The 54,106-nt window shown below is 68.1% G+C and carries 57 protein-coding genes (1 of these 57 cut by a window edge); 24 read left to right on the top strand and 33 right to left on the bottom strand.

Annotated features, from left to right (window positions below; genetic code table 11):
* A partial coding sequence (locus tag IMZ29_RS15675; RefSeq protein ID WP_216185817.1) for a peptidylprolyl isomerase occupies positions 1 to 1,393 on the top strand: 1,393 nt, incomplete at its 5' end.
* Between the two features lie 128 nt (positions 1,394 to 1,521).
* Positions 1,522 to 2,517 carry a 4-hydroxythreonine-4-phosphate dehydrogenase PdxA gene (pdxA, locus tag IMZ29_RS15680; RefSeq protein ID WP_216185819.1) on the top strand — a complete coding sequence of 332 codons (996 nt, stop codon included), beginning with the start codon at positions 1,522 to 1,524 and terminating at the stop codon, positions 2,515 to 2,517.
* Positions 2,518 to 2,615: 98 nt separating this feature from the next.
* Here pdxA and IMZ29_RS15685 read toward each other — a convergent pair whose 3' ends face one another.
* Both IMZ29_RS15685 and pyrE read right to left on the bottom strand, forming a co-directional pair.
* Positions 2,616 to 3,782 (bottom strand): MFS transporter, encoded by a 1,167-nt coding sequence (locus IMZ29_RS15685; protein ID WP_371820305.1) that lies wholly within the window; start codon positions 3,780 to 3,782, stop codon positions 2,616 to 2,618.
* A gap of 50 nt (positions 3,783 to 3,832) precedes the next feature.
* Complete coding sequence (gene pyrE / locus IMZ29_RS15690) at positions 3,833 to 4,501, bottom strand: orotate phosphoribosyltransferase (RefSeq protein WP_371820306.1); 669 nt, start codon at positions 4,499 to 4,501, stop codon at positions 3,833 to 3,835.
* Between the two features lie 81 nt (positions 4,502 to 4,582).
* Here pyrE and IMZ29_RS15695 point away from each other — a divergent pair, with 81 nt between their 5' ends.
* Entirely contained in the window at positions 4,583 to 5,377 is a 795-nt protein-coding gene (locus tag IMZ29_RS15695; protein WP_216185825.1) for an exodeoxyribonuclease III, read from the top strand.
* 61 nt (positions 5,378 to 5,438) lie between these two features.
* Here the strand turns inward: IMZ29_RS15695 and arsH are convergent, their stop codons facing one another.
* The 13 genes from arsH to IMZ29_RS15760 form a co-directional block, all read right to left on the bottom strand.
* Complete coding sequence (gene arsH, locus IMZ29_RS15700) at positions 5,439 to 6,155, bottom strand: arsenical resistance protein ArsH (RefSeq protein WP_216185827.1); 717 nt, start codon at positions 6,153 to 6,155, stop codon at positions 5,439 to 5,441.
* Positions 6,142 to 6,573 carry an arsenate reductase (glutaredoxin) gene (arsC, locus tag IMZ29_RS15705; protein ID WP_216185829.1) on the bottom strand — a complete coding sequence of 144 codons (432 nt, stop codon included), beginning with the start codon at positions 6,571 to 6,573 and terminating at the stop codon, positions 6,142 to 6,144. Before arsC ends, arsH begins: the two co-directional genes overlap by 14 nt.
* Before the next feature lie 81 nt (positions 6,574 to 6,654).
* Positions 6,655 to 6,981, bottom strand: a complete 327-nt coding sequence (locus tag IMZ29_RS15710) for an ArsR/SmtB family transcription factor (RefSeq protein ID WP_216185831.1) — start codon at positions 6,979 to 6,981, stop codon at positions 6,655 to 6,657.
* A gap of 120 nt (positions 6,982 to 7,101) precedes the next feature.
* Complete coding sequence (locus tag IMZ29_RS15715; protein ID WP_216185833.1) at positions 7,102 to 8,529, bottom strand: DUF2867 domain-containing protein; 1,428 nt, start codon at positions 8,527 to 8,529, stop codon at positions 7,102 to 7,104.
* Positions 8,530 to 8,538: 9 nt separating this feature from the next.
* Entirely contained in the window at positions 8,539 to 8,871 is a 333-nt protein-coding gene (locus IMZ29_RS15720) for a metalloregulator ArsR/SmtB family transcription factor (RefSeq protein ID WP_216185835.1), read from the bottom strand.
* Positions 8,872 to 9,038: 167 nt separating this feature from the next.
* The gene (locus IMZ29_RS15725; protein ID WP_216185837.1) at positions 9,039 to 9,668 is read right to left on the bottom strand and encodes a hypothetical protein; all 630 of its coding nucleotides are present in this window, start codon (positions 9,666 to 9,668) and stop codon (positions 9,039 to 9,041) included.
* Positions 9,669 to 9,775: 107 nt separating this feature from the next.
* Complete coding sequence (locus IMZ29_RS15730; protein WP_216185839.1) at positions 9,776 to 10,597, bottom strand: phosphodiesterase; 822 nt, start codon at positions 10,595 to 10,597, stop codon at positions 9,776 to 9,778.
* Positions 10,598 to 10,624: 27 nt separating this feature from the next.
* Positions 10,625 to 11,473, bottom strand: coding sequence for a carbohydrate ABC transporter permease (locus tag IMZ29_RS15735; protein WP_216185841.1), 849 nt, complete (start codon positions 11,471 to 11,473; stop codon positions 10,625 to 10,627).
* Positions 11,470 to 12,366 (bottom strand): carbohydrate ABC transporter permease, encoded by an 897-nt coding sequence (locus tag IMZ29_RS15740; protein WP_216185843.1) that lies wholly within the window; start codon positions 12,364 to 12,366, stop codon positions 11,470 to 11,472. Before IMZ29_RS15740 ends, IMZ29_RS15735 begins: the two co-directional genes overlap by 4 nt.
* 43 nt (positions 12,367 to 12,409) lie before the next feature.
* Positions 12,410 to 13,681: an ABC transporter substrate-binding protein gene (locus IMZ29_RS15745; protein WP_216185845.1), complete on the bottom strand. Its 1,272-nt coding sequence runs from the start codon at positions 13,679 to 13,681 to the stop codon at positions 12,410 to 12,412.
* A 55-nt stretch (positions 13,682 to 13,736) separates the two neighbouring features.
* Positions 13,737 to 14,885 carry an ABC transporter ATP-binding protein gene (locus IMZ29_RS15750; RefSeq protein WP_216185847.1) on the bottom strand — a complete coding sequence of 383 codons (1,149 nt, stop codon included), beginning with the start codon at positions 14,883 to 14,885 and terminating at the stop codon, positions 13,737 to 13,739.
* Positions 14,879 to 15,649, bottom strand: coding sequence for a DeoR/GlpR family DNA-binding transcription regulator (locus IMZ29_RS15755; protein ID WP_216185849.1), 771 nt, complete (start codon positions 15,647 to 15,649; stop codon positions 14,879 to 14,881). The genes IMZ29_RS15750 and IMZ29_RS15755 overlap by 7 nt, the downstream gene beginning before the upstream one ends.
* Before the next feature lie 117 nt (positions 15,650 to 15,766).
* A complete protein-coding gene (locus IMZ29_RS15760) occupies positions 15,767 to 16,792 on the bottom strand; it encodes a patatin-like phospholipase family protein (RefSeq protein WP_216185851.1) in 1,026 nt (341 codons plus the stop codon).
* A gap of 139 nt (positions 16,793 to 16,931) precedes the next feature.
* Here IMZ29_RS15760 and IMZ29_RS15765 point away from each other — a divergent pair, with 139 nt between their 5' ends.
* Entirely contained in the window at positions 16,932 to 18,143 is a 1,212-nt protein-coding gene (locus tag IMZ29_RS15765; protein ID WP_216185853.1) for an AmpG family muropeptide MFS transporter, read from the top strand.
* A gap of 61 nt (positions 18,144 to 18,204) precedes the next feature.
* Positions 18,205 to 19,125, top strand: coding sequence for an alpha/beta hydrolase (locus IMZ29_RS15770; RefSeq protein ID WP_216185855.1), 921 nt, complete (start codon positions 18,205 to 18,207; stop codon positions 19,123 to 19,125).
* A 10-nt stretch (positions 19,126 to 19,135) separates the two neighbouring features.
* On the opposite strand, the gene IMZ29_RS15775 is transcribed toward IMZ29_RS15770, so the two are convergent.
* Positions 19,136 to 19,540, bottom strand: a complete 405-nt coding sequence (locus IMZ29_RS15775; protein ID WP_216185857.1) for a MerR family transcriptional regulator — start codon at positions 19,538 to 19,540, stop codon at positions 19,136 to 19,138.
* A gap of 91 nt (positions 19,541 to 19,631) precedes the next feature.
* Between IMZ29_RS15775 and IMZ29_RS15780 the strand changes: the two genes are divergently transcribed.
* Positions 19,632 to 20,696: an MBL fold metallo-hydrolase gene (locus tag IMZ29_RS15780; RefSeq protein WP_216185859.1), complete on the top strand. Its 1,065-nt coding sequence runs from the start codon at positions 19,632 to 19,634 to the stop codon at positions 20,694 to 20,696.
* 10 nt (positions 20,697 to 20,706) lie between these two features.
* Here IMZ29_RS15780 and IMZ29_RS15785 read toward each other — a convergent pair whose 3' ends face one another.
* Entirely contained in the window at positions 20,707 to 22,404 is a 1,698-nt protein-coding gene (locus IMZ29_RS15785) for a SulP family inorganic anion transporter (RefSeq protein ID WP_216185861.1), read from the bottom strand.
* A 195-nt stretch (positions 22,405 to 22,599) separates the two neighbouring features.
* Between IMZ29_RS15785 and IMZ29_RS15790 the strand changes: the two genes are divergently transcribed.
* The 6 genes from IMZ29_RS15790 (at position 22,600) to metC (ending at position 27,291) form a co-directional block, all read left to right on the top strand.
* Positions 22,600 to 23,004, top strand: coding sequence for a DUF2076 domain-containing protein (locus IMZ29_RS15790; RefSeq protein WP_216185863.1), 405 nt, complete (start codon positions 22,600 to 22,602; stop codon positions 23,002 to 23,004).
* Positions 23,001 to 23,171 (top strand): hypothetical protein, encoded by a 171-nt coding sequence (locus IMZ29_RS15795; protein WP_216185864.1) that lies wholly within the window; start codon positions 23,001 to 23,003, stop codon positions 23,169 to 23,171. Before IMZ29_RS15790 ends, IMZ29_RS15795 begins: the two co-directional genes overlap by 4 nt.
* A gap of 53 nt (positions 23,172 to 23,224) precedes the next feature.
* Positions 23,225 to 24,184, top strand: coding sequence for a YihY/virulence factor BrkB family protein (locus IMZ29_RS15800; RefSeq protein ID WP_216185866.1), 960 nt, complete (start codon positions 23,225 to 23,227; stop codon positions 24,182 to 24,184).
* Positions 24,185 to 24,186: 2 nt separating this feature from the next.
* Positions 24,187 to 25,197, top strand: coding sequence for a serine hydrolase domain-containing protein (locus IMZ29_RS15805; RefSeq protein ID WP_216185868.1), 1,011 nt, complete (start codon positions 24,187 to 24,189; stop codon positions 25,195 to 25,197).
* A 131-nt stretch (positions 25,198 to 25,328) separates the two neighbouring features.
* A complete protein-coding gene (locus IMZ29_RS15810) occupies positions 25,329 to 26,102 on the top strand; it encodes an enoyl-CoA hydratase/isomerase family protein (RefSeq protein ID WP_216185870.1) in 774 nt (257 codons plus the stop codon).
* Between the two features lie 7 nt (positions 26,103 to 26,109).
* Complete coding sequence (gene metC / locus IMZ29_RS15815; RefSeq protein WP_216185872.1) at positions 26,110 to 27,291, top strand: cystathionine beta-lyase; 1,182 nt, start codon at positions 26,110 to 26,112, stop codon at positions 27,289 to 27,291.
* A gap of 67 nt (positions 27,292 to 27,358) precedes the next feature.
* Here the strand turns inward: metC and ribD are convergent, their stop codons facing one another.
* A complete protein-coding gene (ribD, locus tag IMZ29_RS15820; RefSeq protein WP_216185874.1) occupies positions 27,359 to 28,495 on the bottom strand; it encodes a bifunctional diaminohydroxyphosphoribosylaminopyrimidine deaminase/5-amino-6-(5-phosphoribosylamino)uracil reductase RibD in 1,137 nt (378 codons plus the stop codon).
* 219 nt (positions 28,496 to 28,714) lie between these two features.
* Here ribD and IMZ29_RS22840 point away from each other — a divergent pair, with 219 nt between their 5' ends.
* Entirely contained in the window at positions 28,715 to 29,830 is a 1,116-nt protein-coding gene (locus tag IMZ29_RS22840) for an Rpn family recombination-promoting nuclease/putative transposase (protein ID WP_253207175.1), read from the top strand.
* Positions 29,831 to 29,869: 39 nt separating this feature from the next.
* Here the strand turns inward: IMZ29_RS22840 and IMZ29_RS15830 are convergent, their stop codons facing one another.
* From IMZ29_RS15830 to tyrS, 5 genes are all read right to left on the bottom strand, one after another.
* Positions 29,870 to 30,844 (bottom strand): D-2-hydroxyacid dehydrogenase, encoded by a 975-nt coding sequence (locus IMZ29_RS15830; RefSeq protein ID WP_216185876.1) that lies wholly within the window; start codon positions 30,842 to 30,844, stop codon positions 29,870 to 29,872.
* A gap of 19 nt (positions 30,845 to 30,863) precedes the next feature.
* Complete coding sequence (gene nrdR, locus IMZ29_RS15835) at positions 30,864 to 31,352, bottom strand: transcriptional regulator NrdR (RefSeq protein WP_216185878.1); 489 nt, start codon at positions 31,350 to 31,352, stop codon at positions 30,864 to 30,866.
* Between the two features lie 33 nt (positions 31,353 to 31,385).
* Entirely contained in the window at positions 31,386 to 32,633 is a 1,248-nt protein-coding gene (gene glyA / locus IMZ29_RS15840; protein WP_216185880.1) for a serine hydroxymethyltransferase, read from the bottom strand.
* Between the two features lie 57 nt (positions 32,634 to 32,690).
* Positions 32,691 to 33,344, bottom strand: a complete 654-nt coding sequence (locus IMZ29_RS15845) for a YbhB/YbcL family Raf kinase inhibitor-like protein (protein ID WP_216185882.1) — start codon at positions 33,342 to 33,344, stop codon at positions 32,691 to 32,693.
* Positions 33,345 to 33,467: 123 nt separating this feature from the next.
* Positions 33,468 to 34,703 carry a tyrosine--tRNA ligase gene (gene tyrS, locus IMZ29_RS15850; protein ID WP_216185884.1) on the bottom strand — a complete coding sequence of 412 codons (1,236 nt, stop codon included), beginning with the start codon at positions 34,701 to 34,703 and terminating at the stop codon, positions 33,468 to 33,470.
* 342 nt (positions 34,704 to 35,045) lie between these two features.
* Here tyrS and IMZ29_RS15855 point away from each other — a divergent pair, with 342 nt between their 5' ends.
* Together IMZ29_RS15855 and IMZ29_RS15860 are read left to right on the top strand one after the other, a co-directional pair.
* A complete protein-coding gene (locus IMZ29_RS15855; protein ID WP_253207176.1) occupies positions 35,046 to 36,347 on the top strand; it encodes a M23 family metallopeptidase in 1,302 nt (433 codons plus the stop codon).
* A gap of 154 nt (positions 36,348 to 36,501) precedes the next feature.
* Positions 36,502 to 37,614, top strand: a complete 1,113-nt coding sequence (locus tag IMZ29_RS15860; protein ID WP_216185888.1) for an anhydro-N-acetylmuramic acid kinase — start codon at positions 36,502 to 36,504, stop codon at positions 37,612 to 37,614.
* 124 nt (positions 37,615 to 37,738) lie between these two features.
* Here IMZ29_RS15860 and IMZ29_RS15865 read toward each other — a convergent pair whose 3' ends face one another.
* Positions 37,739 to 38,551 (bottom strand): SDR family oxidoreductase, encoded by an 813-nt coding sequence (locus IMZ29_RS15865; RefSeq protein WP_216185890.1) that lies wholly within the window; start codon positions 38,549 to 38,551, stop codon positions 37,739 to 37,741.
* A 138-nt stretch (positions 38,552 to 38,689) separates the two neighbouring features.
* Complete coding sequence (locus IMZ29_RS15870) at positions 38,690 to 39,382, bottom strand: nitroreductase (RefSeq protein ID WP_216185892.1); 693 nt, start codon at positions 39,380 to 39,382, stop codon at positions 38,690 to 38,692.
* Positions 39,383 to 39,549: 167 nt separating this feature from the next.
* Here IMZ29_RS15870 and IMZ29_RS15875 point away from each other — a divergent pair, with 167 nt between their 5' ends.
* From IMZ29_RS15875 to IMZ29_RS15910, 8 genes are all read left to right on the top strand, one after another.
* Positions 39,550 to 40,665 (top strand): CaiB/BaiF CoA transferase family protein, encoded by a 1,116-nt coding sequence (locus tag IMZ29_RS15875; protein WP_216185894.1) that lies wholly within the window; start codon positions 39,550 to 39,552, stop codon positions 40,663 to 40,665.
* A 252-nt stretch (positions 40,666 to 40,917) separates the two neighbouring features.
* Entirely contained in the window at positions 40,918 to 41,934 is a 1,017-nt protein-coding gene (locus IMZ29_RS15880; protein WP_216185896.1) for an ABC transporter substrate-binding protein, read from the top strand.
* Positions 41,935 to 41,937: 3 nt separating this feature from the next.
* A complete protein-coding gene (locus IMZ29_RS15885) occupies positions 41,938 to 42,771 on the top strand; it encodes an ABC transporter permease (RefSeq protein WP_216185898.1) in 834 nt (277 codons plus the stop codon).
* Positions 42,771 to 43,589, top strand: coding sequence for an ABC transporter ATP-binding protein (locus tag IMZ29_RS15890; protein WP_216185900.1), 819 nt, complete (start codon positions 42,771 to 42,773; stop codon positions 43,587 to 43,589). The genes IMZ29_RS15885 and IMZ29_RS15890 overlap by 1 nt, the downstream gene beginning before the upstream one ends.
* A gap of 11 nt (positions 43,590 to 43,600) precedes the next feature.
* Positions 43,601 to 43,813 (top strand): DUF4089 domain-containing protein, encoded by a 213-nt coding sequence (locus IMZ29_RS15895; protein WP_216185902.1) that lies wholly within the window; start codon positions 43,601 to 43,603, stop codon positions 43,811 to 43,813.
* Positions 43,810 to 45,297: an AtzE family amidohydrolase gene (locus tag IMZ29_RS15900; RefSeq protein WP_253207177.1), complete on the top strand. Its 1,488-nt coding sequence runs from the start codon at positions 43,810 to 43,812 to the stop codon at positions 45,295 to 45,297. The genes IMZ29_RS15895 and IMZ29_RS15900 overlap by 4 nt, the downstream gene beginning before the upstream one ends.
* 11 nt (positions 45,298 to 45,308) lie before the next feature.
* Complete coding sequence (gene hpxZ, locus IMZ29_RS15905; RefSeq protein WP_216185904.1) at positions 45,309 to 45,689, top strand: oxalurate catabolism protein HpxZ; 381 nt, start codon at positions 45,309 to 45,311, stop codon at positions 45,687 to 45,689.
* Between the two features lie 20 nt (positions 45,690 to 45,709).
* Positions 45,710 to 46,429, top strand: coding sequence for a GntR family transcriptional regulator (locus IMZ29_RS15910; protein WP_216185906.1), 720 nt, complete (start codon positions 45,710 to 45,712; stop codon positions 46,427 to 46,429).
* Positions 46,430 to 46,457: 28 nt separating this feature from the next.
* On the opposite strand, the gene IMZ29_RS15915 is transcribed toward IMZ29_RS15910, so the two are convergent.
* The 6 genes from IMZ29_RS15915 to argC form a co-directional block, all read right to left on the bottom strand.
* On the bottom strand, positions 46,458 to 46,772 hold the full coding sequence (locus IMZ29_RS15915; RefSeq protein ID WP_216185908.1) for a type II toxin-antitoxin system RelE/ParE family toxin: 315 nt from the start codon (positions 46,770 to 46,772) through the stop codon (positions 46,458 to 46,460).
* 4 nt (positions 46,773 to 46,776) lie between these two features.
* On the bottom strand, positions 46,777 to 47,040 hold the full coding sequence (locus IMZ29_RS15920; RefSeq protein ID WP_216185909.1) for a ribbon-helix-helix domain-containing protein: 264 nt from the start codon (positions 47,038 to 47,040) through the stop codon (positions 46,777 to 46,779).
* Between the two features lie 60 nt (positions 47,041 to 47,100).
* A complete protein-coding gene (locus tag IMZ29_RS15925) occupies positions 47,101 to 48,924 on the bottom strand; it encodes an ATP-binding cassette domain-containing protein (RefSeq protein ID WP_216185911.1) in 1,824 nt (607 codons plus the stop codon).
* A 94-nt stretch (positions 48,925 to 49,018) separates the two neighbouring features.
* Positions 49,019 to 49,387: an iron-sulfur cluster insertion protein ErpA gene (erpA, locus tag IMZ29_RS15930; protein WP_216185913.1), complete on the bottom strand. Its 369-nt coding sequence runs from the start codon at positions 49,385 to 49,387 to the stop codon at positions 49,019 to 49,021.
* Positions 49,384 to 50,196 carry a DUF6776 family protein gene (locus tag IMZ29_RS15935; protein WP_216185915.1) on the bottom strand — a complete coding sequence of 271 codons (813 nt, stop codon included), beginning with the start codon at positions 50,194 to 50,196 and terminating at the stop codon, positions 49,384 to 49,386. The genes erpA and IMZ29_RS15935 overlap by 4 nt, the downstream gene beginning before the upstream one ends.
* Positions 50,197 to 50,228: 32 nt before the next feature.
* Entirely contained in the window at positions 50,229 to 51,293 is a 1,065-nt protein-coding gene (gene argC, locus IMZ29_RS15940) for an N-acetyl-gamma-glutamyl-phosphate reductase (RefSeq protein WP_216185917.1), read from the bottom strand.
* Positions 51,294 to 51,502: 209 nt separating this feature from the next.
* Here argC and IMZ29_RS15945 point away from each other — a divergent pair, with 209 nt between their 5' ends.
* Positions 51,503 to 52,279, top strand: a complete 777-nt coding sequence (locus IMZ29_RS15945; RefSeq protein ID WP_216185919.1) for an SDR family oxidoreductase — start codon at positions 51,503 to 51,505, stop codon at positions 52,277 to 52,279.
* Between the two features lie 31 nt (positions 52,280 to 52,310).
* Here the strand turns inward: IMZ29_RS15945 and glcF are convergent, their stop codons facing one another.
* Positions 52,311 to 53,726: a glycolate oxidase subunit GlcF gene (glcF, locus tag IMZ29_RS15950; RefSeq protein ID WP_216185921.1), complete on the bottom strand. Its 1,416-nt coding sequence runs from the start codon at positions 53,724 to 53,726 to the stop codon at positions 52,311 to 52,313.
* An 8-nt stretch (positions 53,727 to 53,734) separates the two neighbouring features.
* Positions 53,735 to 54,106: the end of a glycolate oxidase subunit GlcE gene (gene glcE / locus IMZ29_RS15955; protein ID WP_216185923.1), read on the bottom strand. It continues 732 nt past the right edge of the window; 372 of the gene's 1,104 nt are visible here — the last part of the coding sequence; its start codon lies off the right edge, out of view; it ends in the stop codon at positions 53,735 to 53,737.

Consider the following 54,106-nt stretch of genomic DNA (forward strand, 5'->3'; position numbering starts at 1 on the left):
CCAACCAGGCAGCCCCGGCTCGCCAGGCCGCGCCGCCCGGCAGGCAGCACCGCAGCGTCAGCAAGCGGCACCCGCTGTCGTGCCGCCGCCCGGCCAGACGAGCAGCGGCACGCTGGGCGATGCCATCGTGGCAGTGGTCAACAACGAAGTCATCACGCGCCGCGAGCTCGACGAGCGTGTGTCAACCGCGCGCGCCAGCCTGGCCGACCAAGGCATCCAGGCGCCCCCGCCGGACGTGCTGGACCGCCAGGTGCTGGACCGCGTCATCGCCGACACCGTCCAATTGCAGGAAGCCGATCGCATCGGTGTTCGCGTGTCGGACGACCAGATCGACATGACGATCCAGCGCATCGCCGAGCAGAACAATGCGTCGGTGGCGCAGATGCGTCAGCAGCTGGAGAAGGATGGCGTGGCCTGGAACGTCTATCGCGCCGACCTGCGCGATCAGATCCGCATGAACCGCGTGCGTGAGCAGGAGCTCGATCGCACGATCTTCGTGTCCGAATCCGAGATCGACGCCTTCCTCGCCGAGCAATCGGCGCAGCAGGGCCAGCCGGGTGCCCAGGCCGCGTCGGGCGCGCTGCAGCTCGCCCAGATCCTGGTGCGCGTGCCGGAAGGCTCCTCGCCCACGCAGATCGAGCAACTGCGCAACCGTGCCAACCAGTTGCTGGCCCAGGCGCGTGGCGGGGCGGATTTCGCCCAGCTCGCCGCGGCCTCGTCCGATGGTGACGAAGCCCTGCGCGGTGGCGACCTCGGTGCTCGCCCCACCGTGGGCTGGCCGGACGTGTTCGTGCGCGCCACCTCGCGCCTGCAACCGGGCCAGGTCAGTGACGTCGTGCAGAGCGGCAACGGCTTTCACATCCTGAAGGTCGTGGCACGCGAAGGGGGCTCGGCCCAGGCACCGGGCGGTCTGCTTGGGCCGGCCGGCCCGCAGCAAGTCACGCAGCATCGCGCGCGTCACATCCTGCTGCGCACCACCGCCGTGCGCAACGACGATCAGGCCCGCGCCCAGCTCGAACAGCTGCGCACGCGCATCACCCAGGGCGGCAGCGCCTTCGCCGACCTGGCCCGCCAGTATTCGGACGATGCCTCGGCGCCCCAGGGCGGCGATCTCGGCTGGCTCTCGCCGGGCGAGACGGTGCCTGAGTTCGAGAACGCCATGCAGAACCTGCAGCCCGGACAGGTGAGCCAGCCCGTGCGCTCGCAGTTCGGCTGGCATTTGATCGTGGTCGAGGACCGCCGCGTGCAGGACATCGGCGATCAATCCCGCCGCATGCAGGCGCGTCAGATCCTGTTCCAGCGCAAGCTGGAGCCGGCGTGGGCCGACTGGGTCGGCATGCTGCGCAGCCGCGCCTACGTCGACAACCGCCTGGAACGCGACGCACGCCTGTAAGCGTCCCGGCGCGCGCCAGCCCGTGCGCGCCGCCTCTGCCGGGTCGCACGGCCTCTTGGGCCGTGTCTTCTCCGGCGCGCCCGGGGCATCCGCTCGCTGCCCCGAGCCGATCAAGCCCACGCCCCAACATGACCGAGTCTCGTCCGCCCGCCTTCCTGCTGACCACGGGTGAGCCCGCGGGTGTGGGACCGGAGCTCTCCGTCGCCGCCGCCCGCCGGTTCGCGGCATCCGCCGACGGCAGCGCCCGTCTGGTCCTGGTCGGTGACGCTGGCCTCCTCGACACCACGGCAGCACGCGCCGGCGTCACGCTGCGCGAACTCCCTCACGTGGAGATGTTGCACGTGCCGCTGGCGGTGCCTGCCACGCCGGGCCAACTGGCCGTCGCCAACGGCCCCTATGTGGTGGCCACGCTGCAGGCGGCGGCCGACGCGGCACTGACGGGCACGGCCGACGCCATCGTGACGGCCCCTGTCCACAAGGGGGTGATCAGCGACGCGGGCATTCCCTTCTCAGGCCATACCGAGTACTTCCAGCATCACGCCGGCGTCGAGCAGGTGGTGATGCTGCTCGCGGGTGGCGGCCTGCGCGTGGCGCTCGCCACCACGCATCTGCCGCTGCGCGCCGTGCCGGATGCGATCACGCAGGAGGGGCTGGGCCGCGTCCTGCGCATTCTCCATGACGGCTTGCGGGATCGGTTTGGTCTGGCCACGCCGCGCATCGCGGTGTGCGGCCTCAATCCGCACGCGGGCGAGGGCGGGCACATGGGTCGCGAAGAGATCGACGTCATCGAGCCGGCGTTGCGCACGGCGCGGGCGGCGGGCATCGATGCGGCCGGGCCGTTCCCGGCCGACACGCTCTTCGTGCCGGCCCATGTGGCGCCCTTCGACGCGGTGCTGGCGATGTTCCATGACCAAGGCCTGCCGGTGTTGAAGCATGCGAGCTTCGGCCACGGCGTGAACATCACGCTGGGCCTGCCCTACCCGCGCACCTCGGTCGATCATGGCACCGCGCTGGACCTCGCGGGCCAGGGCGTCGCCGACCCCGGCAGTCTCTTCGAGGCGCTGGATCTCGCGGTGGAGATGGTGGCGCGCGGGCGACAGGCGCGACCCGCTACCGGGACCTGAGCCCGCGCCGTCAGGCCGAACACGATGTCGCGCCCCATTGCGCCGGCATCAGCCGCTGGTGGGCCGGCGATGCGGGCGCTGCGCCGGTGGCGACCTGCTCAGCCCAGCGCCTGGCGACGACGCAGCGCTGCGGCAAAGAGCCAGCCTGTGACCGGCACCAGCAAGGCGCCGGTGATCCATGGCGGCGTATGGCCGACGCGCTCGATCACCAGACCGCACACGGCCACGCCGATCGCCTGACCCACGAAGAGGCAGAACGCGAAGAGCGAGACCGCCGTGCCGCGCCATTCCGGCGCCATCTGCGTGGCGTGGGTCTGCAGGGTGTTGTGCAGCAGATAGGTGCCAAAGCCCGCAATGAAGGCGAGCGGGGCGCCCACCCACCAATCCGGCATCAGCCAGAGCGCGGCAAAAGCGCCGCCCACGAGCGCTCCGCCATAGCTCACCATCCGACGCTCGCCCAGGCGCTGCACGATGCGCCGGGCGAGGATCGCGTAGACGAGTCCGCCCACGGCATTGAGTGCCGTCACCGCGGCCGCCACCAGGATCGACACGCCGAAGCGGTCATGCAGATAGGTCGGCAGGAAGGCCAGCGGCCCGAGCAGGAAGAGGCCTTCGCACAGCACCGCCAGGAGGACGATGCGCGCCCAGGGCCGGCGCAGCACGTTGGCAAAGCGCGCCAGCGTGCCCAGTTGCGCGTCTGCGCTGGGGGCGGGGCTGGCCGTGCCGGCGTTCTGCCGCAGGTGCCGCAGCAGCAGAATCCCCACGACGAGGTTGCCCACGACGAAGCCTGTGAAGGCCCCGCGCCAGCCCAGTGTCGATTCGGCAAAGAGGCCGCCCACGAACTGCCCGACGATCATGCCGCTCAGGGTGCCCGTCAGAAAGCGCGCGAGCGTGGCCTGGCGCTGCTCATAGGGCAGGGCATCGCCGATCCAGGCCATGGCGAGCGGGATCACGCCGGCCGCGGCCATGCCCCACGCCACGCGCGCCACCACCAGCCACGTGAAGCTGGGCGACAGCACGGACGCGAGTGCCGCCACGGTGCTGCCGAAGACGGCGAGGCAGATCATCCGCGTCTTGCCGTAGCGGTCGGCAAGCGGGCCAGAGACCAGCTGCATGAGCCCGTAGGCCACGGCGAAGCCGGTGACGATCTGCGCGGCCTCGCCGAGCCCCACCCCGAAATCCAGCACCAGGCGGGGCAGGAGCGCGTCGGCCACGCGCAGCGCGGCCGAACTGAAGAAGGCCGCGCACGCGAGAAGAATGATCACACGTGCCGTGCCATCCGAGGCGGGGGCAGCGGGACCTGCCCCTGCGGCGCTCACGCGGCGATGCCGTAGCGGGCCCGATAGGCCAGCACAGCGTCGCGATAGGAGGCCGGTTCGCCACCCGTGGCGCCCAGATGCTGCTGGATGTCGTCCAGCGAGGCGATGCTGATCACAGGGATGCCGTAGGTCTTCTGTACGTCCTGCACGGCCGAGCCGTCCGAGAGCACCTCGGCGTTGCCCGCGCGCTCCATGCGGTCCAGGGCGATCAGCACGGCGGCGGGCTCGGCACCCGCGGCGCGGATGATGTCCACCGATTCACGCACCGAGGTGCCGGCGGTGATCACGTCGTCGATGATGACGACCTTGCCCTTCAACGGCGCGCCGATCAGCGTGCCGCCCTCGCCGTGGTCCTTGGCTTCCTTGCGGTTGAAGGCGAAGGGCATGTCCTTGCCGCCGCTGGCCAGTGCCATGGCCGTGGCCGCCGCCAGCGGAATGCCCTTGTAGGCTGGCCCGAACAGCATGTCGAAGCGCACGCCCGAGGCGAGCAGCGTCTCGGCGTAGAAGGCCGCGAGTCGGCCCAGCGTGGCGCCGGTGTTGAAGAGGCCGGCATTGAAGAAGTAGGGGCTGTCGCGTCCGGACTTGGTCTGGAAGCTGCCAAAGCGCAGCACGCCTTGCTCGATGGCGAATTGAACGAAGGTGGTGCGCAGGGAGGAGTCGGACATGGTGGGGGAGGTTGCTATCATCGTGACCGACATTTTATGCCGCCCCGGGCCCAGCCCCGGGGCGCCCCACCGGAGTCCCCTGTGCTGCGCATCGTCTCGCTCAACCTCAACGGCATTCGCTCGGCCTTTCGCAAGGGCCTGCAACCCTGGCTGGAACAGAGCGGTGCGCACATCGTCTGCCTGCAGGAACTGAAGGCCCACGAGGCCGACATCAGTGAGGACCTGCGCAATCCGCCCGGCTACACCGGCCATTTCTTTGCGGCCCAGAAGAAGGGCTACAGCGGCGTCGGCCTCTACGTGCGCGATGCGTGCGATCGCGTGGTCAACGGCTTCGAGGTGGAAGAGTTCGATGCCGAAGGCCGCATCATCCGCGCGGATTGGCCCGCGCTGTCGGTGGTGAGCGCCTACCTGCCCTCAGGCAGCAGCGGTGAGGAACGCCAGGCTGCCAAGTACCGCTTCCTGGATGGCTTCGGCCCCTGGATGGACACGCTGATGCAGGAGCATCGGGAGACCGGGCGCGAGTTCATCATCTGCGGCGACTGGAACATCGCCCACAAGGAGATCGATCTCAAGAACTGGCGCAGCAACCAGAAGAACTCGGGCTTCCTGCCCGAGGAACGCGCCTGGCTCACGCACGTGTTCGAGGAGCGCGGCTTCGTGGACGTGTTCCGGGTGCTGGATGATCGGGCCGAGCAATACACCTGGTGGAGCAACCGCGGCCAGGCCTGGGCCAAGAACGTAGGCTGGCGTCTGGATTACCAGATCGCCACGCCGGGCATTGCCGCGAAGGCGCGCGCCGCCTCGATCTACAAGGACGAGCGCTTCTCGGACCACGCGCCGCTCATCATCGATTACGAGGCCAGCCTCACGACGTGAGTCGTGCGCAGTGCGCTGCCACGGTGATGCTGGTGACACAACCGAGCCTGGCCCGCGCCGGTCAGATGCTGCGCAGGTTGACCCGCTTGGACAGCGCCTCGGCGCTCTCGCGCCGCTCGCTGTAGCGGTCTACCAGGTAGCCCGCGCAGTCGCGGGTCAGCAGCGTGAACTTCACCAGTTCCTCCATCACGTCCACCACGCGCTCATAGTAGGGCGAGGGCTTCATGCGACCGTCCTCCTCGAACTCGGCGAAGGCCTTGGCCACAGACGATTGATTGGGGATGGTCAGCATGCGCATCCAACGGCCCAGCACGCGCAATTGGTTGACCGCGTTAAAAGATTGCGAACCGCCTGACACCTCCATGACGGCCAGCGTCTTGCCTTGCGTGGGCCGTACCGATCCTACCGACAGGGGTATCCAATCGATCTGCGACTTCAGGATGCCGGTCATGGCGCCGTGGCGCTCGGGAGAGCACCACACCATGCCCTCGGACCACTGCGCCAGGTCGCGCAGCTCCTGCACCTTGGGGTGATCCTCCGGTGCGCCATCGGGCTGCGGCAGGCCGCGTGGATCGAAAATGCGTGGCTCGGCGCCCAAGGCTTGCAGCAGCCGGGCCGCTTCCTCCGTCACGAGCCGGCTGTAGGAGCGCTCACGTACCGAACCGTAGAGCAGCAGGATGCGCGGTGGATGGGTCGCGCGCTCGGCTGGCAGCAGCTGCGCCAGCGTAGGGCGGTGAAAGCTGTCCGCATCGACGTGTAGTAGCTCAGGGTTTTGCAATGCGTACTCCCTTGGCGTCAATGACGGCCTCGCCGTCCTCCTTGGTGAAGGCACCTTGCTGTGGCTGCGGCAGCAGATCCAGCACGGCTTCCGAAGGGCGGCACAGCCGCGTGCCCAGCGGCGTCACGACGATGGGTCGGTTGATGAGGATGGGTTCCTGCACCATGACGTCGATCAATTGCGCGTCGGTCCACGAGACGTCGTCCAGGCCTAGCGCCTCGTAAGGCGTGCCCTTCCTGCGCAGCAGCGCGCGCGGCGCGATGCCCATGGCATCGATCAACTGGACAAGCGTGTCCCGGTCGGGCGGCGTCTTCAGGTATTCGATGACCTGGGGTTCCTCGCCACTGTTGCGGATCATCGCCAGCACGTTGCGCGACGTGCCGCAGGCGGGGTTGTGGTAGATCGTGACGTTGCTCATGGTGGATTCTCTGTCGAACGGTAGAGGTGCTCAGCCCAGACTCAGAAGCAGGGCCAGCGCTCATCGATCGGCCGTAGCCTCTCAACAGCGGCAGTCGGCTGCCGCGTCGGTGATCGAACACGCCGCGCCCTCACAGCAGTTCTCGGTGAGGTAGCCCAACAGCGCTTCCATCGTGGTGAACGAGGCCCGATAGATCAGATTGCGGCCCTGGCGTTCCTGCGTCACCAGGCCGGCATGCGCCAGCTCCTTGAGGTGGAACGACAGCGTGTTGCCAGCCACCTCCAAGTGCTCGGCCAGTGCGCCCGGGGTCAGGCCCTCGGGGCCAGCAACGACTAGAGCGCGGAACAGGCGCAGGCGTAGTGCCTGCGCGAGCGCAGCGAGAGATCGCACGGCATCGGTTTCTTTCATAAATCAATAATACAACGAATATCGAAATAAAAATCAACGGTTTCTACATCGCTTATGACAGGCAGGGTATGGACGTGTTCGACCGCGCTGGATGCCGTTTAACAGGCGGCTCAGCGAGACCTATTGATGATCGAGCGGGCGCCCCGGCGTCGCGCTCAGGCCGTCGACGGCGCTGGCCAGCAGACGCGGGACGATGTAGCGTCGATGCGCCGCGTCGATGAGGCGCAGATACAGCCTGCCGAAGGCGTTGCGGCACGAGACGCGATTGCCGAGCGAGAACTCCAGGCTGCCGTCGCGGCAGCGGCGCACGCCCACGCAGGTGCGAAAGCGCAAGTGCCAGTCGTCGGCGCCCAGCAGCACCTGGGCGCTGCGGCCGTCGTCGGCGACCTGCATGGCGTGCACGGGGAAGCGGTCCGCAAAGCGATGGGCCGGCGCGGTGTCGAGCAGTGAGGAGACCGGGCAGGCGAGCGGCGAGGTACGCAGCCGCCACGGCCGCGCGAGTCGGTTGCGCAGCGCCATGAGTCGGCTCACGCCAGGATGGCGGTGGGTGAGGAAAGCTTCGAGCAGGGCTTCCAGCCAATCGGCGGTTGTGAGGCTATCGGTGCCCACTCGCACGCGCACGGTGAAGTGGTCCTCGTGATGCGTGGCTTCGCCAGCGAAGGCGGTGTGCAGCAGGCTCTGCGCCGGCGCCTGCGGGTGCGCCTGCACGCGATGGGCAGGCTTCTGGCTGACGAAGCCGGGGCGGCCGCGCCATTGCGCCAGGGTGCCGCGCAGCAGGCCCAGCGAGGCCCGCAGCGGGGCGCAGGCGGCTTCGGCCCAGCTGCCGGGGCGCGCATCGAAGGCCAGTGCGGTGACCGGCACGGCGGCGAGCGCGTCGGGATGGGCGGCCAGATGATCCTGCACGGCGGGTGGCAGGAGTTCGGTCAACGCCGGGATGTCGCCATCGTCGCGCAGGACGCGGTCGCGTAGCGCGGGCGCGAGTGCGCCGCCCAGTTCGTTGGTGTGGGTGGACAAGGCAAAGAAAGCCGGATGGCGGGTGGCCGCGCGGCGCGGCACGAACTGATGCCAGATGCCGCCCGGAAAGCGTGCGGTGAAGAGGCAGTCCGGCGGAATGTCCACATGCCGAAGACGGCGCACGAAGCTCGCCGGGTCGACGGCCAGCTCCTCAGGCGTTGCGGTGGAAAAGCGCAGCCGCGCGCCGGCGCTGCCCGAGACAGCCGTGAAGACGCGGTGGCCGACATGACAGTGGAAGGGGTGACCCTGGGGCCCGACGCCAAAGGTGTAGAGCGCCGTGGCATCACCCCGGGCGAAGTCCGTGGCACCCAACCGGGCGGAGGGCTCGTCCAGCGCGTCGATGAAGCCGTCATGGTGTTGCTGGCAAGCATGCGCTTCCCAGAAGAGTTGCGTGCCAGCGCCTGGCCCCAGCCGGCTCACCAGGTTGATCTCGATCGGTACGCGATGCGATCCGGTGGGCAGGCTCACCGCAGGAAAGGTGTGCGTGCGACGGGTGTGCCAGAGCGCGGCGGGCGGGGGCGAGAGCGTGGCCATGGCGGGCTCCTAGCTTCCTGACTTGGTCTGCGCACGCGTGCGGGCCAGCGCCGCGCTTTCCTTCTTGATCGGGCCGCCCACTGGGCAGAAGTCCACGAGGAAGTTGTGCAGCGTGGCGAGCATGTTGTCGTTGGCCAGCTGGTAGTGCACGAACTGTCCGCGCTTTTCGCGGCTCACCAGCCCGGCGTTCTCGAGGATCTGCAAATGTTTGGACAAAGACGGTTTGCTCATCGCAAAGCGCTCGGCGATCTCGCCGGCAGTGAGCGACGTCTCTGACAGATAGGCAAGGATCTGTCGGCGAGGCGTGGAGGCGAGGGCGGCAAAGACGGCGTCGGCTTTCATAAGGCCTATTGTATTTAGCTAATTAGCTAAATACAAGCGCGCATCGGTGCCAGGGTGTGACGCGCGAAGCTGAAGGGGAAAGCGGTGCGGGCCACCTGCTGGAATGCTGCCAGGCAGCCCGCGTCAGTCTTGGCGGCGCATCGGCACTGACGCGCCGACGCGCAGGCTCAGCGGCTGTCCCGACGCGCCTGAGCGCGCTGGTTCGAGGAGCGCTGATGGGCGCTGATCGTGCGCGCCCGAGGCTGGGTTGCCACGGCCTTGGGTTCGACGGCGGAGTCGGCGAGGCTCTGGTTGCGACGGGTCGTCTTGCCCGCACGCTTGGCGGCCTTGGCCGGCGCCTTGCCAGAGGTCTTGGCCGCGGCCTTCTTGGCAGACGCCTTGCGGGCGGCAGCCTTCTTCGCCACGGCTTTCTTCACAGCCTTCTTCAAGCCGCTGGCCGAGGACGCCACCGGCACCTGCTTCTGCGCCTTGGCAAAGTCCAGATCCTCCTGGCGCTCGATCTTGGCCAGACGGTCCTCGAAGCGCACCACGACTTCGGCGAGGATCTCTTCCTTCTGCTGGGTGCGCTGATTGGCCGTGCCGCGCGAACCACCCTTGCTGCCGGCCGTGTCGCGCATGGCGACGCGCTGGCGGCGATAGAGGTCACGATACTTGTCGCGCAGTTTGCGCGCTCGCTCGAGTTTGCCGCGGACGGTGGTTTTGTCGAGCGTACGGACCACATTCGAGCGGCCCGCATCGAACAGGGTCAACTCGGCAGCGGTGAGCAGCTTCTGCGCTTGGGTTCGCGTGTAGGCCATGCTGGGTTCTCCTTATAGCGATACGAATCGCGAGCTCAGCAATTTGCTTGCCCGGCCCATGGACGGCAGGTGCGTGCCAAGGCGCAGAGCCAGGCCGCATGCGGCTCTCAGGCCATGCCCACCGACACGGGGCGATCTGCACCCTTCACATAGGGGTAGCGGGGCGAGGCATCCAGGAAGTCATGAAAGTGCACCACCGTGCCGCTTTCCCGCACCAGCACCACGGCGTAGCCCGGTGGCTCCATGACCGTGGTGGCAGGCCCTTGCAACGCGAGGTCCAGCGCGTGTTGATGATGCGTGCCACGCACAGTGGAGAAGGCCATGCCATGCCATGTGCCGGCCGAGGGGCGATGCACATGACCGCTGAACACGTGTCGCACGTTGCCATGCCGGCGCAGGAGGTCCAGCAACTGCGGGCCTTCGCGCAGCCGCAGCCAGTCCATCGAATCCAGCCCGATCTCCATTGCGGGATGGTGCGAGAAGAGATGGACATTGCGGCCTGCCAGCGCGGCGAGCCGGTCGTCGAGCCATTGCAGGCGGGCCGCGCAGAGCCGGCCTTCGTGGGTGCCGGCAGTGAGCGTGTCGAGAAAGACGAGGGCCGTATCGCCGATCTCATGGACGGATTGCACGAAGCCCCGGGCATCCACGGGCATGTCGGGAAAGACCTGGCGGAAGGTCTCGCGGTGGTCGTGGTTGCCCAGGAGCAGACGCACCGGCACGCGCAGCGGCCGCAGGAGCTCGGCCAGTTGGCGGTAGGCGGCTTCGTCGCCATCGTGCGTGAGATCACCGGTGATCACGCACAGCGCCGCGTCGGTATGGTGGCGATTGATGTCGTCCACGCAGGACGCAAGATGGTTGGACGGATCCGCGCCGAAGAGCGTATGGCCCGGGGGCACGATGTGCAGATCGGACAGGTGCAGGAGTTTCATGGTCGATGGTCTTGGATTGCGCCGTGTTCAGCGGATGCCTGCGCGCAGGAAGGCCTGCAGGAACTGGCGCTGGAAGATCAGAAAGCCCACCAGCAGCGGCGCGATCGTCATGAGCGTGGCAGCACTGATGAGGGAGATGTCCACGCCGCTTTCGGGCGCGCCAAAGAGCGATAGCCCCACGGTGAGCGGACGCGTCTCAGGCGAACTCGTCACCACGAGCGGCCAGAGGAAGTTGTTCCAGTGGGTGGAGACGGACACCAGCGCATAGGCCAGGTACGTGGGGCGCGCGGCAGGCACGTAGACGCGCCAGAGCACGCCCAGCGTGCCGCAGCCTTCCACGCGGGCCGCGTCCTCGAGCTCCTGCGGCACCTGCTTGAAGGCCTGGCGCAAGAGGAAGATGCCGAAGGCGCTCGCCATGTAGGGCAGGCCCATTCCGAACAGCGAATCGAGCAGGCCCAGGCGCGCCGTCATCGCGTAGTTCTCCACGATGAGCACCTCGGGCAGCACGAAGAGCTGCAGCAGGATGACGAGAAAGAGCAAGTCACGGCCGCGGAAGGTGAAGCGCGCGAACGCGTAGGCGGCGAGCGTGCACAGCACCAGCTGGCCGATGAGGATGAGACTCACCAGGCCGAAGGTGTTGACGAGATACTGCAGCCACGGCGCCGCGGCCCAGGCGCGCCGAAGGTTGTCGAGCGTCCAGCCGGCGGTGAGATCGAAGGCCAGCGTGGCCTGCGGGGTGTGGAAGGCGGCCCAGAAGGCAAAGAGCAGCGGCGAGATCCAGGCGAGCGCGAGGATCCACGCGCCGACGGTATCGAGCAGGGCCGCGAGATCGAGGCGCCGGGCAGGGTTGTCTTGGGGCAGGGCGGCCGTAGTCATCGGTAATGGGTGCGGCGTTCGAGGACAAAGAATTGCAGGGCGGCGAGCACGCCGAGCAGCGTCAGCAGGATGACGGTGAGCACGGCAGCCGACGGTCGATCCAGGTAGGCGAAGGCGTTCTCCCACACCCAGTACAGCAAGAGCTTGGAGGCATTGTTGGGCCCGCCCTTGGTCAGCACGAAGAGGTGGTCGATGAGCTTGACGGCATTGATGAGGGCGTTGACGGCCACGAAGATCGTCGTGGGCATGAGCAGCGGCAGCACCACGCGGCGCAGGGTCTGCCAGCGGCTGGCACCCTCGATGCGGGCGGCTTCCTGCAGGTCCGGCGGGATGGTCTGCAGCGCGGCGAGATAGAAGATCATGAAGAAGCCCGCCTCCTTCCAGATCGTCACGGCCATCACGGCCCACAGCGCGGTCTCGGGCTGGCCGAGCCAGTTCGTCGAGCTGATGCCGAAGAGGGCGGTGATGCGATCCAGCACGCCCAGGCCCGGCGTGTAGAAGAACAGCCACAGGTTGGCTGCCGCGATCATGGGCAGCATGGCGGGCGTGAAGTAGGCCACGCGCACCCAGGCGCGTCCGGTGATCTTCGCGTTGGCCCAGAGGGCCATGGCCAGCGCCAGCACGATGGACAGAGGGATCGTCACCGCGGCATAGAGCAGGTTGTTCTGCGCGACCTGCCAGAAGGTCGGGTCGGCGAGCATCGTGGCGTAGTTGTCCAGGCCGACGAACACTGGCTCGCGCCGCGCCGTGCCGCGCGAGAAGAGGCTGGCCCACAGGGTGTTGACGGCCGGGATGAAGGCAAAGAGCGTGAGCAGCACGAGCGCCGGGCTAAGCAGCATCCAGGCATACATCACGTGGCGCCGTTGCGCGTGGCGGGCGAAGTCGTCGGTCATGGCAGCAGGCTCGCGGCCTGGGCGGCCGCGAGCATCAACGAGGTCAGCGGTAGGGCTTGAGCAGGCGCTCGGCAGTCGCCTGAGCGCCGTCCAGGGCTTCCTTCGGCGTGCTCGAGCCGGTCAGCGCGGCCTGCACGGCGTTGGAGAGCGCTTCACGCACGCGAGCCGTCTCGTAGGTGGCGAATTCCGGGATCGCCACGTCGAGCTGGTCGCGTGCGACGATGGCCTGCGGGAAGCCCTTGGCGTACTCCTGCATCACCGGCGTCTCATAGGCTGCCGGGCTCACGGCCACGTAGCCTGTGGCGATGGACCAGTCCGCCGCGCGCTCAGGCGCCGTCATGAAGCGGATGAAGCGCAGCGAGGCGGCCTTCTCGGCCTCGGTAGCGCCCTTGAAAAGATAGAAGTTGCCGCCGCCCGTGGGCGAGCCGGGCTGCTTGTTGGCAGGCAGCATGGCGACGCCGAAGTCGAACTTGGCCTCGTTGCGCACGGCAGTGAGGTTGCCGGTGGTGTGCCACATCATGGCCGTGCGGCCTTGCACGAAGGCCTGGCGCAGCGTGCCCCATTCGATGGTGCCGCCGGGCATCACCTCATGCTTGGCTGCCATGTCGCGCCAGAACTGCAGGGCTTCGACGGCGCCCGGCTGATTCAGCGACACCTCGGTGCCTTCCGTGTTCATGAGCGTGGCGCCGTTCTGGATGGCCAGCGCCTGGAACATCCAGTAGGGGTAGCCCGTGGACGGGATCATGATGCCGTGACGGCCGTTGCCCGAGAGCTTCTGGGCGGCGGCGAGCATGTCCTGCCAGGTGGCGGGCGGCGCGTCCGGGTTCAGGCCGGCCTCGCGGAACATGTCCTTGTTGTAGTACATGACGATGGTCGAACGCTGGAACGGGATGCCCCAGACGTGGCCGTCCAGCGTGCCGTTGGCCATCAGCGCCGGGTAGAAGCTTTCCACCCAGGCCTTGTCCTCGGCTGTCTGCGCGAGGGTGTCGAAGGGCTCGATGAGGCCTTGTTCGACGAGATCGTGCGTGTCGAGCGCGCCCAGTACCGACAATTGCGCCGGCTCACCGCCACGGATGGCCGACAGCGCGCGGATGCGGGTCTCGTCGTAGTTGCCGGCGTACACGGCGCGCACCTGCACGTCCGGATTGGCCTTGTGGAAGTCGGCGATCATGCCGTCCACCACCTGCGTGAGCGGGCCGCCCACGGCCACGGGGTAGTACATGGTGAGCGAGGTGGGCTGTGCGGCTGCGGCCGGAGCCGCGAAGGCAGCGGCGCACAGGGCCGCGCCTGCCGTTTTCAAGATCGATGCCAGCATGGAGACACTCCTGGGGGTGACGCCGGCCGTGGCCAGCGGGGAAAGCGGTTGCGGATCAGAGACCCGTGGGGAGCAGGGCCTGGCCGGAGGCCGTGTCGAAGAGTCGGGTGTGGGCAGGCGACCAGCGCAGCCCCACGTGGCTGCCAATGACCGCCGACGTGCCGCGCGGTGCGCGCACGATGACCGGCTCGCCCCGTGCGGGGCGCACGTACACGAAGGCGTCGGCACCCTGGAACTCGTGGTCGATGACGTGAGCAGAGACGGCGTCCTCGCCTGGCTCGCCCAGGCGCATGTGCTCGGGGCGGATGCCCAGCGTGGCGCGGGCGCGCGCCTGACCGCCTGGCCAGAGCGGCGCGGGCACCTGGTCCGCCGCGAAGAGCATCATGGCCGGGCTGCCGATGAAGCCGGCCACGAAGGTGGAGGCCGGTGCGTCGTACAGCGCCTGTGGCGTGCCCTGCTGCTCGATGCGCCCCCCATGCATCAGCACGACGCGATCGGCCATGCCCATGGCTTCGGTCTGGTCGTGCGTGACGTAGACCACCGTCATGCCCAGACGCCGCTGCAGGGTCTTGATCTCCTGGCGCACGGATTGGCGTAGCCGGGCATCGAGGTTGGACAGCGGCTCGTCCATCAGACAGAGCCGGTGCCCGGCGGCCAGGGCCCGGGCGAGCGCCACGCGCTGCTGCTGCCCGCCGGAGAGCGCGGCGGGCTTGCGGGTGAGGAGGTTCTCCAGGCCGGTCAGCGCCGCGACCTCGGCGAGCCGGGCGCGGCGCTCTGCAGACGACGTGCCGCGCACCCGCAGACCGAACACGATGTTCTCGGCCACGGTCAGATGCGGAAAGAGCGCATAGGACTGGAACACCATCGACAGGCCACGCTCGGCCGGCGACAGATGCGTGGCGTCCCGGCCGTGGATCCAGACCTGGCCGGCGTCCGGCGGCTCCAGGCCGGCGATCAGGCGCAAGGTGGTGGATTTGCCGCAGCCTGAGGGTCCGAGCAAGGCCACGAACTCGCCCTCCTCGACGGTGAGGTCCAGACCGTCGATGGCGCGCGTGCCGCGCCAGGCCTTGGCCACGCCGACCAGTCGCAGGGCGGGCGTGCCGGCCACGCGCGGAGGTGTCGCAACGGGCAAGGTATCGGCTCGCGGCACGGGCAGGTCCAGGGGCAGGGTGGTCTGGAGGGCGGTGTCACGCAGGGTCAGCATGAGGCGGCTCCCGTGAGAACGAGATCGGTGGACGGCGCGAGATGTTCGGTCCAGCCCAGGCCTGGGTCGGCATCGGTGACGAGGACTGCCGCCTCGGACAGATGGCCCCCGCGCACCGGGGCATGACGACCGAACTTGGAGGCGTCGGCCACCAGGATGGGCACGCGGCAGCTCTCGCGCAGCGCCTGGCGCGATGCGGCTTCCGCGTGGTCGAAGTCGAGCAGGGTGCCGTCGGTGTCGATGCCGCCCACGCCATAGATGCCGAAGTCGGCGCGGTAGCGGCGAAAGAGCGCGTCGGCGGCCTCGCCCAGCACTTCGGGGTTGGGCTTGCGCAGCGAGCCGCCGGCCATGACGACACCCACCGTGGGATTGGCGGCGAACGTCAGCGCCACGCGCAGATTGTTGGTGACGACCATGAGCCCTTCGTGGCGGGCGAGCGCCACGGCCACCTGTTCCGGGGTGGTGCCGATGCCGAGCAGCAGACTCGCTCCCGCAGGGATGCGCGCGGCCACGGCCAGGCCGATGCGCATCTTGGCCTGCAGGTGGTTCACGCGCCGCGTGTCATAGGGCACGTTGGTGGAGGCCGGCACGAGCTCGGCACCCCCATGGCGACGGCGCAAGAGGTTCGCGTCGCTCAGGACATTGATGTCGCGACGGATCGTCTGCGGTGTGACGCGAAAGCGCTCGGCGAGGCCTTCGACAGTGACGGAGCCCTGGGCGCGACACAGGGCGACGATGGCATCATGGCGACCTTGCAGGTTCATGTGGGCACGGCATCCGGTTCATTCGAAAACGCTGCTCATGCTAGAGAGCGCGCATGACGTTCGAATGAAGCGCAGATGACGTGCAGATGAAGGCTGCGGGCTGTCAGGCCGCGTCGGTCAGGTCTCCTCGAGGTAGGGCGCGAGATCCAGGCTCGAGCAGCGGCCGATGTCACCACGATGGGTTTCGAGGAACGCTGCCGCCGCACGCCGTCCTTCATCGCGCAGCAGGCAGAGGAACGCCCATTCGGCATTGAGCTTGGAGGAGGCGCCCAGCGTGTGCAGGGCCTCGCTGCTCACGCGGTGCACGCGCATGCGCGCCCAGCGGCTGCACTCGCCCTGGCCGGGGTCCACCACCTGGTTGAGCAGGGCGAGCAGACGCAGCTCCTTCAGGAGCGGCGCGTTGAAGGCCACCTCGTTGACGCGATCCTGGATGGCGCGCGCCATGCGCGGCGTCCCTTCGCGCGCGACGGGGTTGATCTGCACCAGCACGATGTCGCCGCAACTGCATTCGCGCACGAGCGGCGTCATGGTGGGATTGCCGGAATAGCCGCCATCCCAGTAGGGCTCGCCATCGATCTCCACCGCCTGGAACATCGTGGGCAGGCAGGCCGAGGCGAGCAGCACGTCGGGCGAGAGTTCGGCGTTGCGAAAGATGCGTCCGCGCCCGGTGTTGACGTGGGTGGCCGTGACGAAGAGCCGGATGGGCGAGGCGGCCACGCGCTCGAAATCCACGCAGGCCTGAAGGATGTCGCCCAGGGGGTTGATGCCGAGCGGATTCAGGTCATAGGGCGAAATCACGCGGGCGGCCATGTCGAAGGCCGCATACATCGGCGAGTTGTCGAGCGTCCAGTTGCCCATCAGCACGTCCAGCGGCGAGCGCTGGATCGGACTGAAGCGGGCGGCAGCCGACACGCGCTGCCAGAAGTCGGTGAGTGCGGCACGCGCGCCCTCGGCGCCGCCGGCCGCATAGCCATCGACCATCACCACCGCGTTCATGGCGCCCGCCGACGTGCCAGAGACACCCTCGATGCGCAGGTCCGGCTCTTCGAGGAAGCGATCCAGCACGCCCCACGTGAAGGCGCCGTGCGCGCCGCCTCCTTGCAAGGCGAAATCCAGGGTGAAGGGCAAGGCGGCTTTGGGCATGTCGGACTCCAGGGCAGGTGGGCAGGGCCGCGGCGGGCACGGGCCATGGCCTCCAGTATGATGCGCGCTTGTCTTCGCACGGCCCTTCAAGGAGCGCGTCATCGCCAAGCCGGCCTACCTCATCTACACCAGCGGCCGTGTGGCGCCATTGCTGGCGTTGGGCTTTGCCAGCGGCTTGCCCCTGGCACTGACCGGAACGACGCTGCAGGCCTGGGCGACAGTGGAGCAGGTATCGCTGGAAGCCATCGGTTTTCTCACCCTGGTAGGCTCGGCCTACACGCTGAAGTTCCTGTGGGCGCCGATGATCGACCGGTACGCGCCGCCCTTGCTGGGACGTCGTCGTGGCTGGATCCTGATCCTGCAGTTGCTGCTCGCGCTGAGCATCGCGGGCATGGGCTTTCTCGCACCGGGCACGGCATTGATGCCGCTGGCCTTGCTCGCGGTGCTGGTGGCCTTTCTGTCCGCCTCGCAGGACGTGGCCTTCGATGCCTACCGCACCGAGGTGCTGAGGCCCGAGGAGCGCGGCGCGGGCGCGGCGGTGTCGGTGCTGGGCTACCGCATCGGCATGTTGATCTCGGGTGGCCTGGCGCTGGTCATCGCCGACAGCTGGCTGGGCTGGCAGGCCACCTACCTCGTCATGGGCGGGGTCATGGGCCTGCTCGTGCTGGCCACCTGGATCGCACCGGAACCCCAGGTCGTGCCGCCTGCGCCCAAGTCGCTGGCCGAGGCCGTGAGCGGGCCGCTGCGCGAGTTCTTCTCGCGCAAGGGGGCGTGGGCGCTGCTCGCGCTGATCGTGCTCTACAAGCTCGGCGATGCCTTCGCAGGCGCACTCACCACCACCTTCCTCATCCGTGGCGCGGGCTATACGCCGTCGGAAGTCGGGCTCGTGAACAACGTGATCGGCGTGGCCGTCACCATCGTCGGTGCCCTGGTGGGCGGCGCGCTGTTGGCGCGACTCGGGCTGTATCGCGCGCTGATGCTGTTCGGTCTTGCCCAGGCTCTGTCCAATCTTGCCTACTGGGTCATCGCGGTGTCGCCCAAGAACATTGTCCTGATGTCGCTGGGCGTGGGCATCGAACACCTGTGCTTCGGGCTGGGCACCTCGGCCTTCGTGGCGTTCCAGATGGCCTTGTGCAACATGCGCTACACGGCCACGCAGTTCGCCCTGCTCTCGGCCCTGGGGGCCATCGGGCGCACGTATCTGGCCGGGCCGCTCGCGCCACCGCTCGTGAACTGGTTCGGCTGGCCCGGGTTCTTCCTCGCCACGGTGGTGATCGCCGTGCCGGGCCTGGTGCTGCTGTATCTGCGCCGGCGCGACATCCAGGCGCTGGATGCGCCGGCCCCGGGCTGAGCATGTTGCGCCTGCGCGCGCTTCGCACTAAGTTCTCGCTTTCGAATGACGGAGCGCCGGCATGACGCACCCCATCCCGCTGCAGGATGCCCCCGATGCCTTGCGTGAGGCCATGGCCGACATCGGCCCGCGCTGGCACCACGACATCGCGGCGGCGTCGCTCTTGGTGCGCAATACCTATGCACCGCTGCACGCCGGCATGGACAAAGGCCACGCCCGCGTCTTGCGGGATCTGCGCTACGGGGAGCACGAGCGCCATCGTCTGGATGTCTTCGTGCCGAACGATGTCGCCCCGGGTGCGCCGGTGGTGGTGTTCGTGCACGGCGGGGCGTTCATCCGTGGCGAGAAGACGGGGCCCGACGGTCTCTATGACAACGTGCTGTACTGGTTCGCGCGCCAGGGCTTCGTGGGGGTGAACCTGACCTATCGGCTGGCGCCCGAGGCGGTGTTTCCGGGCGCCACGCAGGATATCGCCGCGGCGATCGACTGGGTGCATGCCCACATCGCCGAGCACGGGGGCGATCCCGCGCGCATGAGCCTCATCGGGCATTCGGCCGGCGGCACCCACGTGGCGAGCTATGTTTTCGATCCGCTCCTGGGCTACCTGGGCCGGCATCTGGCCGCCACGGTGCTGATCTCGGCGCGCCTGCGCGCGGATCGTTCACCCGAGAATCCCAACGCGCATGGGGTGGCGGCGTATTTCGGCGAGGACTTCGCGGTCTATGACAGACGCTCGCCCATGACGCACGCGGCCTGCAGCGATCTGCCCACCTTCATCGTGGCCGCCGAGTTCGAGAATCCGCTGCTCGACGTCTATGCGCTGGAATTCGCGCATCGCCTGGCCGTGGCGCGCCGGCGGGCGCCGCGCTTTCTGATGCTGCCGCGACACAACCACACGTCCATCATGGCGCACATGAATACGGGTGAAGACTTGCTCGGCCGCCACATCGTCGATTTCCTCCAGGAAGCCGGGGCGGCCTGAGCCGACCCGTTCAGCCCGCGTTCTCCCGTGGCGGGGAAGGCCGCGCGAGCAACGCGTGGCACTGCCGCTCCTGCTCGGCGAGTTCGGCCAGCGTGATGTCGATGTCCTCGCGCTTGCGCTCCAGCATGGCGCGGTGCTCACTCAGCACGGTGAGGTAATGCTCCAGCTGGCGCCGGGTGTCCTGCGGGGATTCGTACATGTCGACGAGACCGCGGATCTCCGTGATCGACAACCCCAGGCGGCGGCCGCGCACCGCGAGTTTCAAGCGTGCGCGATCCCGAGCGGTGTACACCCGTTGACGGCCCTCGCGCTGGGGCGCGATCAAGGCTTCGTCCTCATAGAACCGGATCGTGCGCGGCGTGATGCCGAACTCCTGGGCGAGCTGCGAGATCGTCCATCGGGTTGACGAAGTCATGGCGAGGTGGCACTTTACGTAAACGTAAAGACGAGATTGTAGGCATTCGCGCGCCCGACGGCGAGACGGCGCGCCCATTGACGGACTTCGGATGAACCCCCTCGAACAACAACTCCAATATCCCCTGGGCGAGACACAACCGGCGGCAGGCCAGGTGCTGGACGTGGCGCCGGACCTGCGCTGGGTGCGCATGCCGCTGCCCTTCGCGCTCGATCACGTGAACATCTGGCTCATGCGCGACCGCGTGGACGGCCGCGACGGCTGGACGGTGGTCGACTGCGGCGTCTCGCGCGAGGACACCAAGGCGCACTGGGAGAAGATCTTCGCCGAAGGTCTGGATGGCCTGCCCATCGTGCGGGTGCTGGTCACCCACATGCACCCGGATCACGTGGGCCTCGCCTACTGGCTGTGCGAGCGCTTCGAGGCGCCGCTGGCCATGACCCTGACCGACTACACCACCGCACGCCTCTTTTCCGAGGGCGGCGCGCAGGGTGGGGCCACCGGCGGCGAGCGTGCCGCGGCGTTCTTCCGCCGCCATGGCGTGGTCGACGGCCCCTCGCTCGAGCAGCTGCGCGAGCGCAAATCCTATTACGCGAGTCTGGTACCCGCCGTGCCGCCGGCGTTCGACCGCATCGCCGATGGCGACAAAGTGCGCATCGGCGGGCGCGAGTGGCAGGTCGTGATCGGCGAAGGCCATGCGCCAGAGCATGCCTCGCTCTATTGCGATGCGCTCGGCGTCTTCATCGCGGGCGACATGGTGTTGCCGCGCATCTCCACCAACGTCAGCGTGCAGGACTACGAGCCCAACGGCGATCCCCTGCGCCTGTACCTGCAGTCGCTGGACAAGTACGGCTTCATGCCGGCGGACACACTGGTGCTGCCCTCGCACGGTCGGCCGTTCCATGGGCTGCACACGCGCATTGCGCAGCAGCGCGCCCACCATGCCGAGCGCCTGGCCGAGGTGAAGGAGGCCTGCGCGCAGTCGCCGTGCTCGGCGGCAGACATCGTGCCGATCATGTTCAAGCGCAAGTTGGATCTGCACCAGCTCACCTTCGCGCTGGGCGAGGCGCTCGCCCACTTGCACACGCTGTACTTCCGCGGCGAGCTCACGCGGCATACGGATGCCGATGGCGTGATCCGCTTCTCGCCGGCCTGAGCCTCGCGGCTCAGGGGCCGTCGGGAGCAGCCGGGGGTACGTGCAGCGCGGCCACCGCCGCGGTTTCAGTCCGGTAGAAGTTGTCCGGGGCGTCGGCCTTGACCAGGCCGTCGCGCACCAGGACGTCCTCGACCTGCTTCTTCACGGCCACGAAGGCCACCTGGATGCCGCGATCCCGCAACCCCGAGATCAGGTGGCGCAACATGTCCACGCCGGTGCTGTCGATATCGTTGATCGGCCCGCCGTGCAGCAGCACGCGGCGCACCCCCGGCTCGCGCTGGCAGGTATCCAGCACCACGCGCTCGAGCAGCGGGGCGGTCACGAAATTGAGCGAGGCATCCATGCGCACGGCGAACAGATCCGGGGCGAGACGCGGCAGGCCGAAGCGCTGCCGGTCGCGCAGCGTGCCGTCCGGGTGCAGGGAGACTTCGACCAGACGCGGATGGGCGCGCTGGTAGAGATAGTGCACGAGCGCCAGCACGAAACCGGTCAGCACGCCCCATTGCAGTTGGGGCGAGGCAATGAGGGTGGCGGCGAAGGTGGCGAGCGCGATGCCGGCCTCGGCACGCGAGGTGCGCCACAACATGACGAACCACGACGGGCGGATCAGGTTCAGCACCGACACCACGATCACGGCCGACAGGAAGGACACGGGGACCCAGGCGAGCGCAGGGGTCAGCCAGAGCAGACTCGCGACCACGCACAAGGCCGTGAAGAGCGAGGCCCAGCCGCTCACGGCACCCGCAAAGAGATAGAGCGCCGAGCGCGAGAACGAGGCGCTCACAGGAAAGCCGCCGCTCACGCCCGAGGCCATCTTGGCAAGCCCCTGGCCGATGAGCTCCTGATTCTCCTGCCAGCGCTCACGGCGTTCGCGGGTGATCACCCGGGCGCTGCTCACGGCCTCGATGAAGCTCACTAGGGCAATCACAGCGGCCAGCGGCAGGAGCTGACGCAGTTGATCCCAGGCGGGCAGCGAGGGCAGTCCGATCTGCGGCAGCCCAGAGGGCAGATCGCCGACGATGGCGCCGCCGCTGCTGGCGAATGGCGTGGCCCAGGCGATCAACGTGCAGACGATGCCGGCGAGGAGGATGAGCGGAAAGCGCCGGCTGTAGCGCTTGAGGGACAACAGAAAGACCAGGGTGCCTGCCCCGAGCAGCAGGGCGCCCAGGTGCACGGATGCCATCGCTGCGCCGGTGTCCCCGGCCGCCCAGGCCGCCTTGAGCCCGGCGCTGTCGATCCCCAGCATGCTGGCGAGCTGCGACAGGAGAATCAGCACCGCTGCCGCCTGGGTGAAGGCGCCGATGACCGGACCTGACAGGAAATTCACGATCGAGCCCAGGCGCAACGCACCGAGCAGGATCTGCATGGCGCCTGCGAGCACGGCCAGCCAGATGGCGAGGCTGACCCACTCGGGCGAGGCCACGGCCGCCATTCCCGCCAGCGAACCGGCCACCAGCATGGCCGTGAGCGCGGTCGGTCCTGCGCCCAGCAGGTTGCAGGATCCCCACAGGACGCCAATCACGGCCGGGATCAGGGAAGCATAGAGACCCGTGATGGGCGGCATGCCCGCGAGCACGGCGTAGGCCACGGCCTGAGGCACCAGGACGAGGCCGACCGCGATGCCGGCCCGCGCGTCTGCGCCAAGAGAGGACAGGGTGGGACGCTTCCAGGCCAGGAAGGGAAACCAGCGGCGGGCATGTGACAACATGCAATAAGCTTATCACTATGGGTTATGGAAGTGCGTCGCACGCAACCTCATGCAACGCCGGGATCAAAACGTGCGCCGTGCTGTCTAGGCAAGTGTGGCCCCCAGCTGCGCCAGCGTCGCTGGCGGGGGTGGCCCGGATCTGTCCTCGTGGATCCGGGCCATGGGCCATCCCTTTCTCTCTCGGAAGAACACAGCATGAACCCTCAGGATCGGCAAGCCATCGACTCCGTTTTCACCCGCCTGGACGACGTCTCTCGCAGTGGCAGCCCCCGCGATGCGGAGGCCGAGCAGTACATCACCAGCCAGCTCAGCCAGCGGCCGGGCGCTGCCTATTATCTGGCGCAGACGGTGCTCGTGCAGCAACAGGCGCTGGAAGCCGCGCAGCAGCGGCTGCAGCAAGCCGAGCGCACGGCCCCGGCAGCCCGTCAGACTGACGAGAGCAGCTTCGGGCGCTTCGGGCGGTCGTCGCGACCGGCCGGCCCCGCGGCCGGCGCCATGCCGCCCCCTGGCACGCCCCCGGCCAGCGGCTTTGGCCGCTCCGCCGGTGGTGGCTTCCTCGCGGGCGCGCCCAGACGGCGGTCGGCGTGGCCGGCGGGATGATGCTGGGTAGTCTGCTGGGCAGCATGTTCGGTGGCAACGATGCCCAGGCGGCAGAGCAGCCCGCCGAACCGGCCGCCGATGCCGGCCAGGATGCTGGTCACGATGGTGGCGACGAGGGCGGCTGGGACGATGGCGGTGACATGGGCGACATGGGCGGCGACTTCTGACCTAGGCTCGGCACGCCGCTTGCAGTCGGGCGGGCGCCCACCGGGAGCCCGTCATGCACCTCAACCGTTTCTTTCGCCTTGGCCGACGTGCGGCCGTCGCCTGGATCGACGATGACGCGCCCAGCATGGGCGCGGCCATCGCTTTCTATACCGTCTTCTCGATGGCGCCGCTGCTGATGATCGTGCTGGCGGTGGCCGGCGCTTTCTGGGGGCGCGAAGCCGTCGAAGGTCAACTGCTGGGACAACTCAGCGGCGTACTGGGCAGCACCGGGGCCGCCGCGGTCGAGGGGGTGATCAGCAACAGCGCCGAGGAAACCGAACAAGGTTTCGCCGCCACCCTCTTCAGCATCGGCTTCCTGCTGGTGGGCTCCACCACCATGTTCGCCGAGCTCCAGGGCGCCATGGACAGGGTCTGGAAAGTGCCCATGGCTGAGCGCAAGACGGGCATCTGGAACGTCCTGCGTGCGCGCCTGCTGTCGTTCGGCCTCGTTCTGGGCCTGGCTTTCCTGCTTCTGGTATCGCTGGTGGTGAGTGCGGTGCTGGCGGCCATCGGGCGCTGGGCGTCGGGCTTGCTGCCGGCCTGGGAAGTGATGCTCCAGTTCGTCAACATCGCGTTCTCGTTCGGCATCAGCACTCTGCTCTTTGCGATGATCTTCAAGTTCATGCCGCAGACGCGCGTTGCCTGGCGCGACGTCATCGTCGGTGCCCTCGTCACGGCGCTGCTGTTCGAGATGGGCAAGTTCCTGATCGGTACCTACGTCGGCAAAAGCTCGGTCGCCTCCACCTACGCCGCCGCCGGCTCGCTGGTGGTGGTGCTGCTTTGGGTGTACTACGCCGCGCTCGTCTTTCTCCTGGGCGCGGAATTCACGTGGGCGTATGCCGACGAACACGCCGAGCGTGTGCAGCCCACACATGACGATGCCAAGGATCCGCCGGCTGAAGACGGCCCCGCCGGCAGCCTCGTCGAGCGGGAGCCGGCACCCCGCCCCTCACACCGCCCACGGGACACGTGACGATGCTCACCCGCCGCCGTCTGCTGGCCAGTGCCGGCGCGTTGCTGGTCTCAACGGCCGTACGCGCCCAGCCAACCGTGCCCGCCGCACTGGCCGAGGCCCGGGCCCGAGCTCAGGATCTGCCCCGGCTGCGCAGCCTGCTGGTGCATCGCGATGGGCGGCCGTGGCTGGAGGAGGCGCTGCATGGTGGCACGCTGGATCGCCCGGTCAACGTGAAATCCGTCTCCAAGGTGTGGATCTCGGCGTTGGTCGGGCAGGCCATCGGACGTGGCGCGCTGCCGGGCGTCGAGGCGGCCGCCGTGCCGCTGTTGGGGCGTCCCGTTCCGTCCGGCGCAGATCCGCGCGTGGCCCGCATCACCGTGGAAGACCTGCTCACCATGCGCGCCGGCCTGCAACGCACGTCGGGCCCCTACTATGGCCCCTGGATCGCCTCGCGGGACTGGGTGGGCCACGTGCTGACGCGCCCCTTCGTCGATGTGCCGGGTGGGGGCATGCAGTACTCCACCGGCAGCACGCATCTGCTGTCGGCGATCCTGACCCACGCCACTGGCCGCAACACGCTGGCGCTCGCCCGAGAGGGGCTCGGCGCGCCGCTGGGCGTGGAGATTCCCCCCTGGGATCGTGACCCGCAAGGCATCTATCTGGGGGGCAACAACATGGGAATCTCCCCGCGCGGTCTGCTGCGCTTTGGCGAGCTCTACCGTCAGGACGGGCTCTGGCGCGGCGAGCGCGTGCTGCCCGAGGGCTGGGTCAAGGCGTCCTGGACGCCGCGCACGGCGTCCATCTTCACGGGCGACGCCTATGGCTATGGCTGGTTCATGACGCAGCTCGCGGGTCATGACGTGACGTATGCCTGGGGCTTCGGGGGCCAATTGCTCTACATCGTGCCGACGCTGCGCTTGACGGTGGTGATGACCTCGGACCCCGCCTCGCCGTCGGGCAGCGATGGCTATGCCCACGCGCTGCACACGCAGGTGATGGCGCGCATCGTGGCAGCTGCCGCCGCCGCGTAATGCCGCGCGGGCGCGTTGCGGGGAGGCTGTCGCGGCTGGCCGGCGTCAGACGGGGGCCCGGCGACGACGCGGTAACATCTCGGATTGCCCAGCAACCGGCACCGTGCGGTGCCCCCGAGGAGACTTCCGCCATGTCCGATGCGATGATCGTCGAACGTCACGGTGCCGTGACCGTGTTCCGCCTGAACCAGCCCGCCTCGCGCAACGCCCTGAGCTTCGAGATGAAGAACCGGCTGATCGCCGAGGTGCCGGCGTTCCTGGACGACGCGTCGGCGCGCTGCCTGGTGATCACCGGCAGCGATGGCGTCTTCTGCGCGGGTGGCGACATCCGCACCATGAAGGGCGAGCAGACCGCAGCGAGCGTGCGCGCGCGCATGGCGTCCTCGCACGCCTGGCTCTCGCGGCTCATGACCACCGAGAAGCCCATCATCGCCGCGGTGAACGGCCCGGCCGTGGGCGCCGGTCTGTCGCTCGCGCTCCTGGGCGACATCGTGATGTCCTCGGAAGACGCTTATTTCATGGGCGGCTTCGCCAAGCTCGGCGTGGTGCCGGACCTGGGCCTGGCCTATTCGCTCGCCCGCTCCGTGGGTGCGCAACGCGCCAAGGAAGTCCTGCTCGCCAATCGCAAGATCCTGCCGGCCGAGGCGCTCGCCATGGGCATGATCAGCCGCGTGGTGCCCACGGCAGACCTGGAGCGCAGTGCCCTGGAACTCGCACAGCAGTTGGCGGACGGCCCTGCCACCTCGTTGGGGCTCACCAAGCTCATGGTCAACAGTGCGTATCGCACACCGGCCGAGTACCTGGAGCAGGAGGCCTTCGCGCAGGTCATGGCGTTCAACTCGCCGGAGTTCCGCGAGGGCGTCGATGCCTTCCTGAACAAGCGCCCGCCCGTCTTCAACCGCTGATTCCGCCATGACCCATCATTTCGATACGCGGCTGCTGCACGCCGGTCGGCCGGCCACGTCGCCGGAGACGGGCGTGGCGCCCGTCAACGTGCCGACCGTGCGCACGAGCACGGTGCGCTTTGCCAGCACCGAGGCCTATCGCGATGTCTTCCGGCGCAAGGCGGCAGGCGAGCGCATCGCCAGCTATGGCCGGCAAGGCATGGATACGCACCAGGCGCTGGAAGACGCGCTGTGCCTCATCGAGGGCGGCGAGCGATGCTTTCTCGCGCCGTCCGGCGTGGCGGCGATCTCGTTCGCCATGCTGGGCCTGCTCTCGCCGGGCGATCACGTGCTCGTCACCGACAGCGTCTATGGCCCGGTGCGCAAGCTCGACAGCAGCCTGCTCCAGCGGCTGGGCATCGAGGTGACGTACTTCCGGCCCGACGCGCAGGATCTGTCCTCGCTGCTGCGGCCGAACACGCGCGTGATCTATGCGGAAGCACCGGGCTCGTTGCTCTTCGAGATGCACGATCTGCCGGCGCTGGCGCAGGTGGCGCATGCGCATGGCGCGTTGCTGGTGGCTGACAACACGTGGGGGACGGGCTATCTGTATCCCGCCCTGGCCATGGGTGCGGACGTGTCCGTCGTCGCTGCGACCAAGTACGTCGCCGGCCATTCGGACGTGATGATGGGTGCCGTGGTGACCCGCGATCCCGCGCTGGGCAAGCGACTCAACGACACCTACTATGCGCTCGGCCTGACGGTGGGGGCCGACGATGCCTCGCTGGCGTTGCGCGGCGTGCGCACCCTGACCGTGCGCCTGGCCCAGCATGCGCAGCACGCGCTCACGGTGGCGCGCCATCTCGCCGCGCATCCGGCGGTCTCGCGCGTGTACTGCCCCGCGTTGCCGGGCGATCCCGGCCACGCGCTGTGGCAGCGCGATTGCCGCGGCACCAATGGCCTCCTGTCCTTCAGCCTGGCCACGGCCGATCACGCCCGCGCCTGCCGCATCGTCGATGCGCTGACGCTCTTTGGCATCGGGTTCTCGTGGGGCGGTTATGAGAGCCTGGTGCAGCTGGTCGAACCGGGTGATCTGACGGGGCACTCCGCCTGGCAGGAAGGCGATCGCCCACTGCTGCGCCTGCATATCGGTCTGGAGCATCCCGACGATCTGATCGCGGATCTGAACCGGGCGCTGGCCATCGACTGACGCAGCCTCATCCCCTGAGGCTCGCTGCCGTCATCAGACCCGCGAGCCTCAGGTGCCGGCGCCCGATTCAGGTCCCGCCCACGGCTGCCTGAAGACCGGCCCATGCGCCGATGTGGCGTGCCCGCAGCATCACGTCGTCGCCCACGCTTTCCACGCCCGTGAATGCAAACGCGCGGTTGTCGGGCATTTGCGCGAGCGCCGGCAGACGCACCATGGGCGCGGCATCGCCGAGCAGCGTGGGCGCGAGATAGGTGATGAGCTCGTCCACGCAACCGAGCCGCATCAGCGTGCCGTTGAGCGTGGCACCGGCTTCCACGTGGATCTCGTTGAGGTTCTCAGCAGCGAGCAGGCGCAGGAGGGCTTGCACATCGATGCCGCCGTCCGCATCGGCCACGTGCAGTACGCGCGCGCCCCGGGCTTCAAGCCGGGCCGCGGCCGCGGTGTCCTGAGACGCTGTCACGATCCAGACCTCGCCTTCGTCAAAGAGCCGGGCGCGCACGGGCGTGCGCAGGCGAGTATCCAGCACGATCTTGCGCGGCAGGCGCGAGACGGCCTCGCCGCGCGGCGTGAGTTGCGGGTCGTCAGCCAGCACGGTGCCCACGCCCGTCATGACCGCACAACTGCGGGCGCGCCAGCGATGCCCATGCAGGCGGGCGGCGGGGCCCGTGATCCATTGCGACAGCCCATTGTGCAGGGCGCTGCGGCCATCGAGCGAGCCGGCGAGCTTCAACCATAGCCACGGCGTGCCCCGCGTCATGCGCGCGACGAAGCCAGGGTTCTGCGCCAGCGCCGCGTCTCGGCACAGGCCCACGTCCACCGTGATGCCGGCGGCCCGCAGGCGGGCGATGCCCGCGCCGCCAACGAGCGGGTTCGGATCGCGCATGGCCACCACCACGCGCGCCGGACGCGCCGCGATCAAGGCATCGGCGCAGGGCGGCGTGCGCCCGTGGTGACTGCACGGCTCCAGGGTGACGTAGAAGGTGCTGCCTGCCACGTCCACGCCCGTTGCCTGCGCCGCCCGCAACGCCTGGATCTCGGCATGCGCGCTGCCAGGCGGCTGCGTGGCGCCTTCGCCCAGCAACTGCCCATCGCGCACGATCACGCAGCCTACGCGCGGATTGGGCGTCGTGATGTTCATCACGGTCTCGGCCTGCGCGAGGGCGCGTTGCATCCAGGCGAGATCGGTGTCTGTGTGAGAGGCCATCAGCCGATTGTAGGCCCACCCCACGACGCGCCGCGTCGGTGACGGCACGCCCGTGTGGCGGCCCGGTGCGGTGCTGGCTGCTTTGCCTCGCAGCCCGGCGTCAGAAGCGGGGACGTCCTCAGGTGCGTCGGATCCCACGCACCCGCCGTCCACGGCGCGCAGGCGCGCCGTATAACGATGCAGGCCCGCCGCCGGCGGGCAGTTGCCGGATCGCTTCGCATGTCCCTGCCGCACGACAGCGGTTACCGCCGCATCTTCGCCCATCCCGTGATGGTCGAACACCTGCTGCGTGGCTTCGTGCCCGAGGCCTGGGTGGGCGAGCTCGACTTCGCCACGCTCGAGCCGCGCGGCGGGCATTACGTGACCGACGCTCTTGCTGAGCGGCGCACGGATCTCGTCTGGCGCGTGCGCCTGGGCGGCGAGCGCTGGCTGTACGTCTATCTGCTGCTCGAATTCCAGAGCCGCGACGATGCCTGGATGGCGCTGCGCATGCTGGCCTACGTGAGCCTGCTGTATCAGGATCTGGTCAAGACGGGCGAGGTGGCGCGCCCAGGTGAACTGCCGCCCGTCTTCCCGCTGGTGCTGCACCACGGCAGCCGCCCCTGGGGAGCCGCGCGCGAGATGCGAGGTCTCTTTGCCGGCGCGCCCGATGCGCTCGCCGCCTACCAGCCCAGCCTGCGCTACTTCTTGCTGGACGAGCACCGGGCCGGGCTGCCCGGCACGGACGACAACCTCGTCGCGCACCTGATTGCGCTGGAGAAGAGCCCCTCACCGCAGGCCACGCGCCGCAGTATCATGCAATTGCACCGCCACCTGAAGCACCCGCGACACGATTCGCTGCGCCGGGCCTTCACGGTCTACATCCAGCGCGTGCTCCTTGCCCGGCTCGTGCCCGGGGAGACGATTCCCGAAGTCAACGATTTACAGGAGATGGATGCCATGCTTGCCGACCGGGTGGTCGAGTGGACCGAGAAGTGGAAGCAGGATGGGATGCGGGCCGGACTTGAACAGGGCTTGCGTGAAGGGCGTGAGCGCGGCTTGGCAGAGGGCCGCCAAGTCGGCCATCAACTTGGTCGTCAAGAAGGACGCCAAGAAGGACGGCAAGAGGGAAGGCAAGAAGGACGGCAAGAGGGACGGCAAGAGGGAAGGCAAGAAGGGCGCTTGGAGGGCAGCCGTCGGCTGTTGTGCGCTCAGCTCGCCGCGCGTTTTGGCGAGCCGCTGCCTTCCGCGATCGTCGAACGCATCGCCGCAGCCCAGGCCGACGCACTTGACAGCTGGGGTTTAGCGCTCCTGACAGCGCCCACGCTGGACGCCGTCTTCGACACCTCGCATTGACGCGCCTGCCGCGCACGGCAGGCTACCCCGGAGGCCTGACTAGACGAGGTTGCGCGGCTCGCCCGCCAGGAACGCGTCGATGTTCTGCACCAGTTGGGCCAGCAAGGCCCGGATGGCTTCATCGCTGGCCCAGGCCACGTGCGGGGTGACGATGACGTTGGGAAGCTCCGACAACTGCACAAGCACGTGATCATCGTTGGGCGGCTCCACGCTCGCCACGTCGAAGCCCGCGCCGGCGATCCGACCGCTGCGCAATGCCACGTCCAGTGCGTGCTCGTCCACCAGGCCGCCTCGCGCCGTGTTGATCAGCAAGGGCCGGCGTTCCATGCGGGCAAAGGCCTGCGCGTCGATGAGATGCCGGTTCTCGGGCCGTAGGGGCACGTGCAGGGTGATCACGTCGCTCTGGGCGAGCAGATCGTCCAGAGGCAGATAGCGGGTATCCGGCAGGCGCTTGCGATCGCCGTGCCTCGCGTACACCACGTCCATGCCCAGTGCGCGCCCTATGGCCCCCACGGCCTGCCCCAGCGTGCCGTCGCCGATGATGCCCAGCGTCGAGCCGGCGAGGTCGCGGATGGGGTAATCGTGAAAACAGAACTGATCCGCCTGCTGCCAGCGGCCGGCACCCACGGCATCCCGATAAGCCAGCAGGCTGCGCCGCAGCGCAAAGATCAACGCGAACGTGTGCTCTGGGACGGTATGACGGGCGTAGTCGCGCACGTTGCACACGGCGATGCCTCGGGCCTTGCACGCGGCCACATCGACGTTGTCCGTGCCCGTGGCCGAGAGCGCCACGAGCCGCAGCCGGCTCGCCTGCGTGAGACTTTCCTCGGTGATGCGCACCTTGTTGACGATCACCACGTCCGCATCGGCGATGCGCGCGGCGACCTCGTGCGGGCGCGTCCGTTCGTGCAGCACGTAGCGGTGCGGCTGCGCCAGTGGCGGCAGCACGGCATCATCGGGGAAGGTGGCCCGATCCAGGAAAACGACAGTCAGCGGGGTGTCGGCGGTCGGCATGGGCAGGAGGGGAACGGCCTCAAGTCGCGCCAGTGCCGCCGCGACCCTTGCGGGCCGCCGGCTTGCGCATGTCGCGGATCATGGCCGTGAAGGCATCGATGTCCTTGAAGCTCTGGTAGACCGAGGCAAAGCGCACATAGGCCACTTCGTCCAGGGCAAAGAGTTCGGCCATCACGAGCTCGCCGATCTGGGCCGAGCTCACTTCGCGCGCCCCGCTGGTGAGGAGGGATTCCTCGATCCGCTGAGCGGCGTCGTCGATGCGCACGGTATCCACGGGCCGCTTGCGCAATGCCAGCGCAAGGCTCGCGCGCAGCTTGTCCGGATCGTAGTCGCTGCGCGCACCATTGCGCTTGACGACCACCGGCATCTGGATCTCTGGCCGCTCATACGTGGTGAAACGCCGATCACAGGCCACACAGCGCCTGCGTCGGCGAATCACGCCGCCGTCATCCGGCACCCGGGTCTCGACGACCTGGGTGTCCGCGTGGCCGCAAAAGGGGCACTTCATGACGGCTCAATGCCTAAGCGATGAACGATGGACTCAGCCGCCATACACCGGGAACTGGCGCGTGAGCTCGTTCACGCGGTCGCGCACGCGGGCGATGTTCTGCTCGTCACGCGGGTTGTCCAGCACGTCGGCGATGAGGTCGCCCGTGAGAGCGGCTTCGGCTTCGCGGAAACCGCGGGTGGTCATGGCCGGGGTGCCCAGGCGGATGCCGCTGGTCACGAAAGGCTTTTCCGGATCGTTCGGGATGGCGTTCTTGTTGGTCGTGATGTGCGCCTGGCCCAGCACCGCTTCGGCTTCCTTGCCGGTGATGCCCTTGGGGCGCAGGTCGACCAGCATGACGTGGCTTTCCGTGCGACCGGAGACGATGCGCAGGCCGCGCTTGATCAGCGTGTCGGCCAGCACTTGCGCATTCTTGGCGACCTGCGAAGCGTACTGCTGGAATTCCGGCTGCAGCGCTTCCTTGAAGGCCACCGCCTTGGCAGCGATGACGTGCATCAGCGGGCCGCCCTGGATGCCGGGGAAGATCGCCGAGTTGATGATCTTCTCGTGTTCGGCACGCATGAGGATGATGCCGCCACGCGGGCCGCGCAGGGACTTGTGCGTCGTGGAGGTGACGAAGTCGGCGTGCGGGACCGGGTTGGGGTAGGCGCCACCGGCGATGAGGCCGGCATAGTGGGCCATGTCGACCATGAAGAGCGCGCCGTTGTCACGGGCGATCTTGGCCATGCGCGCGAAATCGATGTGCAGGGCGTAGGCCGAGGCACCGCCCACGATCAGCTTGGGCTTGTGCTCGGCGGCGAGCTCGGCCATGCGGTCGTAGTCGATGACTTCATTGGCGTCCAGACCGTAGGACACGAAGTTGTAGAGCTTGCCGGACGCATTGACCGAGGCGCCGTGCGTGAGGTGGCCGCCTTCGGCCAGGCTCATGCCGAGCACCGTGTCACCGGGCTTCAGCACCGCCATGTACACGGCCTGGTTGGCCTGCGAACCCGAGTTGGGCTGTACGTTGGCCGCATCTGCGCCGAAGAGCTGCTTCAGGCGATCGATCGCGAGCTGCTCGACCACGTCCACGTACTCGCAACCACCGTAGTAGCGCTTGCCCGGATAGCCTTCGGCGTACTTGTTGGTGAGCTGCGTACCCTGCGCGGCCATGACGGCCGGGCTGGCGTAGTTTTCCGAGGCGATGAGCTCGATGTGCTGTTCCTGGCGCGCATCCTCTTTCTGGATGGCGTCCCAGACTTCAGCGTCGACTTGGGACAGGGTGCGGTTGCGGTCGAACATGGGGGGCTACTCCCGGCGGGGAAGAGAGGCAGAACACGCCAGTTTAATCGAAACTCGTCAAGCGCCCCCGGTGCCGATCTTGGTGGGGGCGAGTTTCGGATTCAAGGTGTAGGTGGCGGTGAGGCTCGCCTGGTCGAGCACGTGGCCTTCCATGGCCTGGCGTACGTCCTGGCCCGTGAAGCTGCCGTCCACCGCCAGGTGTTCGACGTCCAGCGCGTAGACGGTGAAGACGTAGCGGTGCACGATGGCGTCGTTCCAGGGCGGGCAAGGGCCGTCGTAGCCGAAGTACTCGCCCTGCATGTCGCGATCGCCCGCGAACCAGCCGGTGTAGTCGTTCAGGCCCTGCCGCGCCTCGAGCGGCGCCACGGGGCCGCCCTTGCCGTGCGGCGTCACGCCGTTGCTGAACGCGCACTCGTCGACGTCCTCATGCTCGGGCGCGAGGTCCACCAGCACCCAGTGAAAGAAGTCCACGCGCGGCAGATCGGCCGGCACCTCGCGGCCTTCCTGGTTCACGTCGTCGCCCTGGCTCGGCACATCCGGGTCATGGCAGAGGATCGCGATCGAGCGGGTGCCCACGGGCAGCTCCGACCAGGCGAGATGCGGGTTCTGGTTGTCGGCCATGGCCACGCGCGTCTTGGGATCGATCTTGCAGAAGGCGTAGCGGGCGGGCAGCGGCTGCCCATCAGTGAACGACTGGCTCCAGACTTTCATGGCGTGCTCCTCGGGACAAGCGCAGCCCGGCGCCGAGCGCCTCGGGAGCGAAGCGCAGCGGTGCCGGGCCGGGAAGACGGATGGGCCCGCGCCGCCCGGGCAGGCGGCGCGCTCGCGCGAGGGTTACGACAACCGCACCCGCGCGAATTTGCGTTTTCCTACTTGTATCACATAGGTGCCTGCCGCGAGCGTGAGTGCCTTGTCCTCGACACGGCTGCCGTCGACCTTCACGCCGCCCTGCTCGATGTTGCGCTGGGCTTCCGTGCCGGAGGCGGCCAGACCGGCCTCGCGCAGCACCTTCACGATGCCGAGCGGCGCGCCTGCCACCGAGACTTCGGGCATGCCCTCGGGCAAGGCGCCGTCCCGGAAACGCGCCTCGAAGGCGGCCAGCGCGCGCTCAGCCGCCGCAGCGTCGTGAAAGCGCGTGATGATCTCCTGGGCAAGCATGACCTTGGCGTCACGCGGATTGCGCCCGTTCTCGCACTCGGCGCGCAAGGCGTTGACCTCGGCCATCGGCCGCATGGACAAGAGCTCGAAGTACGTCCACATCAGCGTGTCAGACACCGACATCAGCTTGCCGAACATCGAATCGGGTGTCTCGGAGATGCCGATGTAGTTGCCCTTGGACTTGGACATCTTGTCCACGCCGTCCAGGCCCACCAGCAGCGGCATGGTCAGCACGCACTGCGGCGATTGCCCGTATTCCTTCTGCAGTTCGCGGCCCACCAGCAGGTTGAATTTCTGGTCGGTACCGCCGAGTTCCAGGTCAGACTCGAGCGCAACGGAGTCATAACCCTGCATGAGCGGGTAGAGGAATTCGTGCACCGAGATCGGTACGCCGGATTTGTAGCGCTTGGTGAAGTCCTCGCGCTCGAGCATGCGGGCCACGGTATAGCGCGAGGCGAGCTGGATGATCCCCGCCGCGCCCAGGGGGTCGCACCACTCGGAGTTGTAGCGGATCTCGGTGCGCGCCGAATCGAGCACCAGGCTCGCCTGCGCGTAATAGGTCTTGGCGTTCTCAGCGATCTGCTCACGCGTGAGAGGCGGGCGTGTGGCGTTGCGCCCGCTCGGGTCGCCGATCATCGAGGTGAAGTCGCCGATCAGGAAGATCACCGTGTGACCCAGATCCTGGAGCTGGCGCAGCTTGTTCAGCACCACCGTGTGGCCCAGGTGGATGTCCGGTGCGGTCGGGTCCAGACCGAGCTTGATGCGCAGCGGCTTGCCCGTCTGGCGACTGCGCGCGAGCTTCTGGGCGAACTCCGCTTCGACGAGCAATTCGTCGCAGCCGCGCTTGACCACGGCCAGGTCGGCTTCGACTTCAGGTGTGATAGGCAGGGGCTGGATTCGTTCGTCGGACATCGATATACTCTGGTTACGGTTTTTGGCGAAATTGTTAGATTTTGCAATTTTGCTTGAAGATCAAGCTGATTTCGCACAATCTTCGCGTGTTTTCTCAGAAATTCTTTACAAGCCGACGGCAATTTCTACTCGACGTCGGCTTGTTCGCGCAGTGTCCCAGGTTCATTCGAACGTCCGCGCCGCGTCTCAAGCGGCCACTGGGAGACCTATTGGTAACAACGTCCAGGTACGTCAATAATGCTTTTCGGTTCCAGGCCCGGTAGCACCAGGAAGTCCGACTTCACCCGCCGATTTCTGATCCTCTGCGCCCTCGGCCTCTTCGGCGCGGCGGGAGCGGTCGGAATGGTATCTCAAAATGCCGACGCCACCGCGATGCCGGACGTGCGACGCATCACGGAAACCCTTGCGCTCCCCACGGCCACGCCTTTCGCGACCGTCACGGACGAATCCAGCCCCGCCGTGTACGTGCGCGAAGAGCGCATCCAGCGCGGCGATTCGGTGGCGAGCATGCTCAACCGCCTCGATGTGAGCGACGCGGCCTTGCAGCGCTTCCTGGTCCAGGAGCCGGCCGCGCGCAGCATCTATCAACTCTACCCGGGCCGCGCCGTCCAGGTCGCCACGGATGCCGAAGGCGAGCTGCGCTGGCTGCGCTACGTGCACACGCCGGGCACGGAGTCCGACGGCGAAGTCGTCCAGCAGCTTCTCGAAGTGATGCGCACGCCGGAAGGCGGCTTCGCCGCCACCGAGCACAAGATCCCCGCCGAGCGCCAGGTCAACGTGGCCATGGGCACCATCCGCAGCTCGCTCTTCGGCGCGACCGACGCGGCCGGCGTGCCGTACAACATCACCCGCCAGATGATCGACATCCTGGCGAGTGACGTGGACTTCTTCCGCGACCTGCGATCGGGCGACCAGTTCCGCGTCGTCTACGAGACCTACAACTCCAACGGCGTGAATGCGCGCAGCGGTCGCGTACTGGCCCTGGAATTCATCAACGGCGGCAAATCCTACGAAGCCGTGTGGTTCGATCCCGAGGAAGCCGGCGAGTCGGGCGGCTACTACGGGCTGGACGGCTCGAGCCGCCGCCGCGCCTTCCTGCGCGTGCCGCTGGAATTCACGCGGGTGAGCTCGGGCTTCGGCATGCGCCGCCACCCGGTGCTCAACACCATGCGTGGCCATAAGGGTGTGGATTATGCCGCGCCCCCTGGAACGCCCGTCAATACCACGGCCGACGGCGTCGTCGAGTTTGTGGGTTCGCAGCGCGGCTACGGCAACACCGTCATCGTCAAGCACCACGGTCAGTACACCACGCTGTACGCTCACCTGCGCGGCTTCGCCTCGAATCTCAAGCAAGGTCAACGCGTTTCGCAGGGTCAACTGATCGGCTACGTGGGCTCCACGGGTATGGCCACCGGTCCGCACCTGCACTATGAATTCCGCATCGCCGGCGTCCAGGTCGATCCGCAATCCACGGATCTGCCGATCGCTCGTTCGCTCGAAGGCAAGTCGCTGGCCCGCTTCAACGAGAAGGTCGCCGGCTACCGCGGCCAGCTCGAGATGCTGGCGGCGCTGCAAAAGGCCCAGGATGGCATTCTCGACAGCGAGAACGCCGTGGCCCTGGCTCCCGAGGGCGACAGCAACTGAGGCTCGGCGCGCGCGCCTGATCCTGGCTGTTCCCGACGACCCCGGCCTTGCCCGGGGTCGTCGTCCATTCGACGTCGCGCTGCGCACTGTCCTGGCCGGCGCCTTGCGCGCGTGAGCCCATCAGCGCCGGACGTCCTCTTCCCTGGAGTCCTCCATGTTCATCGGCCTCATGTCCGGCACCAGCGTCGACGCCGTCGATGGCGTGCTCGTGGATTTCCCGCCAGCAGCGCCGCCGCGTGTGCTCGCCTATGCCAGCCGGGAGTTCGATGCGGTGTTGCGCGAGCAGATGCTGGCGCTGAACCGTGCGGGCGAGAACGAGTTGCATCGTGCCGCCCTGGCGGCCAACGCGCTGGCCGATCTCTATGCCGGGGTGGTGAGCGACCTCCTGGCCACGGCGGGCGTCGAGGCCACTGCCGTGCGAGCGATCGGCGCACATGGGCAGACGGTGCGCCACCAGCCGGCCGCGGGCTACACGCTGCAATTGAACGCCCCGGCGCGCCTGGCTGAAACCACCGGCATCGCCGTGGTGGCGGACCTGCGCAGCCGCGACGTGGCCGCCGGCGGTCAGGGCGCGCCCCTGGCCTGCGGTCTGCACCAGGCCGTCTTCGGTGGCGCGGATCCAGTCGTGGTGCTGAATCTCGGTGGCATGGCGAACATCACCGTCCTGCCCGGGCGTGGGCCGGGCAAGGTCATCGGCTTCGATACGGGGCCTGCCAACGCGTTGCTGGATCTGTGGTGCCAGCGGCATACGGGCGCCGCCTACGACGCCGGTGGAGCTTTTGCCGCGCAGGGTCAGGTCGACGCGGCCCTTCTTGCCCACTTCGTCGCCTCGACACCCTGGCTCGCCGTGCCGCCGCCCAAGTCCACCGGACGCGATGACTTCCACGCCGAGTGGCTGGACAAGCGCCTGGCCGAGTTCACCGCGCGGCGCGGCGCCGAGATGGCACCGGCCGATGTGCAGGCCACGCTGGTGGCCTTCACGGCCTGCACGGTGGCCGATGCCATCGGCGCGCATGCGCCGGGCACCACGGCCATCTACGTGGGCGGTGGCGGCGCAGCCAATCCGGTCCTGATGGACGCGCTGCGGCAGGCCTTGCAACCGTTACCGGTCGAGCCCACGGATGCGCTGGGCGTGCCGGCCCAGCAGGTCGAGGCGCTGGCCTTCGCGTGGCTCGCGCATGCGCATGTGGAAGGGCTGGCGGGCAATCTGCCCGATGTGACCGGGGCACGGGGGCCAAGGGTGCTGGGCGCTCTGTATCCGGCCTGACGGCGCCGGCGAGCGGGCCGGAAGCTGTCACAGACGGCGGACTCTCCCAGGCCACCAGGAGACGCTGGGCGGATATGGGGCAGCGCAGGGCGTGGCGTCCCGGCCCCGCGCCGTGTTCAACGCCTCAGCCGCGTGGCGGCGGTGCCGTCAACGCATCTTCCGACGCGTCGCCCAGGCCGCTGCCGCCGTCGCAGTCGATGACCGTGCCGGTGATGTAGCGCGCGTTCTCGGTGCTCAGAAAGAGCGCCACGTCGGCGATGTCCCGCTTGGTGCCGTAGTCGCGCAGGGCGAGCCGATTGCGTAGCGCCTGCTCGCGCTCGGGCGTGGCTGCCAGGCGCGCCACGCCCTCGGTGTCGGCAATCGGGCCGGGCGAGATGGCGTTTACGCGGATGCCCGCCGGGCCCCACTCCATGGCCAGGCAGCGCGTCATCTGGTTGATGCCCGCCTTGGCGGCGTTCGCATGAACCTGGAACGTGCTGGGGCGCACGGCGCCGGGCGCCGTGATGGACATGAGCGACGCCCCGGGGGTGTTCAGGTGCGCGAAGCTCGCGCGCAGCACGTTGAAGCTGCCGATCAGGTCGATCTCGATGACGGTGCGAAAGCCGTTGGCCGACAGGTGCGCCGCCGGCGCGCGAAAATTGCCCGCCGCCCCGGAGACCACGATGTCGATCTTGCCGAAGGTGTCTTCGGTTTCCTGGCAGACAGCGGCGATGGCGTCGTAGTCGCGCACGTCGGCGGCTCGCCCGAGCGCGGTGTGGCCCGCCTCGGTGAGCGTGCGCGCCGCGGCCTCGATGCGCTCGGGGCTGCGGCTGATGAGCATGACCTTGGCGCCGGCTTCGGCCAGGCGCTGGGCGATGCCCAGGTTGATGCCGCTCGAGGCGCCGGCGATGAGCGCGACTTTGCCGGCGAGGACCTGGTCGCGGAAGGCGTCTTGCATGGGGGAGTCTCCTGGTAATGGTGCGGGCGTGGCGCCGCCCGTTCGATGCCTCGATTGTTTGCGTTGCGCGCCGCCCTGACAATGGCCGGTTCGGACACGGGCATTGGCCGCAACGCTAGCGGCGCGGGGTGAGGCCGCTTAAGTCTCCACCCATTGGGCGACTTCGGCCATGTCCGCGCGCCGCGTGCGGAACTGGTTGGCGGGGTGCGCCATGTCCGCAAAGCCGAAGGAGATTCCGCACACGACCAGCCGGCTCTCGGGCAGGCCGAAGAATGTCCTGACAAATGCCGGGTAGCGCGCGAGCGCCGCCTGGGGCACGGTGGCCACGCCCAGGCTCTGCGCGGCCAGCATGAAGTTCGCCACGTAGGCGCCGCAGTCCACGGCGCCGTAGGTGCCCAGGTCCGCCTCGCTCGTGATGAGCGCCACGTGGGGTGCGTCAAAGAGCAAGAAATTCCGCATGGCCTGGGCATGCGAGGCTTCACGATCGCCACGCGCCACGCCGACGGCTTCATACAGCTGAAAGCCGCATTCCCGGCGGCGCGCCTGGTAGGCCCCCGTGTACTCCCGCGGGAAGTCGTAATCCGGCGTGGCGTCGTGCGTCTGCAGGTAGGCGTTGAGTTCGCTGCGAAAGCGCTCTGCCGCCGCGCCGCTCGCGATGTGGACCTGCCAGGGCTGCGCATTGCACCAGGAGGCCGTCGACTGAGCGGCCGTCACGATGCGCTCGATCATGGCGCGCGGCACCGGCTCAGGCAGAAAGCCGCGGCAGCTGTAGCGCGACTGCTGCAGGGCGAAGAGGGTGTCGGCGGCGCCGGCAGGAACGGGGGCGTGCATCAGGAGTCTCCGGATCGGGGGCGCGCGTGGCGGTCGTGTCGCGCGTCGTTCATGGGTCACCAAGCATACCGTGGGATTTCCAGCCTACCTTGTGTCATTCCCGGCCATGTGCAGTGCCTGGGCGGGCTCGTACACTGGTCCGTCAAAAGAACACCAGGAGACTCAGGATGCAGCCCCAACGCTCTGACACCGCCCAGGGCCCGCTCGCGGGCCTGCGCGTCGTCGAATTCGCCGGGATCGGCCCCGGCCCCTTCGCCTGCATGATGCTGGCCGACATGGGTGCGGACGTCGTCAGCGTGGATCGGCCCGGCAAATCCGGCGATCACGGCGGCGGGATCGTCGGCCGTGGCCGGCGCGTGGTGCAGGCCGATCTGAAGCAGCCCGCCGATTGCGATCGGGTGCTGGCGCTGCTGGAAGAGGCGGACGTGCTGATCGAGGGGTTTCGGCCTGGCGTCATGGAGCGCCTGGGGCTCGGGCCCGACGTCGTGGCCGCGCGCAACCCGCGCCTCGTGTACGGCCGCATGACGGGCTGGGGCCAGACGGGGCCGCTCGCCCAGGCGGCTGGCCACGACATCAACTACATCAGCATCGCCGGGGCCTTGCATGCCATCGGCCCGGCGGGCGGCGCCCCGGTGCCACCGCTGAACCTCGTGGGCGACTACGGCGGCGGCAGCCTGTACCTGCTGGTGGGCATCCTCGCGGCCCTGCACGAGGCCAAGGCGTCCGGCAAAGGTCAGATCGTGGATGCGGCCATCTCGGACGGCACGCTCTCGCTCATGAGCCTGGCCTACCTGCAGCGCTCGCGGGGTCAGTTCGGGCTCGCGCGCGGCAGCAATCTGCTCGATGGCGGCGCACCGTTTTATGGTACCTACGAGACGGCCGACGGCCAGTACGTGAGCATTGGGTCCATCGAGCCGCAGTTCTTCGCGCTGGCCTGCGAGCGCCTTGCCATTCCGCCCGAACTTCGCGAAGCGCAGTACGACACTCGCCGCTGGCCTGCCCTGCGCGAGGCCTTCGCCACCGCGTTCCGCCAGCATTCGCGGGCGCACTGGGTCGAGGTGCTCGAAGGCACGGACGCGTGCTTCGCGCCGGTGCTCGATCTGGAAGAGGCAGCGCTGCACCCGCACAACCAGGCGCGCGAGGCGCTGGTCGAGGTCGATGGCGTCCTGCAGCCGGCACCGGCGCCGCGCTTCTCGCGCACGCCCTCGGCGATCCCGCGGGGCGTCCAGCGCGATGGTCATCAGCTCGAGGACATCACGGCAGGTTGGCGCGCGGCGCGCTGAACGCGGGGGCCACGGCTCCCAAGAGCGCATTTGGCATAGGTCTTGCATTTCGTCTTGTACACAAGATGGAATCCTCGCCGTGCCTCGTTGTACCTTCCTTTGTCTGCCATTCACGTCCGTGCCGAGCGCACGGCGCGGGCATGCGACAGGACTGACCAAGGCAGTGCGCCGATGCGCCAAGATGGTGCGCATGCCCTGGCGCGGCGCGAGCGATGGATCCTTTGCCTCACTCGCTGCAGCCCTGGAGTCACCATGTCCGTGAAAAGCCCCCTGTTCTCTTCCGCCACCGTCAGCCCGTCGCGTCGTCGCGTGCTGCAGGCCGGTGCCGTCGCCCTGTCGGTGCTGGGTGCCCCGGCACTGGTGCGTGCCCAGTCGGGCCCGACGATTCGCGTAGGCTACTGGCCGATCGCGGCGGGCCTGCCGTTCTACGCCGCCTTCGAACGCGGCTATTTCAAGGACGCGGGCCTGAACGTCGAGGCCCTGCGCTTTGCCGGCGCCCAGCAAGTCATGGAAGGCATGCTCTCGGGCCGCGTGGATGCCAGCGCCAACGGCGTCGGCTCCGGAAACATCGCCGTCGGTGAACTGGCGGCACCGGGCTCGTTCAAGATCTTCTGCTCCAACCCCAGCAACGTCGACAACGTGCTGGATCAGGTGCTGGTACCGAAGGACAGCCCGGTCCAGACCCTCGCGGACCTGGCGGGCAAGCGCGTCGGCTCGGGCCCCGGCATCCAGAACGTCACGTTGGCGCGCACCGTGCTCGAACGTGGCGGCGCCAAGGGCGCCACCGTGGTGGAACTGCCCATCGGTCAGCACGTCGCCGCGCTGGCTGCCGGCCAGCTCGATGGCTGCTACACGCTGGAGCCCACCGGCACCATCGGCCGCCTGAACGGCACCACGCGCGTGCTCGAGGCCGGCGTGATCGCACGCTATGTACTGGGCGACCCGAAGGCGCCTTGGTTCGGCGGCTCCGCCTCGCTCACGGGCGAATTCATCAAGAAGCATCCCGAGGCCGCCAAGCAGTTCATCGCTGCCTACGCCAAAGGCGTGACCCTGGTGCGCGACAACCCCGACGAAGCCCGCCAGTACCTGAAGGGCTACACGCCCATCGAGGGCGAACTCACCCGTGAGGTGCCGCTCGCGGCCTATCGTCTCTACAACGAGTTCACGCCCGAGGACATCGGCTACTTCCAGACCTTCTTCGATCTCTTCGCCGAGCGCAACGTGTTTCCCAAGCGCCTGATGGTCGAGTCGATGCTCTACAAGGGGTAATGTATGGCCAATGGCAACGCCACCCCTGCGACCACGCCGTGGTCACCCCCGGCGGCGGCCGGCAGCACGGGCGCGCCGCGCAAGCCGCTGCTCGATCGCATGCTGCCGCTCATCGGGCCCATCATCCTTTTCATCGTGTGGGATCTGGTGGTGCGCACGGGCTACATCCGGCCCATCCTCTTGCCGCCGCCGGCGGACACGCTGGCCACCCTGATGACGGGGCTGGCGGGCGGCTCGCTGCTCACGGACTTCGCGGTCACCGTCTCGCGTACGGTGCAGGCCTTCCTGATCGCCGCCATCGTGGGCATGCCGCTGGGCATCATGCTCGGCAGCAACGAGCGCGCGTACCGCAGCGTGGAATTCCTGATCGACTTCTTCCGCTCGACGCCATCGTCCGCCCTGATCCCGCTCTTTCTGATGATCTTCGGCGTTTCGGACATCAACAAGGTGGCCATCGCGGCGTTCGGTGCGCTCCTCATCGTGGTCTTCAACAGCGCCTACGGGGTCATGAACGCGCGCAAGCAGCGCGTCATGGCGGCCAAGGTCATGGGCGCCTCGCGCATGCAGGTGTTCCGTGACGTGCTGGTCTGGGAGAGCCTGCAGCCGAGCTTCGTGGGCCTGCGCTCGGCCGTGTCCATGGCGCTGGTCATCGTCATCGTGGCCGAGATGTTCATCGGCTCGGACAGCGGCCTGGGCTACCGGATCATCAATTCGCAACAGGTGATGAACGTGCGCGACATGTACGCGGCCATCCTGGCTACCGGCGTGCTGGGCTACGTGCTCAACATTCTTTTCCTGGTGCTCGAGAAGCGCATCATCCACTGGAGCGGCCGTTGATGAGCCACGTGAACGCCCCTGTCTTTGCCGATGTGCCGGCGCGCCCGTTTCGCGCCGGCCCGGCCGGCACCCACATCACCATCCGTGGGCTGACCAAGTACTTCGCGGGCTGGCCGCTGTACGAGGACTTCGATCTCGACATCCCCAAGGGCCGCATCGTCTCGGTGTTCGGGCCGAACGGCTGCGGCAAGAGCACGCTGATCAACATGATCGCGGGCCTCATCCCCATCGATTCGGGCGAGATCCTCTTCGACGGCAAGTCGCTGAAGGACACCAAGATCGGCTATGTCTTCCAGAACTATCGCGAAGCGATGTTCCCGTGGATGCGCACGATCGACAACATCGCGTATCCCCTGAAGCTCGAGGGGCGCTCCAAGGCCGAAGTGGATCGTCGCATGGAGGAGCTCGTGGCCTCCTTCGACGTGAAGTTCGACTTGCGCCGCTATCCCTACGAGCTTTCTGGCGGGCAGCAGCAGACCGCCTCGATCATGCGGGCGCTGGCGCCTGGCCCGGAGGTGCTGTTCCTCGACGAGCCGTTCTCGGCGCTCGATTACGAGATGACGCTCTTCATCCGCGAGAAGCTGCAGGAAGTCTTCATGCAGACGGGCACCACCATGATGCTCGTCTCGCACGACCTGGAGGAGGCCGTCTACCTGGCCGACCAGATCCTGCTGCTCACCAAGCGGCCCACGCGCGTGGCCGAGATCATCGACTACACCGATGCGCGCCCGCGCACGGTGAGCACGCTCTCCGAGCCGAGCTTTGTCACCACCAAGCGGACCAGCCTGGAGATCTTCCAGCGCGAAGTCCGTCGTTGAGGAGCCTGTCCATGCAAGACGACATCGTGCTGGCCTATGTGATCGCGAGTGCTCGCTTTCTCGGCCTGACGCTAGACGACGCCGCCGCTGCCCGCGTGGCGGGTCATCTCGGCCGCACCGCCGCCATGGCCGCGCAGCTCGAGGCGTTCGATCTCGGCGTCGAGGACGAGCCGGTGGCGCTCTTCTGCCCAGCGGCCTTCCCGACCCAGGGAGAGCCTGCATGACGAGCCCTTCGCGATATCCCGAACCGCCCGTCTTCTCAATGGATGACCGGCCTGCCCAGAGCGTACGCGCGGCCGATCCGCCCGCGCCGGGCGCTGCGAGCAGCCCCACGCTCGAACGCCTGGCTGCCATCGCCCGCGGCGAGACGACCGCACGGGCATGGCTGGAGGAGTGCCTGGCACGCATCGATGCCACGAACGATACGGTCAACGCCTTCACCGGTCGCACGGCCTCGCGCGCGCGGCAAGAGGCCGACGCGATCGATGCCCGCCGTGCTCGCGGCGAGACCTTGCCGCCGCTCGCAGGTTTGCCCTACGCCGTGAAGAACCTCTTCGACATCGAGGGCGAAGTCACGCTGGCGGGATCCAAAGTGAACCGTGACCATGCGCCGGCCACGGCGGACGCGTTCCTCGTCGAGCGCCTGCGCGAGGCCGGTGCAGTGCTGGTGGGCGCGCTCAACATGGACGAGTATGCCTACGGCTTCACCACCGAAAACACGCATGACGGCCCCACGCGCAATCCCCACGATCCGAGCCGGATCGCGGGCGGATCGTCCGGCGGCTCGGGCGCGGCGGTCGCCGCCGGTCAGGTGCCGGTCACGCTGGGGTCGGACACCAACGGCTCTATCCGCGTGCCCGCCTCGCTGTGTGGCGTGTGGGGATTGAAGCCCACCTTCGGGCGCCTGTCGCGGCGCGGTACCTATCCCTTCGTGCACAGCATCGATCACCTCGGTCCATTCGCGGACTCGGCCGAGCTTCTGGCGATCACCTACGACGCCTTGCAGAGCCCGGACGCCGACGATCCTGGCTGCCATGCCCAGCGCGTGCAGCCAGTGTCGGCGGGCGTCGATGCGGGCGTGGCGGGATTGCGCATCGGCGTGCTGGATGGCTACTTCGAATCGCTCGCCACCGCGCCCGCGCGTGCCGCCGTGCAGACCGCAGCCCGCGTGCTGGGGGCGACCGGTACGGCGCAGTGGCCCGATGCGGCGCTCGCGCGCGCCGCCGCCTTCATCATCACCGCGGCCGAGGGCGGGAGCCTGCACCTGGCGGACCTGCGCGCACGCGCGGCGGATTTCGAGCCGTTGTCGGTGGACCGCTTCATCGCCGGCGCCCTCCAGCCCGCCCACTGGGTGTCGCGTGCGCACCGGTTTCGCCGGGTCTACAGCCAGCGCGTGAACGCCTTGTTCGCCGATTGGGACATTCTGCTCGCGCCAGCGACGCCGGTGCCTGCGCCCGAGATCGGCACGGAGTGGCTCACGCTGGATGGCACGACCTACCCGGCGCGCGCGGCTGTGGGGTTGCTCACCCAGCCGGTGTCTTTCGCCGGCTGCCCGGTCGCCACGGCGCCGATGTGGCCGGACGGCACCGATGGCCTGCCCATCGGCGTCCAGCTCATCGCTGCACCCTGGCGCGAAGACCTTGCCCTGCGTGCCGCACGCGCACTGGAGCAGGCCGGCGTGGCCTGCCTGCGTCCTGTCTCTCTTTGAACGACCTTTCCATGCAGATCAATCTTCCTGACGTGGTGGCCGAAGTCACCGAACAATTCGACCGCTATGAGAAGGCACTCACCAGCAACGACGTCGCCGTGCTCGACGAACTCTTCTGGGACAGCCCGCACACCTTGCGCTACGGCGCCACGGAGAACCTCTACGGCTACGACGAGATCCAGGCGTTCCGGGCAGGCCGTCCGGCGGTCGGGCTCGCGCGCACCGTGCTGCGCAGCGTGATCACCACCTACGGGCGCGACACGGCCACGGCCAATATCGAGTTCCAGCGCGAGGGCAGTGCGGCCGTCGGCCGGCAGAGTCAGACCTGGATTCGCACCCCGCTGGGCTGGAAGGTGGCCGCCGCTCACGTGAGCCTCATGAAGACCGCCTGAGTGGCGCCAAGGAAGACGTCATGGCCAGTCTGGCTGCAGACTTCGAAGCAGATACCCCGGGCGAATCGGCAAGACGCTCTCGCGCGGACGATGTGTACGTCTGTCTGAAGGCCGACATCGGCAGCTTTCGGCTGGTGCCGGGCGATCGCTTCACCGAAGCCGAGGTGAGCGAGCGCCTGGGCGTCTCCCGCACCCCCGTGCGCCAGGCGCTCTTTCGGCTCCAGCAGGAGGGTTTCGTCCAGGTCCAGTTCCGCAGCGGCTGGCGCGTGCTGCCTTTCGATTTCGAGCGTTTCGAGCAGCTCTACGATCTGCGCACGGTGTACGAAGTGGAAGCCGTGCGACGCCTGTGCGCGGGGCCGTCAGCCCAGGCGCAGTTGACGTTGGATGGCCTGGCCGCCTTCTGGCTCGTCCCGGCGCACGAGCGCCTCACCGATGCGGCACAGGTGGGCCGATGGGACGAAGCCTTCCATTGCACGTTGGTGGAGGCCGTGGGCAACGGTGAGATGACGCGCGCGCACCGGGACGTCACCGAGCGCATCCGCATCGTGCGCCGGCTGGATTTCACCAAGCCTGCCCGCGTGCAGGCCACCTATGACGAGCACGCGGCCATCCTTCGGGCGATTCTGGCGGGCGATGCGCAGGACGCGACCGCGCGCCTGAGTGCGCACATCGGCGCAAGCCAGGCCGAAGTGCGCAGCATCACGCTGCATCAGATGCATCTGGCGAGGCAGATCGGCTGAGGCGCCGCGTCTCTCGAACAGTGGCAGTTCAAATCCCGAAATCCTCGCGAAAGCGTTCTATCTGGTGCATGCGTTCATGCAGGATGGTCACGATGCCGACATCGCCGTTGGCGAGTCTGCGCCAGTACACGACATGACGTTCGTACCGGAAGAAGTAGCCCTGGACGCCGAACTCTGCCGGTACAGGACGTGACGCCACCGCATGGGTGTCGATCCGCTCGAAGGCTTGAAAGAGGCCCGTGATGTAGCGCTCGGCTTGCGCGTCGCCCCAACGGTCACGGGTATAGCGGTAGATCTCGTCGAGACGGAACGAAGCCGCTTCCTGAATCCGGATCTGCGCCATGCGCTCAATCCCGGTTGCGCGAGATGACCTGAGCCGCAGTCAGCGGCTGATATGTTTCTTCAGGGGCGTGGAAGGCATGGACGAGTTCAGCCTTCAACCGATCAAACCGTTCGCGCTCGACGCGCTCTTTGTCGCGTCGGATGAGGTCTCGAACATACTCGCTGACGTTCTCGTAGGATCCCTCGTCCCCCACGTTGGCCGCCACGAACGCGTTCAGCGTTTCGTTCAGCCTGACGGTCAACGTAGTCGGTGGTGTCGTACGGGGCATAGCGGTACCTGAGGCTTTCGATGCGTATTCAATATACCCAAAAATGAATACGCTGTCGCTTCACCGCCGCGATTCGAGCGCTTCCCAGCGCTCCATCTTGGTCAGCATTTCGGTCTCGATGGCCTCGATACGGGCGTGGATGGCGGCTGCGGCGTCGTTGCCATCCTTGTAGAGGTCCGGATCGACGAGCTTGTCCGAGAGTGTTTGCTGCTCGGCTTCCAGCGTTTCGATGGCGGCGGGCAGGCCTTCCAGTTCGCGCAGCTCCCAGGAGCTGAGCCGACCCGTCTTGGCTTTCTTGGCCGCCGGTTCTGCCGCCGCAGGCTCCGCCGCGGGGGCGGCCTTGGCCTTGGCAGGCTTGGCCGTCTCTGCCTTCACGGGGGCAGGGCGCTGCGCCAGCCATTCGTCGTATCCACCCACGTAATCACGCCAGCGGCCATCGCCTTCGGCCGCGATGGTGGACGTGACCACGTTGTTCAGGAAGGTGCGGTCGTGGCTCACGAGGAACACCGTGCCGCTGTATTCCTGCAGCAACTCTTCCAGGAGCTCCAGCGTCTCGATGTCCAGGTCGTTCGTGGGCTCGTCCAGCACCAGCACGTTGGCCGGGCGGGCAAAGAGCCGGGCCAGGAGCAGGCGGGCGCGCTCGCCGCCGGACAGGCTCTTCACGGGGGAGTGTGCGCGCGCGGGCGGAAAGAGGAAGTCGCCCAGGTAGGTCATCACGTGCTTGCGCTGCGTGCCGATCTCGACCCACTCGCTGCCCGGGCTGATGACGTCGGCCAGCGTGGCCTCCTCGTCCAGCTGCGAGCGCATCTGGTCGAAGTAGGCGATCTCCAGGTTCGTGCCCAGCCGGACCTGGCCGGCATCGGGCTCGAGCACGCCCAGGATCAGCTTGAGCAGGGTGGTCTTGCCGGCGCCATTGGCCCCGATCAGGCCGATGCGGTCCCCGCGCAGCACCGTAGTGCTGTAGTCACGCACCACCGTCCGGTCACCAAAGGACTTGGCGACGTCGGTGAGCTCGGCCACGAGCTTGCCCGAGCGCTGGCCCACGTCCACAGCGAGTGACACGTTGCCGGTCTGGTCGCGGCGGGCCTGGCGCTCGTTGCGCAGGGATTCCAGGCGGCGCACACGGCCTTCGTTGCGCGTGCGGCGGGCTTCCACGCCCTTGCGGATCCACACTTCTTCCTGGGCCAGCAGCTTGTCGAAGCGCGCGTTCTCGAGCGCTTCGGCAGCCAGATGCTCGGCCTTGCGGCGCTGGTACTCGCTGAAGTTGCCGGGATAGCTCGAGAGCCGGCCACGGTCCAGTTCGACGATGCGCGTGGCGACGGCATCCAGGAAGCGCCGATCGTGGGTGATGACGACTACCGCGCCAGCAAAGCCGCGCAGCGTTTCCTCGAGCCAGGCGATGCCTTCGAAGTCGAGGTGGTTGGTCGGCTCGTCCAGCAACAGCACATCCGGCGACTGCGCGAGCGCACGCGCCAGCGCCACGCGCTTGCGCATGCCGCCCGACAGACCAGCCACGGGCGCATCGGCCGGCATCGCAAGCCGGTCCAGCAGGGCCCGCACCATGGCCGGGCGACGCCAGCTATCCGGATCGGCATCGTGGCCGGGGGCGTCAGTCTCGTTCAGGACGGCCTCGAACACCGTATGGGTGTCATCGAGATCCGGTTCCTGGCGCACCATGGCCGTGGTCAGTCCGCCGTTGCGCACGAGTTGACCGTCGTCCGGCTGGGTCAGCCCGGCCAACACGTTGAGAAGCGACGATTTCCCGGTGCCGTTGCGGCCGATCAGGCCGACGCGCTCGCCGGCTTCGAGGGCGAAGTCGGCATGATCGAGCAGCGGGTGGTGGCCGAAGGCCAGCTGGACGTTGGTAAGACTGATGAGTGCCATGCGAGTGCAAACGCCCAGCGGAGCACGCTGGGCGTCGAGTGAAGGGCGGCGCGAGCCGCCAGTGTCCTGCGCGCGCGCGGGACGGGGAAGGCGTTCAGACCGAGAACGACGAGCCGCAACCGCAGGTGCTGGTCGCGTTCGGATTGCGGATCACGAACTGCGCGCCTTCGAGATCTTCCTTGTAGTCGATCTCGGCGCCCATCAGGTACTGCAGGCTCATCGGGTCGATCAAGAGCTGCACGCCGTCCTTGTCCAGGGCGGTGTCGTCGTCATTGATGACTTCGTCGAACGTGAAGCCGTACTGGAAACCGGAACAGCCACCGCCCTGCACGAACACGCGCAGCTTCAGTTCGGTGTTGTTCTCTTCGATGATCAATTCCTTGACCTTGGCCGCGGCCGAGTCGGTGAAGACGAGCGGGACCGGCGGGGCGTCGAGCGTAACGCTTTCGGCGATGGCATTCATGGTGGTGACTCCTTCGGGGTCAACCCGACGAGGTGTTCGGATCGGACGGTTCGGCCCTCCAGCACGCGCACGGTGACGGCATTGGGTTCGAAATCCGTCGGAACGGCCAGGGTGCCGTCCACGCGCTGATACTGCTGGAACTTGAGCCGGGTGGCGCCGCCGCCCGCCGGCTTGGCTGTGCCAGAGGAGGTGGGGGCGCTTGCCACGGGTTCAAGGGTTATGGTAGCACTCTCACCCGCCCGCGTGCCAGTCGCCACGAACTGCAGGGTGCCTGCGAATTCGCCGGTGCCAGGCCCGTTGCGCATCACCAGGACCCGGAACCGCAAGCCGTCCGGCTCACGCTGGAGCTCGGCTGAGCGAATGCTGATCGGGCCCTTTTTCGCGTCCACCGGGATGAGTTGCTCGAAGAACGCGAGATTCTGGCGCAGCGCGGCCACGTCCTGCTGGGCGGTGGCGAGCTCGGTGGCCAGTGTTTCCTTGGCGGACTCGGCCACGGTGAGCTGACTCGTCGTCTCATCCAGCTTGCCGCGCAGTTCGCGCAACTCGGTCGCGTGCTGTTCGGCGTCGGCCTTCGCCTCGCCAGCAGCCTTCTCGGCTTCTTCGCGAAGCGTGGATTCACGGGCCTGGGCCTCGTCCAGCTCCTTCTGCAGGGTCTCGCGCTCGGCATCCAGCCTGGCGACATCGTCGGCCAGACTGTCCACCTGCTCGGCGAGCGTGGGCCCATCGGCGCGCGGCGCCGTGGGCTCCCACTGCCAGGCGTACACGCCCGCGCCGCCCAGCACGGCACCCAGCAACAGGGGCGCGAACATCGACGCAAACCTTGCCATGACGGGGCTCGCGCTCAGGGTTGGATCGGCACCTGGGTGAGACCGGTGGTCTCGGGCAGGCCGAACATGAGGTTCATGTTCTGGATAGCTTGCCCGGATGCGCCCTTGACCAAGTTGTCCTGCACGACGAGGATGACGAGCTGGTCACCGCCACCGGGGCGGTGCACGGCAATGCGCACCATGTTGGAGGCACGTACCGAGCGCGTCTCGGGCGTGCTGCCGGCAGGCATCACATCCACGAAGGGCTCGTTGGCATAGCGTTGTTCGAACAGCGCCTGGTAATCCGTGTCGCGGCCTTCCGGCAGGAGGCGGGCGTAGATCGTGGAGTGCATGCCACGCACCATCGGCGTCAGATGCGGCACGAAGGTCAGGCCCACCGGCTGGCCGAGCAGCTTCTGCAGCTGCTCGACGATCTCGGGATGGTGACGATGGCCGGCAACGCCGTAGGCCTTGAAGCTGTCCGAGGCTTCCGAATAAAGAATGCCGATCTCTGCCTTGCGTCCGGCACCGGTGACGCCGGACTTGCAGTCGGCGATCAGCGTGCTGGTGTCCACGAGCGGGCGTCCGGCGCCCAGCAACGGGGCCAGGCCCAGGGCCACGGTCGTCGGATAGCAGCCCGGATTGCCGATCACACGTGCCCCGGCGATCTTCTCACGGTGCAGTTCGGGCAGGCCGTACACCGCTTCCTTGAGGACGCCCGGGCAGCCGTGCGGCATCTTGTACCAGTGCTCGAAGGCCGTGGTGTCCTGCAGGCGGAAGTCCGCCGCCAGGTCGATGATCTTCACGCCCTTGGCCAGCAGCGCGTCGGCCTGGGCCATTGCCACGCCATGCGGGGTGGCGAAGAACACCACGTCGCACTGATCGAGCGCCGCGTTGTCCGGGTGCGAGAAAGCCAGGTCCACCGAGCCGCGCAAGCTGGGATACATCTCGTCCACGCGCAGGCCGTCTTCCTTGCGCGAGGTGATGGCCACGAGTTCGACGCCGGGATGTTGGGACAAAAGGCGCAGCAGTTCGACGCCGGTGTAACCGGTGCCGCCGACAATACCGACCTTGATGCGGGAGGAAGTGGAGTTGGCCATAGGACGAAAGGGAATTTGCGCGACGTTGCGGGCGTGATGGACGACGAAGCGGGCTGGCCGCAGGGTCAATTCCTTATTATCCCTGGCACGGCGGTGCTGCGCAAACCTGAGCGGCTACCAATGGTGAGGGGCTGTCATGCAGCGTCGCGCGGCGCATGCGCTACTCTGCGCGGTGCCCGCGTTGACCTGACGCTCTCTGACACACATTCATGACATCGACTTCCCCCGCCCCCTCCGTTGCGCTCGTGACGGGCGCTGGCTCCGGCATCGGCAAGGCCGTCACGCTCGCCCTGGCGAGCAAGGGTTATCACCTCGTCCTGGCCGGCCGGCGCGCCGAACTGCTGGAGGCCGTGGCTGCCGAGGCGCGCGAGCGCCATGGCGCCGACCTCCAGACGCTCTGCGTGCCCACCGACGTGGGTGATGCGCAGCAGGTCCGAGCGCTCTTTGACCAGACCGTGGCGCGCTTCGGCCGCCTGGATCTGCTCTTCAACAATGCCGGGCGCAGCAATCCGCCGGGCGACTTCGTCGAGTGGTCGGCAGAAGATTGGCAGAGCGTCGTCGACGTCAACCTGAACGGCATGTTCTATTGCCTGCAACAGGCCTTTCGCGTCATGCGCGCGCAGAGCCCGCAGGGCGGGCGCATCATCAACAACGGCTCGATCTCGGCGTATGCCCCGCGCCCCAACGCCATGGCCTACACCGCCACCAAGCATGCGGTGGGTGGGCTCACCAAGGCCGGGGCGCTCGATGGGCGCGCCTACGACATCGCGGTGGGCCAGATCGACGTGGGCAATGCCTACACAGATCTCGCCTCGCGCATGTCGCGCGGCGTGCCGCAGGCCAACGGCACCGTGGCCATCGAGCCGATGATCGATGTGCAGATCGTGGCCGAGTCCGTGCTGTACATGGCCAGCCTGCCGCTGGAGGCCAACGTGTTGTTCCACACGGTCATGGCCACCAAGATGCCCTTCGTCGGGCGCGGCTGATCGTCGCGCCGGGCCCCGTGCCCGGCGCGCATCAACGCCGCTTGCGGCCCTTGCCGCGGCGGGCAGGATGGCGCGTGCCGCCCTTGCCCTTGGGTTTGCCGGCAGGGCGCGTGGCGGGCAGTGCCGCCGGGTCCGCCACGCGGCGCCGCGACGGCGCCGTAGTCTGCGCCGGCGCCGCGCGCCGAGGCGACGGTCTCGAGATGGCGGCAGGCCCGGACACCAGGGCGGCGTCCAGCACTTCCACCCAATGCTGCACCGGCACCGCCGTCCCGCCCTGCAGGTGCTGGATGCACCCGATGTTGGCCGAGACGATGGCCTGCGGTTCCTGCGGCAGCAGCTGGGCGAGCTTGCGATCCCGCAAGGCCGTGGCGATCTCGGGTTGCAGCACGGAATACGTGCCGGCCGAACCACAGCACAGATGGGCCTCGTGACCCGCCGTGCTCACCTCGCAGCCCAGCGCGCGCAGGCCAGCCTCGATGCCTCCCCGCTGCTGCTGGCCATGCTGCAGCGTGCACGGCGGGTGCACGGCCAGACGCACCCCACGCAGGGCTGGCAGACGCTGACCCAGCGATTCGACGAGCTCGGGCAGCAGCTCGGACAGGTCGCGCGTGAGTTCGCTCACCCGGCGCGCCTTCTCGGCATAGGCCGGGTCCGTGCGCAGGCTGTAGCCGTATTCGCGCACCGTCACGCCACAGCCTGAGGCGTTCATCACGATGGCCTCGATCTCGCCCGATTCGATCAGCGGCCACCAGGCGTCGATGTTGCGGCGCATGTCGGCGAGCCCGCCGTCGTGATCGCTCGTGTGCAGGCGGATCGCGCCGCAGCATCCCGCGCCCTTGGCATACACCGTCTCGATGCCGGCAGCATCCAGCACGCGCCGTGTGGCCTCGTTGATGTTCGGGGCCAACGCCGGCTGCACGCAGCCCGCCAGCATGAGCATCTTGCGGGCATGGGTGCCCAGGGCAGGCACGTTGCGCGCGGCTTTCTCGCGCGGCGGCACCTTGGCCTGCAGGCGCTTGGGCAGCGCGGGGCGAAGCATCTGGCCCACCCGCAAGGCCGGCGTGAAGGCCGGTGACGTCAGGCCGGACTTCAAGGCACCGCGCAGCAGGCGCTCGGGGAGGGGGCGCGTGACGCGTTCGTCCACCACGCGCCGGCCAATCTCCACCAGCTTGCCGTATTCGACGCCGGAAGGGCAGGTGGTCTCGCAGTTGCGGCAGGTCAGGCACCGGTCCAGGTGCTCCTGCGTCGTGCGCGTCACTGGCTGGCCTTCCAGGGCCTGCTTGATGAGGTAGATGCGGCCGCGCGGGCCGTCCAGCTCGTCACCCAGGATCTGATAGGTGGGACAGGTGGCCGTGCAGAACCCGCAGTGCACGCAGCGGCGCAGGATGGCTTCGGCTTCCTGGCCGTCGGGGGTGTCGCGGAATTCGGGGGCGAGCGTGGTCTGCATGGCGCCTGTCAGTGAGCGGGGTGGATGCGGCCGGCGTTGAAGATGCCGGCGGGATCGAAGGCCTGCTTGAGCGCGCGGTGGATGCGCTCGATCGGTTCGGCCAATGGCATGAAGACGGGGCCGAGCGGCGCGCCCTGCGCCGGACGGAAGAGGGTGGCATGGCCACCCGCGCGGCTCGCGAGGTTGAACATGTGGCGTGCCAGCGCGTGCGTGTGGACCCAGCGCAGGCCGCCGTGCCACTCGATCAACTGGCTGTCGGTGGGCTCCAGCGCCAGGGGGCCGGTGGTGGGTGGCACCGACAGTCGCCACAGTGCGCGCTGGCCGGCGGCGGCCGTGAAGACATCGGCCTGCTGGTCGCGCAGCGCCGTCCAGAAGGCCTG

This window comes from Verticiella alkaliphila, from assembly GCF_018904615.1.
Taxonomy (GTDB): Bacteria; Pseudomonadota; Gammaproteobacteria; order Burkholderiales; family Burkholderiaceae_B; genus Verticiella; species Verticiella alkaliphila.

What these genes read in the sequence shown, in the direction of transcription:
- pdxA (WP_216185819.1), top strand. Translation starts at nt 1,522, where the DNA reads ATGACCGAGTCTCGTCCGCCCGCCTTCCTGCTGACCACGGGTGAGCCC.
- pyrE (WP_371820306.1), bottom strand. Translation starts at nt 4,501, where the DNA reads ATGTCCGACTCCTCCCTGCGCACCACCTTCGTTCAATTCGCCATCGAG.
- arsC (WP_216185829.1), bottom strand. Translation starts at nt 6,573, where the DNA reads ATGAGCAACGTCACGATCTACCACAACCCCGCCTGCGGCACGTCGCGC.
- IMZ29_RS15710 (WP_216185831.1), bottom strand. Translation starts at nt 6,981, where the DNA reads ATGAAAGAAACCGATGCCGTGCGATCTCTCGCTGCGCTCGCGCAGGCA.
- IMZ29_RS15715 (WP_216185833.1), bottom strand. Translation starts at nt 8,529, where the DNA reads ATGGCCACGCTCTCGCCCCCGCCCGCCGCGCTCTGGCACACCCGTCGC.
- IMZ29_RS15720 (WP_216185835.1), bottom strand. Translation starts at nt 8,871, where the DNA reads ATGAAAGCCGACGCCGTCTTTGCCGCCCTCGCCTCCACGCCTCGCCGA.
- IMZ29_RS15725 (WP_216185837.1), bottom strand. Translation starts at nt 9,668, where the DNA reads ATGGCCTACACGCGAACCCAAGCGCAGAAGCTGCTCACCGCTGCCGAG.
- IMZ29_RS15730 (WP_216185839.1), bottom strand. Translation starts at nt 10,597, where the DNA reads ATGAAACTCCTGCACCTGTCCGATCTGCACATCGTGCCCCCGGGCCAT.
- IMZ29_RS15735 (WP_216185841.1), bottom strand. Translation starts at nt 11,473, where the DNA reads ATGACTACGGCCGCCCTGCCCCAAGACAACCCTGCCCGGCGCCTCGAT.
- IMZ29_RS15740 (WP_216185843.1), bottom strand. Translation starts at nt 12,366, where the DNA reads ATGACCGACGACTTCGCCCGCCACGCGCAACGGCGCCACGTGATGTAT.
- IMZ29_RS15745 (WP_216185845.1), bottom strand. Translation starts at nt 13,681, where the DNA reads ATGCTGGCATCGATCTTGAAAACGGCAGGCGCGGCCCTGTGCGCCGCT.
- IMZ29_RS15750 (WP_216185847.1), bottom strand. Translation starts at nt 14,885, where the DNA reads ATGCTGACCCTGCGTGACACCGCCCTCCAGACCACCCTGCCCCTGGAC.
- IMZ29_RS15755 (WP_216185849.1), bottom strand. Translation starts at nt 15,649, where the DNA reads ATGAACCTGCAAGGTCGCCATGATGCCATCGTCGCCCTGTGTCGCGCC.
- IMZ29_RS15760 (WP_216185851.1), bottom strand. Translation starts at nt 16,792, where the DNA reads ATGCCCAAAGCCGCCTTGCCCTTCACCCTGGATTTCGCCTTGCAAGGA.
- IMZ29_RS15770 (WP_216185855.1), top strand. Translation starts at nt 18,205, where the DNA reads ATGACGCACCCCATCCCGCTGCAGGATGCCCCCGATGCCTTGCGTGAG.
- IMZ29_RS15775 (WP_216185857.1), bottom strand. Translation starts at nt 19,540, where the DNA reads ATGACTTCGTCAACCCGATGGACGATCTCGCAGCTCGCCCAGGAGTTC.
- IMZ29_RS15780 (WP_216185859.1), top strand. Translation starts at nt 19,632, where the DNA reads ATGAACCCCCTCGAACAACAACTCCAATATCCCCTGGGCGAGACACAA.
- IMZ29_RS15785 (WP_216185861.1), bottom strand. Translation starts at nt 22,404, where the DNA reads ATGTTGTCACATGCCCGCCGCTGGTTTCCCTTCCTGGCCTGGAAGCGT.
- IMZ29_RS15790 (WP_216185863.1), top strand. Translation starts at nt 22,600, where the DNA reads ATGAACCCTCAGGATCGGCAAGCCATCGACTCCGTTTTCACCCGCCTG.
- IMZ29_RS15795 (WP_216185864.1), top strand. Translation starts at nt 23,001, where the DNA reads ATGATGCTGGGTAGTCTGCTGGGCAGCATGTTCGGTGGCAACGATGCC.
- IMZ29_RS15800 (WP_216185866.1), top strand. Translation starts at nt 23,225, where the DNA reads ATGCACCTCAACCGTTTCTTTCGCCTTGGCCGACGTGCGGCCGTCGCC.
- IMZ29_RS15805 (WP_216185868.1), top strand. Translation starts at nt 24,187, where the DNA reads ATGCTCACCCGCCGCCGTCTGCTGGCCAGTGCCGGCGCGTTGCTGGTC.
- IMZ29_RS15810 (WP_216185870.1), top strand. Translation starts at nt 25,329, where the DNA reads ATGTCCGATGCGATGATCGTCGAACGTCACGGTGCCGTGACCGTGTTC.
- metC (WP_216185872.1), top strand. Translation starts at nt 26,110, where the DNA reads ATGACCCATCATTTCGATACGCGGCTGCTGCACGCCGGTCGGCCGGCC.
- ribD (WP_216185874.1), bottom strand. Translation starts at nt 28,495, where the DNA reads ATGGCCTCTCACACAGACACCGATCTCGCCTGGATGCAACGCGCCCTC.
- IMZ29_RS22840 (WP_253207175.1), top strand. Translation starts at nt 28,715, where the DNA reads ATGTCCCTGCCGCACGACAGCGGTTACCGCCGCATCTTCGCCCATCCC.
- IMZ29_RS15830 (WP_216185876.1), bottom strand. Translation starts at nt 30,844, where the DNA reads ATGCCGACCGCCGACACCCCGCTGACTGTCGTTTTCCTGGATCGGGCC.
- nrdR (WP_216185878.1), bottom strand. Translation starts at nt 31,352, where the DNA reads ATGAAGTGCCCCTTTTGCGGCCACGCGGACACCCAGGTCGTCGAGACC.
- glyA (WP_216185880.1), bottom strand. Translation starts at nt 32,633, where the DNA reads ATGTTCGACCGCAACCGCACCCTGTCCCAAGTCGACGCTGAAGTCTGG.
- IMZ29_RS15845 (WP_216185882.1), bottom strand. Translation starts at nt 33,344, where the DNA reads ATGAAAGTCTGGAGCCAGTCGTTCACTGATGGGCAGCCGCTGCCCGCC.
- tyrS (WP_216185884.1), bottom strand. Translation starts at nt 34,703, where the DNA reads ATGTCCGACGAACGAATCCAGCCCCTGCCTATCACACCTGAAGTCGAA.
- IMZ29_RS15855 (WP_253207176.1), top strand. Translation starts at nt 35,046, where the DNA reads ATGGTATCTCAAAATGCCGACGCCACCGCGATGCCGGACGTGCGACGC.
- IMZ29_RS15860 (WP_216185888.1), top strand. Translation starts at nt 36,502, where the DNA reads ATGTTCATCGGCCTCATGTCCGGCACCAGCGTCGACGCCGTCGATGGC.
- IMZ29_RS15865 (WP_216185890.1), bottom strand. Translation starts at nt 38,551, where the DNA reads ATGCAAGACGCCTTCCGCGACCAGGTCCTCGCCGGCAAAGTCGCGCTC.
- IMZ29_RS15870 (WP_216185892.1), bottom strand. Translation starts at nt 39,382, where the DNA reads ATGCACGCCCCCGTTCCTGCCGGCGCCGCCGACACCCTCTTCGCCCTG.
- IMZ29_RS15875 (WP_216185894.1), top strand. Translation starts at nt 39,550, where the DNA reads ATGCAGCCCCAACGCTCTGACACCGCCCAGGGCCCGCTCGCGGGCCTG.
- IMZ29_RS15880 (WP_216185896.1), top strand. Translation starts at nt 40,918, where the DNA reads ATGTCCGTGAAAAGCCCCCTGTTCTCTTCCGCCACCGTCAGCCCGTCG.
- IMZ29_RS15885 (WP_216185898.1), top strand. Translation starts at nt 41,938, where the DNA reads ATGGCCAATGGCAACGCCACCCCTGCGACCACGCCGTGGTCACCCCCG.
- IMZ29_RS15890 (WP_216185900.1), top strand. Translation starts at nt 42,771, where the DNA reads ATGAGCCACGTGAACGCCCCTGTCTTTGCCGATGTGCCGGCGCGCCCG.
- IMZ29_RS15895 (WP_216185902.1), top strand. Translation starts at nt 43,601, where the DNA reads ATGCAAGACGACATCGTGCTGGCCTATGTGATCGCGAGTGCTCGCTTT.
- IMZ29_RS15900 (WP_253207177.1), top strand. Translation starts at nt 43,810, where the DNA reads ATGACGAGCCCTTCGCGATATCCCGAACCGCCCGTCTTCTCAATGGAT.
- hpxZ (WP_216185904.1), top strand. Translation starts at nt 45,309, where the DNA reads ATGCAGATCAATCTTCCTGACGTGGTGGCCGAAGTCACCGAACAATTC.
- IMZ29_RS15910 (WP_216185906.1), top strand. Translation starts at nt 45,710, where the DNA reads ATGGCCAGTCTGGCTGCAGACTTCGAAGCAGATACCCCGGGCGAATCG.
- IMZ29_RS15915 (WP_216185908.1), bottom strand. Translation starts at nt 46,772, where the DNA reads ATGGCGCAGATCCGGATTCAGGAAGCGGCTTCGTTCCGTCTCGACGAG.
- IMZ29_RS15920 (WP_216185909.1), bottom strand. Translation starts at nt 47,040, where the DNA reads ATGCCCCGTACGACACCACCGACTACGTTGACCGTCAGGCTGAACGAA.
- IMZ29_RS15925 (WP_216185911.1), bottom strand. Translation starts at nt 48,924, where the DNA reads ATGGCACTCATCAGTCTTACCAACGTCCAGCTGGCCTTCGGCCACCAC.
- erpA (WP_216185913.1), bottom strand. Translation starts at nt 49,387, where the DNA reads ATGAATGCCATCGCCGAAAGCGTTACGCTCGACGCCCCGCCGGTCCCG.
- IMZ29_RS15935 (WP_216185915.1), bottom strand. Translation starts at nt 50,196, where the DNA reads ATGTTCGCGCCCCTGTTGCTGGGTGCCGTGCTGGGCGGCGCGGGCGTG.
- argC (WP_216185917.1), bottom strand. Translation starts at nt 51,293, where the DNA reads ATGGCCAACTCCACTTCCTCCCGCATCAAGGTCGGTATTGTCGGCGGC.
- IMZ29_RS15945 (WP_216185919.1), top strand. Translation starts at nt 51,503, where the DNA reads ATGACATCGACTTCCCCCGCCCCCTCCGTTGCGCTCGTGACGGGCGCT.
- glcF (WP_216185921.1), bottom strand. Translation starts at nt 53,726, where the DNA reads ATGCAGACCACGCTCGCCCCCGAATTCCGCGACACCCCCGACGGCCAG.